Origin of the sequence: Vibrio sp. ED002, assembly GCF_023277445.1 — a bacterium.
Lineage (GTDB): Bacteria > Pseudomonadota > Gammaproteobacteria > Enterobacterales > Vibrionaceae > Vibrio > Vibrio jasicida.
Genome location: NZ_CP080239.1, coordinates 1,612,733 through 1,670,403, shown reverse-complemented (window position 1 = coordinate 1,670,403; position 57,671 = coordinate 1,612,733). Strand labels below are relative to the sequence as shown.

The 57,671-nt window shown below is 45.6% G+C and carries 46 protein-coding genes (2 of these 46 running past the window's edge); 21 read left to right on the top strand and 25 right to left on the bottom strand.

The window, feature by feature from the left end; all coding sequences use genetic code 11:
* The 4 genes in view from ITG12_RS24090 to ITG12_RS24075 are tightly spaced (at most 17 nt apart) and all read left to right on the top strand, a layout consistent with a single transcriptional unit that may run on beyond the window.
* Nucleotides 1–1,920: the 3' portion of a fimbria/pilus outer membrane usher protein gene (locus ITG12_RS24090; protein ID WP_248874313.1), read on the top strand. 546 nt of this gene lie to the left of the window's left edge; only the last 1,920 of its 2,466 coding nucleotides appear in the window; its start codon lies off the left edge, out of view; it ends in the stop codon at nucleotides 1,918–1,920.
* Between the two features lie 17 nt (nucleotides 1,921–1,937).
* Complete coding sequence (locus ITG12_RS24085; RefSeq protein ID WP_248874310.1) at nucleotides 1,938–2,696, top strand: molecular chaperone; 759 nt, start codon at nucleotides 1,938–1,940, stop codon at nucleotides 2,694–2,696.
* A 2-nt stretch (nucleotides 2,697–2,698) separates the two neighbouring features.
* The gene (locus tag ITG12_RS24080; protein ID WP_248874308.1) at nucleotides 2,699–3,736 is read left to right on the top strand and encodes an adhesin; all 1,038 of its coding nucleotides are present in this window, start codon (nucleotides 2,699–2,701) and stop codon (nucleotides 3,734–3,736) included.
* A gap of 10 nt (nucleotides 3,737–3,746) precedes the next feature.
* The gene (locus tag ITG12_RS24075; RefSeq protein WP_248874305.1) at nucleotides 3,747–4,742 is read left to right on the top strand and encodes an OmpA family protein; all 996 of its coding nucleotides are present in this window, start codon (nucleotides 3,747–3,749) and stop codon (nucleotides 4,740–4,742) included.
* Between the two features lie 113 nt (nucleotides 4,743–4,855).
* Here ITG12_RS24075 and ITG12_RS24070 read toward each other — a convergent pair whose 3' ends face one another.
* From ITG12_RS24070 to pbp4b, 4 genes are all read right to left on the bottom strand, one after another.
* Nucleotides 4,856–5,242, bottom strand: coding sequence for a DUF2541 family protein (locus ITG12_RS24070; protein WP_248874303.1), 387 nt, complete (start codon nucleotides 5,240–5,242; stop codon nucleotides 4,856–4,858).
* A 279-nt stretch (nucleotides 5,243–5,521) separates the two neighbouring features.
* Nucleotides 5,522–7,564 (bottom strand): glycoside hydrolase family 3 protein, encoded by a 2,043-nt coding sequence (locus tag ITG12_RS24065; protein ID WP_248874301.1) that lies wholly within the window; start codon nucleotides 7,562–7,564, stop codon nucleotides 5,522–5,524.
* Nucleotides 7,564–8,796, bottom strand: coding sequence for a DUF1343 domain-containing protein (locus ITG12_RS24060; protein ID WP_038882163.1), 1,233 nt, complete (start codon nucleotides 8,794–8,796; stop codon nucleotides 7,564–7,566). The genes ITG12_RS24065 and ITG12_RS24060 overlap by 1 nt, the downstream gene beginning before the upstream one ends.
* A gap of 43 nt (nucleotides 8,797–8,839) precedes the next feature.
* Nucleotides 8,840–10,180 carry a penicillin binding protein PBP4B gene (gene pbp4b / locus ITG12_RS24055; RefSeq protein WP_050568894.1) on the bottom strand — a complete coding sequence of 447 codons (1,341 nt, stop codon included), beginning with the start codon at nucleotides 10,178–10,180 and terminating at the stop codon, nucleotides 8,840–8,842.
* Nucleotides 10,181–10,876: 696 nt separating this feature from the next.
* On the opposite strand from pbp4b, the gene ITG12_RS24050 reads away from it, so the two are divergent.
* Nucleotides 10,877–11,593, top strand: coding sequence for a GntR family transcriptional regulator (locus ITG12_RS24050; protein WP_248874299.1), 717 nt, complete (start codon nucleotides 10,877–10,879; stop codon nucleotides 11,591–11,593).
* Between the two features lie 50 nt (nucleotides 11,594–11,643).
* On the opposite strand, the gene ITG12_RS24045 is transcribed toward ITG12_RS24050, so the two are convergent.
* Nucleotides 11,644–12,843, bottom strand: a complete 1,200-nt coding sequence (locus ITG12_RS24045) for a D-galactonate dehydratase (RefSeq protein ID WP_038882161.1) — start codon at nucleotides 12,841–12,843, stop codon at nucleotides 11,644–11,646.
* A gap of 286 nt (nucleotides 12,844–13,129) precedes the next feature.
* Between ITG12_RS24045 and ITG12_RS24040 the strand changes: the two genes are divergently transcribed.
* The 4 genes from ITG12_RS24040 (at nucleotide 13,130) to ITG12_RS24025 (ending at nucleotide 17,527) form a co-directional block, all read left to right on the top strand.
* On the top strand, nucleotides 13,130–14,536 hold the full coding sequence (locus tag ITG12_RS24040) for a PTS transporter subunit EIIC (protein WP_227741174.1): 1,407 nt from the start codon (nucleotides 13,130–13,132) through the stop codon (nucleotides 14,534–14,536).
* Nucleotides 14,537–14,610: 74 nt separating this feature from the next.
* Nucleotides 14,611–15,576 (top strand): sugar kinase, encoded by a 966-nt coding sequence (locus tag ITG12_RS24035; RefSeq protein ID WP_038882158.1) that lies wholly within the window; start codon nucleotides 14,611–14,613, stop codon nucleotides 15,574–15,576.
* Nucleotides 15,577–15,592: 16 nt separating this feature from the next.
* Nucleotides 15,593–16,231 (top strand): bifunctional 4-hydroxy-2-oxoglutarate aldolase/2-dehydro-3-deoxy-phosphogluconate aldolase, encoded by a 639-nt coding sequence (locus tag ITG12_RS24030; protein ID WP_038882157.1) that lies wholly within the window; start codon nucleotides 15,593–15,595, stop codon nucleotides 16,229–16,231.
* Nucleotides 16,232–16,402: 171 nt separating this feature from the next.
* Nucleotides 16,403–17,527, top strand: coding sequence for a carbohydrate porin (locus ITG12_RS24025; protein WP_038882156.1), 1,125 nt, complete (start codon nucleotides 16,403–16,405; stop codon nucleotides 17,525–17,527).
* Between the two features lie 67 nt (nucleotides 17,528–17,594).
* Here the strand turns inward: ITG12_RS24025 and ITG12_RS24020 are convergent, their stop codons facing one another.
* Both ITG12_RS24020 and ITG12_RS24015 read right to left on the bottom strand, forming a co-directional pair.
* Nucleotides 17,595–18,026 (bottom strand): polymer-forming cytoskeletal protein, encoded by a 432-nt coding sequence (locus tag ITG12_RS24020; protein WP_080642206.1) that lies wholly within the window; start codon nucleotides 18,024–18,026, stop codon nucleotides 17,595–17,597.
* Nucleotides 17,930–18,883: a M23 family metallopeptidase gene (locus tag ITG12_RS24015; protein ID WP_038882155.1), complete on the bottom strand. Its 954-nt coding sequence runs from the start codon at nucleotides 18,881–18,883 to the stop codon at nucleotides 17,930–17,932. The genes ITG12_RS24020 and ITG12_RS24015 overlap by 97 nt, the downstream gene beginning before the upstream one ends.
* 457 nt (nucleotides 18,884–19,340) lie before the next feature.
* Between ITG12_RS24015 and ITG12_RS24010 the strand changes: the two genes are divergently transcribed.
* From ITG12_RS24010 to ITG12_RS24000, 3 genes are all read left to right on the top strand, one after another.
* Entirely contained in the window at nucleotides 19,341–21,074 is a 1,734-nt protein-coding gene (locus ITG12_RS24010) for a hypothetical protein (RefSeq protein ID WP_248874297.1), read from the top strand.
* 246 nt (nucleotides 21,075–21,320) lie between these two features.
* On the top strand, nucleotides 21,321–22,334 hold the full coding sequence (locus ITG12_RS24005) for an HlyD family secretion protein (protein ID WP_248874295.1): 1,014 nt from the start codon (nucleotides 21,321–21,323) through the stop codon (nucleotides 22,332–22,334).
* A 5-nt stretch (nucleotides 22,335–22,339) separates the two neighbouring features.
* Nucleotides 22,340–23,872: an MFS transporter gene (locus ITG12_RS24000; protein WP_248874293.1), complete on the top strand. Its 1,533-nt coding sequence runs from the start codon at nucleotides 22,340–22,342 to the stop codon at nucleotides 23,870–23,872.
* Nucleotides 23,873–23,975: 103 nt separating this feature from the next.
* On the opposite strand, the gene ITG12_RS23995 is transcribed toward ITG12_RS24000, so the two are convergent.
* The 5 genes from ITG12_RS23995 to ITG12_RS23975 all read right to left on the bottom strand — a co-directional run bounded on the left by ITG12_RS23995 (nucleotide 23,976) and on the right by ITG12_RS23975 (nucleotide 28,672).
* Nucleotides 23,976–24,578, bottom strand: coding sequence for a TetR/AcrR family transcriptional regulator (locus tag ITG12_RS23995; RefSeq protein WP_248874292.1), 603 nt, complete (start codon nucleotides 24,576–24,578; stop codon nucleotides 23,976–23,978).
* Between the two features lie 143 nt (nucleotides 24,579–24,721).
* Entirely contained in the window at nucleotides 24,722–25,483 is a 762-nt protein-coding gene (locus tag ITG12_RS23990; protein ID WP_005434322.1) for an ATP-binding cassette domain-containing protein, read from the bottom strand.
* 11 nt (nucleotides 25,484–25,494) lie between these two features.
* Nucleotides 25,495–26,445 (bottom strand): iron chelate uptake ABC transporter family permease subunit, encoded by a 951-nt coding sequence (locus ITG12_RS23985; RefSeq protein WP_104037048.1) that lies wholly within the window; start codon nucleotides 26,443–26,445, stop codon nucleotides 25,495–25,497.
* Entirely contained in the window at nucleotides 26,438–27,394 is a 957-nt protein-coding gene (locus ITG12_RS23980) for an iron chelate uptake ABC transporter family permease subunit (RefSeq protein ID WP_032802805.1), read from the bottom strand. Before ITG12_RS23980 ends, ITG12_RS23985 begins: the two co-directional genes overlap by 8 nt.
* Nucleotides 27,395–27,751: 357 nt before the next feature.
* Nucleotides 27,752–28,672, bottom strand: coding sequence for a siderophore ABC transporter substrate-binding protein (locus ITG12_RS23975; RefSeq protein WP_248874290.1), 921 nt, complete (start codon nucleotides 28,670–28,672; stop codon nucleotides 27,752–27,754).
* Nucleotides 28,673–28,874: 202 nt separating this feature from the next.
* On the opposite strand from ITG12_RS23975, the gene ITG12_RS23970 reads away from it, so the two are divergent.
* From ITG12_RS23970 to ITG12_RS23960, 3 genes are all read left to right on the top strand, one after another.
* Complete coding sequence (locus ITG12_RS23970) at nucleotides 28,875–29,816, top strand: LysR family transcriptional regulator (RefSeq protein WP_038881235.1); 942 nt, start codon at nucleotides 28,875–28,877, stop codon at nucleotides 29,814–29,816.
* A gap of 135 nt (nucleotides 29,817–29,951) precedes the next feature.
* Entirely contained in the window at nucleotides 29,952–31,970 is a 2,019-nt protein-coding gene (locus tag ITG12_RS23965) for a TonB-dependent receptor (protein ID WP_248874288.1), read from the top strand.
* A 116-nt stretch (nucleotides 31,971–32,086) separates the two neighbouring features.
* Nucleotides 32,087–32,521, top strand: coding sequence for an EamA family transporter (locus ITG12_RS23960; RefSeq protein ID WP_038881239.1), 435 nt, complete (start codon nucleotides 32,087–32,089; stop codon nucleotides 32,519–32,521).
* Nucleotides 32,522–32,668: 147 nt separating this feature from the next.
* On the opposite strand, the gene ITG12_RS23955 is transcribed toward ITG12_RS23960, so the two are convergent.
* From ITG12_RS23955 to glgX, 12 genes are all read right to left on the bottom strand, one after another.
* The gene (locus ITG12_RS23955) at nucleotides 32,669–33,823 is read right to left on the bottom strand and encodes a crosslink repair DNA glycosylase YcaQ family protein (protein WP_248874286.1); all 1,155 of its coding nucleotides are present in this window, start codon (nucleotides 33,821–33,823) and stop codon (nucleotides 32,669–32,671) included.
* A gap of 41 nt (nucleotides 33,824–33,864) precedes the next feature.
* Nucleotides 33,865–35,049: a multidrug effflux MFS transporter gene (locus ITG12_RS23950; RefSeq protein WP_009706552.1), complete on the bottom strand. Its 1,185-nt coding sequence runs from the start codon at nucleotides 35,047–35,049 to the stop codon at nucleotides 33,865–33,867.
* Entirely contained in the window at nucleotides 35,046–35,675 is a 630-nt protein-coding gene (locus ITG12_RS23945) for a recombinase family protein (RefSeq protein WP_248874284.1), read from the bottom strand. The genes ITG12_RS23950 and ITG12_RS23945 overlap by 4 nt, the downstream gene beginning before the upstream one ends.
* A 186-nt stretch (nucleotides 35,676–35,861) precedes the next feature.
* Nucleotides 35,862–36,098: a hypothetical protein gene (locus ITG12_RS23940; RefSeq protein WP_038868912.1), complete on the bottom strand. Its 237-nt coding sequence runs from the start codon at nucleotides 36,096–36,098 to the stop codon at nucleotides 35,862–35,864.
* Nucleotides 36,099–36,413: 315 nt separating this feature from the next.
* Entirely contained in the window at nucleotides 36,414–37,559 is a 1,146-nt protein-coding gene (cfa, locus tag ITG12_RS23935) for a cyclopropane fatty acyl phospholipid synthase (RefSeq protein WP_038868914.1), read from the bottom strand.
* Nucleotides 37,560–37,566: 7 nt separating this feature from the next.
* Nucleotides 37,567–38,568 carry a sulfite reductase subunit C gene (gene asrC / locus ITG12_RS23930; protein WP_005429205.1) on the bottom strand — a complete coding sequence of 334 codons (1,002 nt, stop codon included), beginning with the start codon at nucleotides 38,566–38,568 and terminating at the stop codon, nucleotides 37,567–37,569.
* 12 nt (nucleotides 38,569–38,580) lie between these two features.
* On the bottom strand, nucleotides 38,581–39,381 hold the full coding sequence (asrB, locus tag ITG12_RS23925) for an anaerobic sulfite reductase subunit AsrB (RefSeq protein WP_206379864.1): 801 nt from the start codon (nucleotides 39,379–39,381) through the stop codon (nucleotides 38,581–38,583).
* On the bottom strand, nucleotides 39,381–40,409 hold the full coding sequence (asrA, locus tag ITG12_RS23920) for an anaerobic sulfite reductase subunit AsrA (RefSeq protein ID WP_248874282.1): 1,029 nt from the start codon (nucleotides 40,407–40,409) through the stop codon (nucleotides 39,381–39,383). Before asrA ends, asrB begins: the two co-directional genes overlap by 1 nt.
* Before the next feature lie 25 nt (nucleotides 40,410–40,434).
* A complete protein-coding gene (gene cobA, locus ITG12_RS23915) occupies nucleotides 40,435–41,226 on the bottom strand; it encodes a uroporphyrinogen-III C-methyltransferase (protein WP_045408224.1) in 792 nt (263 codons plus the stop codon).
* Nucleotides 41,223–41,381, bottom strand: a complete 159-nt coding sequence (locus tag ITG12_RS23910) for a hypothetical protein (RefSeq protein WP_179944860.1) — start codon at nucleotides 41,379–41,381, stop codon at nucleotides 41,223–41,225. The genes cobA and ITG12_RS23910 overlap by 4 nt, the downstream gene beginning before the upstream one ends.
* A gap of 255 nt (nucleotides 41,382–41,636) precedes the next feature.
* Nucleotides 41,637–43,358 (bottom strand): diguanylate cyclase, encoded by a 1,722-nt coding sequence (locus ITG12_RS23905; protein WP_248875080.1) that lies wholly within the window; start codon nucleotides 43,356–43,358, stop codon nucleotides 41,637–41,639.
* Between the two features lie 264 nt (nucleotides 43,359–43,622).
* Nucleotides 43,623–45,581: a glycogen debranching protein GlgX gene (gene glgX / locus ITG12_RS23900; protein ID WP_248874280.1), complete on the bottom strand. Its 1,959-nt coding sequence runs from the start codon at nucleotides 45,579–45,581 to the stop codon at nucleotides 43,623–43,625.
* 445 nt (nucleotides 45,582–46,026) lie between these two features.
* Here glgX and ITG12_RS23895 point away from each other — a divergent pair, with 445 nt between their 5' ends.
* From ITG12_RS23895 to ITG12_RS23875, 5 genes are all read left to right on the top strand, one after another.
* On the top strand, nucleotides 46,027–47,301 hold the full coding sequence (locus tag ITG12_RS23895) for a maltoporin (RefSeq protein ID WP_248874278.1): 1,275 nt from the start codon (nucleotides 46,027–46,029) through the stop codon (nucleotides 47,299–47,301).
* Between the two features lie 102 nt (nucleotides 47,302–47,403).
* Entirely contained in the window at nucleotides 47,404–48,213 is an 810-nt protein-coding gene (locus tag ITG12_RS23890) for a MalM family protein (RefSeq protein ID WP_009706534.1), read from the top strand.
* A gap of 328 nt (nucleotides 48,214–48,541) precedes the next feature.
* A complete protein-coding gene (locus tag ITG12_RS23885) occupies nucleotides 48,542–49,048 on the top strand; it encodes a hypothetical protein (RefSeq protein WP_020195601.1) in 507 nt (168 codons plus the stop codon).
* An 89-nt stretch (nucleotides 49,049–49,137) separates the two neighbouring features.
* Entirely contained in the window at nucleotides 49,138–50,760 is a 1,623-nt protein-coding gene (locus tag ITG12_RS23880; RefSeq protein WP_248874276.1) for an alpha-amylase family glycosyl hydrolase, read from the top strand.
* Between the two features lie 344 nt (nucleotides 50,761–51,104).
* Entirely contained in the window at nucleotides 51,105–52,724 is a 1,620-nt protein-coding gene (locus tag ITG12_RS23875) for an endonuclease (protein ID WP_248874274.1), read from the top strand.
* Between the two features lie 141 nt (nucleotides 52,725–52,865).
* Here ITG12_RS23875 and pulA read toward each other — a convergent pair whose 3' ends face one another.
* Nucleotides 52,866–56,855, bottom strand: a complete 3,990-nt coding sequence (gene pulA, locus ITG12_RS23870) for a pullulanase-type alpha-1,6-glucosidase (RefSeq protein ID WP_248874272.1) — start codon at nucleotides 56,853–56,855, stop codon at nucleotides 52,866–52,868.
* Between the two features lie 515 nt (nucleotides 56,856–57,370).
* Here pulA and ITG12_RS23865 point away from each other — a divergent pair.
* A protein-coding gene (locus tag ITG12_RS23865; protein WP_038881273.1) for an SEL1-like repeat protein crosses the window boundary here: on the top strand, nucleotides 57,371–57,671 show its 5' end (the start). 905 nt of this gene lie beyond the right edge of the window; the window shows 301 of its 1,206 coding nt (coding positions 1–301); the start codon lies at nucleotides 57,371–57,373; its stop codon lies beyond the right edge, outside the window.

Here is a 57,671-nt window from a genome sequence, read left to right as displayed (position 1 = left end):
ATTGTTGGGCTAAATGCCGGAGCGTTTCGCTTTCGAGCAAATTACCAAGCATCTAACAACTACTCGGGTGACTTTACTTCATTGTATGGCTACGCGCCGATTCGCAGCATTAAATCGAAATTGACGTTCGGTAATACCCAGTTTGGCTCGGACGTGTACGACTCGTTCCAAATGACGGGTGTTCGCCTGCAAAGCGATGACCAAATGCTGCCATCGAACTTGCGCGGTTACTCGCCAGTGGTCTCTGGCACGGTCAATACCAATGCGGTGATCACCATTCGCCAGCAAGGCAACGTACTTAAAGTAGTGAATGTGAATGCGGGACCGTATCTGATTGATGACCTATCACAAGCGTCTCAAGGTACGTTGGATGTTGAGGTCAAACAAGCCGACGGGACGATTCAACGTTACCAAGTGAACGGTGCAGATGTGCTGTACCTAACGCGACCTAATCACGTGCGTTATAGCGTTTCAGTGGGCATACCGGACAGTGATGCTTATGAGCACACGCCAGAGTTTTTCTCCGCCGAAGCGTCCTATGGCGTCAACAACTACCTGTCGTTGTTCTCTGCAACGCTGCTCTCTGAAGATTACCAATCTTACACTTTCGGTAGTGGTATCAACCTGAATTACTTCGGGGCGGCTTCATTCGATATTTCTTCTGCACAGGCGAAATTAGGCGACGACACGGATGCCTCTGGCTTGTCTTATGGCTTTACTTACAACAACACGCTGACCGACTTTGGCTTGGGCTTACGTGTGGCAGGCTACCGTTTTTCGGAAGAGCAATATTACGAATTTGATGAGTATTTGAAGTCTTATGATGACCGCACTTCTTCCATCGTCTATGCCGCGAACAACAACCGCAAAGATGAAAAATACATTGCACTAACCCAGAGCTTTGGCTCGACCAGTGCGTATTTGTCTTACACCTCAAACAACTATTGGGACAATCGCCGCGACAGTTCTCGTTACGACGTCAATATTTCGCATCCGTTGAAGATCAACGGGATCGATCTCTACTTAACGATGAACCTGTACAAGTCGAACGATTCATACATCAGTTACGACTACGAGTCGGGCATTAATGAATACTCGCCAAGCATTGACGAAAAAGGTTGGTCATTGGGAATCTCTATTCCTATTGGTGGCAGCAACACTGTCTCAGTTCAAACCAATTCACGCAGTGGCGACTACTCTCAAAACCTTGCCTACTCGGGATACAACAACGATGACGGTTCTAACTATCGCGTTGCTTACGATGTTTACGAGGGTGAATCCAACGGCGTAAGTGGCAACTACAATCGTGATTTCTCATTCATGTCGACGTCTGTTGGTGGCAGCTACAAAACCAACTCGTACAGCCAAGTAAACGCCAATGCGATGGGGACAGTGCTGCTTTCAAAACATGGCTTGGCATACAGCGCACTTAACTCGGGTACGTCGCGCATTCTTATCGACTCGAATGTACCAGACGTCACCATTAACGGCAGCAACAACGAAGAGACCAATGCGTTTGGCTTGGCGCTGATCAATGGCGTGACGCCTTATCAAAAGAGCTACAACACCATCGATTACAAATCACTACCTGATGATGTTGAGGTGCTCGGAAGCGTTAAGAGCATGGTGCTAACCGAAGGTGCGATCGGCTATCAAAAAATTAAAGCCCGCCAAGGCAGCAACTTTATGGCGCGCTTGCAAAGCGAACAAGACATTCCGTTTGGCGCATTGGTGTTTGACGACGAACTCAATCAAGAGATTGGCATTGTTGGGCAAGACTCAACGGCTTATCTGGTTGGCGTCAATCTCGATTCAAAAATCAGTGTGAGCTGGGGGGATAACCAAAGCTGCCACTTAATCATTGATGACTCAATCCTAAATAGTAAAGAAGTCATCCGTTCCGTTCATTGTGATAATTAATCAGTAGTTGAGAAGTTATGAAAAAATCAATTCTAGCCGTCATGTGTTGTTTGATGGTTTCGGCATCGGCGAATGCAGCATTGGCTTTAGACCGAACTCGTGTGGTTTATGAAGGTAACTCAAAGGTAGAGACCGTCAAAATAAAGAACCCCGCTGACATTCCATTCTTGGCGCAATCTTGGTTGACGGACATGGACGGAAAGGATGTAGAAGACAAATTCATCGTTGTTCCACCCGTGTTGAGAATCGAGAGTAAAGATTACGCCATGCTGCGCATCAAATCTTTGCCAACGGTTTCCCAGCTGCCGCAAGACAGAGAAACGGCTTACTTCTTACATGTTCGCGAAGTGCCGCCTTCGGAGCATGATGATCATGACGATGCCGTCGCAGAGACCGCCAGTGGTTCTATCCAGATTGCGATTGAATCGGTGATCAAATTTTTCTATCGACCTTCCAGTCTGGACAAGATTAAGCGCATCGATAAAGCGGTGGCGAGCGCGACCAAAATTAAGCGCACGGGCAGCAATAAGATCTTGGTAGAAAACGGTTCGCCATTTTACGTGACTTACTCTGAATTGATGGTGGGGAAAGCGAAGAAAGACGCGGCGGGTTTCACCCCTGTGATGTTGGCGCCTTTCACCAGCAGAACGTTGAAAGTAGAAAAAAGTGACCGATACACGTTAAGCCACATCAATGATTATGGAGCCACGGTGAGCAACACCTATTTCTGCAATGCAAAAAACATTTGCACGGCCAAAGACGAAAGTGAGGGGTAATTATGAAAGCATTATTTCTGACACTTTGTTTGCTTGTTACGGGTCTTTCAATCGCTCCCAATGCGTGGGCATTAGCCTGCTTTAGCACAGAAGCTGGTGGTAGCTTTGGTGGTAGTGGCCCCGGCGGTGTAAGTAGTTTCTACATTGACCCTTCTGCATCGGTACCTATTGATGCCCCTGATGGGCAAGTGGTATGGCGTGGCCCGTCTCAAACGGTGAATGTTACTTGCTATAAAGATGCGACGAATTTCCCTCACCTGAAGGATTTCCCCGAACAAGTGTTCTTTTGGCCCGGTAAAACGGGTGATACCGTCGTCCCGAATATTCCCGGTATTAAGGTGGGGTTTCGATATGAAGGCCGAGATATTTATGGCGTAAAAACGGCAGTTGATGGCTTCAGGGTCCCTCAATGTAGTGCTAGTGAAGATAACAACGCCTGTGAATCACGCACTAAAACATCCAAAACCATTACATACCAGCCCATCATTGTTACGGGGCCGGGGGACTTCTCTGGATATAGCGCGCCGGTCAACATTTTCCAGTTAGATGGGGAGTTAGGTTACAACGGTGCGTATGCGAACTACCGCAGCGTAATTCAGAACATGGACATCCTTAAGCCTTCTAAATGTTTGGTTGAGCTGGAGATCAAGAACAATAACATCGACTACGGGCGCATTGGTGTGGACGATATTGTGCAAACCGAGCCTCGCCCTCTCACTATTATCGTTCGCAACTTAAAGTACGGAGCCGATTGTCCATCCGTTAAGCTGCGTGGTTATTTTGATAACGTGCGTGATCTGACCAACCGATCTTATGTGCCTGTCTTTGACGAAAGCGGCAAAGAAATCAAATCCTACGGCATCAAGCTTTACACCCCAAGTGGTGAAGAGGTGCAACTTAATGAGCCTGTCGGTGATGGCTACGAAGTAGAGCAAGTCGGCTATGACCGTTACCTCGCCAAACTGGTGCCTTTCGACCCTGCCAACATTAAGAAAGGGAAGTTCGAGGGAATGGTGGTGTACACCGTTTCTTACTTATAGGGGAAGGCTTGTGAATTACAAACAAATGATTTTGTTCGCGATTTCTGTTTTTGCACTCTCCCCAGTTTTGGCACAAGAGGCTCAGCAAGTCGACGAACCCGAGAAAGGCGTTATCGATACTTTGGTATCCAATGGGTTGTATTTTCAAGTGGGAGGGGGACTCGCTCAGTTTAAAGACGATCCTTACAAGCACGACAACGACATCACCAGTTTGAAGTACAGCTTAGGTATCTCGACGCAGTCTTTTGATTATGAGTTAGGCTATCGCAGCTTATCGGACGGCAATGGTTTTGACATGAAAGGTTTGGACATTCTCGCCAAACACAAATGGTCACTGTGGCGCGATGGTGGTTTGTTTGCTGGTGTGGGTGGCTACGTCTACAACGCCGACATGGACAAGCCTCAGTTAGATTCACCGACAGAAACCAGCGGCGTGGCACCGTACTTGTCGGTGGGCGGTTACTATGCTCTGAGTGAGTACATCGACGTCTCGTTGCAATTCGACAATCTGTTTAATGTCAGTGTGATCGATCAGTACTACGACAAAAAAGACACCAAGCAGTTGCGTCAGGTGAACTTGTCTCTGGTGCTTCATCCGTGGTCGAGCAGCAGTTACGATCCGCAACCTATTGAGCACATAGAGGATACGCCAGAAGAGCAAACCGTGATTCTAGCGGAGAACAGTCCGGTTTATAGCTATGACGATGCATCGCTCAACCCTGAGATGGAAGCTCAGTTGATGCAGTTGGCCACTCGAATTACTGGGTTGGAAAGCTATGAAGTGGTGGTGACAGGGGGGGCAGACAGTAAGCCTGCTTATCTGGAGTACAACAATCACTTAGCGAAAGAGCGAGCAAAAGTCGTGGCAGATTTCTTGATTTTGCATAGCGTGAAAGCGAACAACATTCGTCTTGAGACGTCAGTCATTGAACAAGAACATCGCGAGCAAGCCGCGCGTAAAGTCGAAATTACGGTCAATGGAACCGAATTGGTTGTGCCAGAATAAGAGCCTTCTTCGTTTCTGACTGACAATAAAAATCCCTCGCCAATCGACGAGGGATTTTTGTATTCGTAGAGAGGAGGATACTCATCCCTTTTGAATGTCGAGATCAGTAACGATTAATCGTTCTTCTCTTTACTGTAAACGCGCACGCCCGCTTTAGAGCCTTCTGAGTTACCGTATACTTCGATGTTTTTCACACAGCGACGGTAACCGAAGTAACGCCAGTCGGTCATCTTGTCTTTCTTTAGATCACGGTGGAAGCGAATGGTTTTCTCGTCACCGTTTTGGAATCGCACAACGACCTTTCTTAGTTCTAGGTCTTTCTCTGCTTTCACTTTGATCGCGTTGGTGTTGCGGCAAATCACCATTGGGATTTTTGCAGCTAGGTTACCGTGCTCAAGCAAGATAGTACGACCTAAAGTGAATTTATCGTCTGCGTGTGCAGGAGCGATAAGTGTTGTTGCAGCCAATGCTGCCGTGATAATAGCGGTATAAATTCTCATTTAAAAAATCACCAAAACACAGGAGCGCGAATCATAGTCGAGCTCAATAAAATTCAGCTAGCAATATTTTTCTTTGTGAATGAAATTTCACAGTCCGCTGACTTTGATTGCATAAATGTGAGAATTTAACGTGTGGGAGAAAAAGTAAGTAGCGGTTTGGGGTAGAAGATATGAACCCATCGATGCCACAAGAGTTGTTGGAAAGCACAGAGGCCAAGATTTGAATCAAAACAAGGGCACGGAATGTGCCCTTTTATGTTTAGGTTTTACTGGGGAGGCTTAGTAGGAAAGGCCATGTCCTATTGGATATTTCACTTCACCCAACACAGTGTTTCCATCTTCATCGAGCTCTATCTCATAGACATTGACTGGGAGTCGTCCTTTTGGCTTGTTTACCCCCATTAATGTGTCGATAACAGCCGGTAGAGAAGGGCCACGCATTGAACCATTTTCATAGCCGTAGTAGTTGTATGCAGCTATAGATGTATCAACAATATCGTCATAATTCACAATATCGTAGGGTGCTCGAAGAGATAGGTGAACGGATTGTTTTTCCTTTTGTGAGGCGTACTCAAATAAATATCGAGCGAGTTGCTCTTCACTCATTGACTCGTCGGTAGGAAGAGTCGAAGCACGTACTAAAGAGTAGTTCGATAAATTCTTCGGTGCCTTCGTGCCTTTTGAAAATGCGACCATCTTAGTTGCGTTTGGTATGCCATCGTCTTCAACAGGTGAAGGTGCAGTGGAATTAGTACCAATAACTAGAGTATCTGTATTATCAATATCAACAATGGCTTCATCCCAGCTTGTGTTAGAAAATTTGGTTCGTGAGATGTCAAAGGGGGATACATTATTTCGTTCTAGCTGTATTTGTATTGCTGCGCCCTGTTCTTCCCATGGGGTTATAATATGAATTTTACCAAGTGTGCTTGCGTTGGCTGGGAGTAATCCATTGTTTTTAACAATGGTAATTGATTTATCGGCGATCTCCTTTTCTACTTCTTTGTGTTCGCTGGACTGAAGCACTTCTAAGCTATAGCTGTAGACATCCTCGAAGTCAGTTGCTCCATTTTCATTCAAGATATTGTTTTCAAGTTTTGTCAAAATGATCCTTTTTACCGAATCATCGATCAATTCTATCGACAGTTCTTGTTTGTCTACGGCTTCCATTACAGCATCAATAATATGTGTAACTTTGTTATCGTCTTTCTGTGAGTAAAATTCAGTTGGCATCAATGCAATGTCAACGCCTGCATTGAATAGTTTCACAACCGCATCTTCTTCGGTGAAGTAATCTGCGATTCCCTTCATATCTAATGCATCAGAGATAGTTAATCCGCTATAACCTAGCTCGTTTCTTAATAACTCAGTTTGAATGTGATAAGACAAAGTTGCAGGGACAAGGATTTCAGAGCCTATAGGAGTATCGTCGGTTTCTTTTGACGTATAGAGGACGGAGTCATCAAGTGCAGGATATTGGATATGTGCGGTCATAATCATATCGGGTTGTGTGCCTGCCTGTATTGTTGATATATAAGGGTATAGATCGGTCGCATACGCTTCTTCTAGCGTCTTGTTTACGCGTGGTAAACCATAGTGAGAGTCAGCTTCGGTATCACCATGCCCTGGAAAATGTTTAAAAGCAGATACAACGTGGGCATCTGACATCCCCATGCTTGTCTGGCCACCAAGTACTCCTACATCTTCGGGAGACTCACCAAAAGAGCGCACATTGATAACAGGGTTGAGTGGGTTACTTTGTACGTCAACGACTGGGGCAAAGTTGACATTAAACCCTATAGAACCGACCTCTCGACCTAGAATTAAGCCCTGCATGTAGGCTAGATTATCATTAAATTGATCGCTCAGGTAAGCTGCACCAAGAGCCATATTACCTGCGAAGTTTGTTGCTTGTTCTCTTGGAAGGCGTACGACGTTTCCACCTTCTTGATCAATGGTCATGAATAAGCCTAAAGGCTGGTCATCACTGACGGAATCTTGCATATCCCAGATTAGGCGAGCGGTATTCTTGATGCCATCCATGTTTGAGGAAAAAAGGATTACACCACCGATACTTTCCTCTTTGATCACTCTTCTGACACTTTCGTTTATTTGAGTCAATCCTGTCGAACATTCTTCCACATCATCGGCACAGAAATAACGAAATGACATGGTGATTTTTTGCGCTATTTTTTCTCTGGTTGTCATCTCCGATAAGATACTTTCAGCGCGTTGTTCTAAAGACTGTTCATTACCGTCTCCATTATTGCAGCCGGATAAAGTTCCCAGTATTGATAAGATACAGAGTGTTTGTTTTTTCATTATTCCCCCTCCGATTTGTTGCTCTGTTCTGTATAAATTAAGTATTCAGTTCTCATGTTTTCGTAGCTACTGAGATTGCTATCCCAAGAGGCTTCAATGTCTTCTAATGGGACGCCATTTATGATCATTGGCAGCACTTTATCCGTTCCGAGTAACGAGCTTAACCACTCAGGTCTATCGATGATTTCAGAGCTCGCATAGCCCATATCACGCATGTTCCAATACCAGTCATAAAGTGGCTGAAGAGTAAAGTTGAATGGGCTGGTTTGAGAAACTTGATAACTCTCACCGTAAACATATTGGCCCCGTTGTGGCCAAGTAGCGGAGGTGTCATCAAGCAAAAATTCAATATTTACTTTGAGTTGGGGATCTGGAAAAGCGATTACCTCGAAAGGTGTTTTACTGCCACGTCCCACACTGATGCTTGTTGCTTCAAATAGACCAAGAGAAGGATAAAACTGTATAGCATTGTCGGTTTGAAGATTTGGAGAAGGAGGGGTTGGTAGAGAGTAGTGAGTGCTATGGTCGTAGCCTTGCATTTCAGCTACAACAATGTCCTCTTTTGGTATCTGAATACCGTTAGAAAGCCATCTTTCACCGTTAATCATGTTGGCAAGTTCACCGACTGTTAAACCATGAACTACGGGGATCGGGTGCATGCCAACGAATGAGGTGAACTCTGGTTCCATGATGGGGCCGGCAACATAATCCCCATTTGGGTTTGGACGGTCTAGAATGACAATCTCTTTGTTGTTCTCAGCCACGCTCTCCATTACGTAGTGCATGGTACTTATGTAGGTATAAAAACGTACACCAACATCTTGTATGTCAAATACTAAAACATCTACGTTCTCAAGATCTTCCGCTGTTGGTTTCTTATGGTCGCCATAAAGTGAAATGACGGGTAAGCCGGTTTCGACATCAATGCCATCTTCGACTTCTTCTCCTGCCTCTTGTTCCCCCCGGATACCATGTTCAGGTGCAAAAAGAGTCGTGACATGGACTCCTTGACTAAGCATAAAATCTATAGTGTGTTCGCCATTAGATAAATGCGACGTGGGATTGACGACTAAACCTACTCGTTTGTTTTGTAAGTACGTTAGATATTGGTCGGTATTTTCTATACCAAGTGTTATTTTAGTATCAGTTGTATGATTATCATCATTATTATTACTCTGACATCCCATAATAATAATAATTAATGGTAGTGCTGCATATATATATCGTTTCATGTTTTGTACTCATGTTTAAATATAATTTGTCTTTTGGTGTGAATCAGTTAGATAGATTAAGAGATTTATATATTTCTTCAAAAATAGGGTCATAATCACCTATTTTCATTTTGTCACCTTCAAATGCACCACAAACCGCCTCTCCGCAGTCCATCTTTATATGTGTATTCTTTTTATTGCTTAAAAGAATGACCATTAATTCATTATCCGGATCGATTAGGGATGCTGTCCCTACCCACCCGGAATGTCCGTAAGTATTTTCACTAGCATAGCGACCAAATAACCATGTATTTTCGTGCTGATAATTTATATTCCATCCTAATGCATAACCACTTTCTTCATGGTTTTCTATCGGAGTTAAAAATTCCTCTATGGTTTCTTCAGAAAAATATTGAACGCCATCAAACTCTCCACCATTAATCATGATGGACATTAGAGATAACATATCTTCAACGGTAGAAAATAACCCAGCATGACCAGCGACACCTTCCATTGAGTAATAAGCTTTTTCATCATGGACTTCGCCCTGAAGCGTATGCTCTCGAATGTTATTAAAATGAATTTGTCCTTCTCTACTATTGCCATATATTTCTGTTGCAGCAAAATCATCTAAGGTGAAAGCATTGCCATAAAGGGGGGAAGTCAACATGTTATATCCGGTTCTCTCAAGTCCCATAGGCTGATAAAACGTGTCATGCATAAACTTGTCTTGCGTCATACCCGTAATTTTTTCGATGATTTGCCCTAATATCATATAGTCAATATCAGAGTAGGTTACAGCGGTGTGAGGAGCTTGCATCAACTCGGTCTTGAGCATTATGTTTAAAGTCTTTTCGCGAGACTGGGAGTACATATCCCCTGTTTCTTTGTAGAATTCGACACTTGGCTTATGCCCACCTTGATGCTGTAAAAGGTCTCGTACTGTTATCTCAGACTTGCCTTTGATCAGGTCGGTAGGTTGATCTGCGAACTCAGGAAGAATGTCTGATACATGTTGATCTAAATCTAATTTCCCGTTAGAAACCAAATATTGAATTGCGTAGTTAGTAGAGAACATTTTTGTGTTTGATGCTAGATCGTAAATAGTATTATCTACCGCTGGAATTAACTTCTCACTAGGTAGGCTAACGTCATTATTATGTTCAGTGCTGCCGAGTGGTCGTTTTGGTGTATATTCATCATGGATTTTAATGTATCCATAAGAATCAATTTTTATAATATCTCCTTTATACCAAATACCAATGGTTGCACTAGGAAAACCATCAGATATATCTTGCTTAATCACTTTATCAACATTTGAAAAGTCATAAGTATCTTTTGAGTTAGACTGACAGCCAACGGTCATCGATAAGAATATAAATGATGTGGCTATTTTTGAATTCATAATACACCTTGTAAAGAGTCGTTGTTTTCAATAGATACTATTTAAGGAAAATTAAGTTTATTGGTATATTCGTCACAAAATAGTTTATTCCATATTTAAACTGTTTATACTCAATGTGGAATATTTTATTACGATATTGGTTCAAGGCTCTATGTAGGCAAGGAAAATGATTAGTATATTTTGGAATAACTTTTTAAGACAAAATATTTATTCGTGATACTGATTCAAGTGATGGTAGATATTCTTAATTAAACGACTATTGTTTTGTGATAGAGAGTCTCAATTATAATCTTTAGTTTTAGTAGATCTACTTACGACAACTCTAACTTTTCCTGAACTCATCAGTTAATGACAGATGCAATGGCAGTCTTACTGTGTATCTCTTTCATTTAAACTTCGACAGGTACGATGAAGCTCAAAAACATTAGAAAGGATCTAGTTACTTATCGTGGTCTCAGGGATTCAATGATGAGCATCACTTGATACAGCATATGGTATGTTTGAGCCGTTATGAACTCGATCCACTTACTGAAAGCGCCACTTTCACAACAAAAATAAGAGATGGACACCTAGTTAAAGCTATCTAAATTATTTTGCTTTCTTATAGCTGTTTCTTAGCTTAATTGAGGTATTTGGATTATATTGATAAGTAAAAAATGGTATAAATTACTTATTGTCGATAATAATTGAATGCTTATGAAGAAATACGAAGAACTAGTTCAAGATATCATCAGTAAAATTTGCCAAAACGTCATCGATGTGAAGTTACCATCTGAGCGTGAATTGGCGGAAAAGTATGATATTTCTCGTTTTTCGGTACGAAAGGCGCTATCTAAACTTGAAGCGATTGGTATTGTGAAATCCAAAGTAGGTTCAGGTTATTTCGTTAATACCTCAATTATTGGTTCGCCACTCATCTATAATTCGGTTACTGAAAACAAATTTGGTGAGATTTCATACAAGAAAATAAAGCTGAATAAACGTCTACCCACTACGCATGAAATGCAGGTGTTTTCTATCGAGGATGATGAATATCTGTGGAATATTAAACGTCTGCGATTAATTCAGGGAAAAGTTACTCAGATTGAGGAAACAAAATTACCCGTAAGTATGTTTCCTAAAATTACCGATGAGATTATTGAAAGTTCACTACAGAAACACGTATTGTCTCTAGGTTTAGAAATCGACAGTTATTTAACGAGTTATCAAGCAATTAACGTGTCAAAAGAAGATGCAGATTTACTCGGTTGTAAACGTAATAGTTCCGCGATGAATATTACTAATCGAGGATTCTTAAAAACAGGTGAAGTCTTTGTGGTGAGCGATATTATTGATATTAATTACCAGTGTACTTATCACACCAAGTTTAATCCCGAGAGTCTTAACTACCGAGATCAAAACGACCGCGAATAGCGGTCGTTTTTAGGTCTGCATTTAACGCCGTCGCTAGGACAAATGAGGCATTAAGGCGTATGAATACTGCCGTCTGGTAAACGGCTTTGCGTCCATTCGTGTGGGCGGTATTCAACAGGGAAGTCTTGTGCCGCTTCGCGATCCATCTCCACACCGATACCTGCAATTTCAGATGCGTATAGGTAGCCGTTGATTGGCTCTGCTGCGTTCGGGAAGACGCGCTGTGTATTGGTTTTGTACTCTACATGTTCTTGAATCGCAGCGTTATGCAGATGCACATTTAAGTGAGTATTCACTGCGGCGCCAATCGGCGTCATATCTGGTGGGCAGTGCCAAGCAATACGAACGCCAAAGCTCTCACAGAAGTGACCGAGTTTCAGTGCTGGTGTGATACCACCGATTTGCGACACGTGGCAGCGGATGAAGTCGACACGGCGATTGATGATCAACGCTTTCCACTCTTCAGGGTTGTTAAACAGCTCACCCAAAGCCAGAGATACGCTCGATTGGTTGCGAATATTATCCAACCATTCTGTTTGACTTGGCGGTAAAATATCTTCAATAAAGAACGGGTTATACTGCTCGACTTGTTTTGCGAATTGAATCGCTTGGTTCGGGAACAAACGCTCGTGCACATCGTGAAGAATATGGAATTGCTTACCATATTTCTCACGTAGATTTTTGAACATTTCTACTGTGTTTTCAATATATTGATCTTGATCGTAGTAAGAGCCTTGGGTTGGGTTTTGTGCTGTTTGAATATTTTCTGGCACACCACCGTAAAAGCCTAATTGACAACGAATATGTTGATAACCTTGCTCTAAGTATTTATCGACTTGCTCATACAAGCCTTCCATCGTATCACTGGTGGCATGTGTATATACTTGAATAGCATCACGAGACTTACCACCGAATAATTGATGAAGCGGCATGTTAGCTAATTTAGATTTAATATCCCAAAGTGCCATATCAACACCAGAAATAGCATTGTTGATCACTGGGCCATTACGCCAATATGCATTGACCATCATCATTTGCCACAGATCTTCAATATTATTCGCATCTTTACCAATTAATAATGGCTTAAGATATTCATCAACCATGGTTTTTACAGCCAATGGTCGCTGTTGGAACGTCGCACAACCGTAGCCCGTTACACCAGATTCTGTTTCTACAATAACAGTAATCAGGTTATGTCTGTCTGGCTTGGTAATCACGCACTCAATATTTGATATGGTATTTTTGTTCACTTCAAACTATCTCTGGTTAACAGGATTTATTTTATATAAGCGTGAAAAAATACAAATTACAAGCGGTAAATTATGCTTAAATTTAACTGGTTCGTTCCTGTTTTGAATTCGGTAAGAAAAACGAACCAATTGGCTAAAAATGCCGAAAATTTAATTTTTAGTCGTTTTAGTGTGAGTTTTATCACTAATTTGTCGATTGGATAAATATGACCAGTAGCTAAGATGAGCGCAGTGAATGAGCAGACAAAGCACATAGGAAAGTATGATGCAATTGACACAAACAAACATGGCAACTGGCGATGCGTCGTCAGGCAAGGCAAACAGCTTTAGCATGAAACTACAAGAACTGGTCGCAGCACTTGGCGGCAACGAGAACATTGCTAACATCACCCACTGCATGACCCGCTTGCGTTTCAAGCTGGTGGACGAATCGAAAGCCGACAAAGCAAAACTTGAAGCAATTCAAGGCGTAAAAGGCGTGGTGCTTGGACAAGGTCAGACACAGGTGATAATCGGTGTCGACGTTGAAAAATGGTACTTAGCCTTGTCTGGGGCAAGTGCTGCGCCAGAAGATGCAGAAATCGAGCAAGAGAAAGGCAAGCTATTCCAAAACGCAATGCGCGTGGTGGCGGGCATCTTTGGGCCTGTCGTACCTGCGATTGCGGGTTCGGGCATGTTGATGGGTCTGCTATCGGGCTTAATTGCGACCAACGTGATTTCAGAAAGCTCGGATACGGTGTTCTTCTTCCGTTCGATTTCTCTCGCAGTATTCTTTTTCCTACCGATGTTGGTTTCTTTCTCTGCGGCGAAAGTGTTTAAAGTGAACGAATACATTGCGTTAGCAGTTGCTGCAGCGATGATGTCGCCTAAGTTATTGGAAAAAGCGACCATTCTTTCTGAAGCAGGAAATACCCCAGAGCTGAACGTATTTGGTGTGATTCCAATTGAGTTGCTTAACTATGGCGGCGCGATCGTGCCTGCGATTCTAGCGGTTTGGGTACTGTCCAAAATCACCCCTATGGTAGATAAGTTAGTTCCTGCTTCTGCCAAACCAGTATTCACTCCGCTACTTGCTTTCACTGTGACATCGACTCTTGTACTCTCTGTTGTTGCCCCTGCGGGGATGTGGCTAAGTAACGGCGCAGGTTGGGTTGTGAGCTCATTATTAGAGATCTCACCAACGCTGACCGGGTTCGTGTTTGGTTTAACTCGTCCAATTACCATCGTATTCGGTATTCACCACAGCATGACGCCAATCAGCTTGAACAACTTTGCGCTGTACGGAAAAGATTTGCTGATGCCAATTATGTGTTTGGGTAACCTAGGCATTGCAGGCGCGACCATGGCGATTTGGTACAAGCAGCGCAAATACGCAAGTAAAGAGCAGTCTTCAGTGACAGTGAGCTCAGGTGTCACCGCTATTCTTGGTATCACAGAGCCAGCGCTATTCGGCGTGCTGACTAAGTACACCAAAGCACTGTTCATGGCGAGCTTAGCAACAGGTATCGTCGGCGCGATTTCAGTGACTATCGATACCCACTTAACAAGCTACATTCTTTCTTCGGTATTCAGTCTGCCAGCTTACTTGGCAAGTGGTACTCAGAACTTTATTCAAGCGGTATTGGGCGTGATTGGTGTGTTTGCACTGTCGTTCGCAATGACCATGATGTTTGTACGCATCGATAATAAATAATCCTCTTTTCTCTCTATGTAGACCTGTCGTGTCCATCTGCGACAGGTCTCTTCAGCATGCTTAAAAGAACTGTTATGAAGACAATCGCAATACTTGGCGAATGCATGATCGAGTTGAACGGCAAGCCGTTTGGCGACATGCAGCAGACGTTTGGTGGTGACACCCTTAACGCGGCGGTTTACCTCAGCCGTTGCAGCCAAGCCCTAGACGCATCACCGCAAGTGCAGGTGCAATACGTCACCGCCATGGGAACAGACCCACTGAGTGACGGCATGGTGGCGCGTTGGCAACAAGAAGGTGTGGCTACGGAGCTAGTCTTGAGAGACGAAACGCGCACGCCGGGCCTATATCTGATTCAGTTAGATGACCAAGGCGAGCGCACTTTTCTTTACTGGCGTAATCAATCGGCAGCGCGCTACTTGCTCCAACACGCCGAGTTTGAACGTGTAGCGGAATCACTCAAGCTAGTTGATATGGTGTTTGTCAGTGGTATTAGCTTGGCGATTCTGCCGGAGCAAGATCGTCTCCAACTGCTTGATCTTTTGAGTCGCTTTCGAGCTAAGGGTGTTGAGATTGCTTTTGATAGTAACTTCCGCCCGGCACTTTGGCCGCAAGACCAAATGAAGACTGTTCAAACATGCTATCAAGCGATGTACCAGACTACCGACTTGGCGTTGGTCACTTTCGATGATGAACAGCTTATTTGGGGTGATGCAACGGCGTACGACACAATCACGCGCTTGCAGAAGCAAGGGGTGAAAAATGTGGTGGTTAAGCTCGGTGCAGAGGGCTGTTTAGTCGCGGATTCAAATACATTTGAGCCTTACTCTGTGGCAACAACGCCCATAGACAATGTCATCGATACCACTTCAGCAGGCGATTCATTTAATGGTGGTTTCCTCGCGACGTACTTGTCTGGTGGCAACATCAAACAAGCGTGTATGAATGGGAATACCCTCGCAGGCACCGTGATTCAACACAAAGGCGCCATCATCCCACGATTGGCAACCAATACGGCCATTGCTCAGTTCAAGAAATAGATTTACAGGAAACAACATGTCGAATTTAAAAGCTCAATTGAAAGCGTTAAAAGTGATCCCAGTGATCGCCATTGATCGCGCAGAAGACATCATCCCATTGGGTAGAGTGTTAGCAGAAAACGGTCTGCCAGCAGCCGAAATCACGTTTCGCTCCGATGCCGCTGTCGAGGCGATTCGTCTATTGCGTGAAGCGCAGCCAAACATGCTGATTGGTGCTGGTACGGTGCTCAATCGTGAACAAGCTATTGCAGCCAAAGAAGCGGGGGCAACCTTTGTGGTTTCTCCGGGATTTAACCCTAACACCGTTAAAGCTTGCCAAGAGATTGGTATTGATATTGTACCTGGTGTCAATAACCCAAGCGCAGTTGAAGCGGCGTTAGAAATGGGACTGACAACATTGAAGTTCTTCCCGGCAGAAGCCTCTGGTGGCGTCAACATGGTGAAAGCACTGTTGTCTCCTTATGGTGATGTGGAAATCATGCCAACTGGCGGTATCAATCCTTCGAACATTAAAGACTACCTAGCCGTACCGCGAGTGCTGGCATGTGGCGGTACTTGGATGGTCGATAAAAAGCTTATTGAAGCGGGCAAGTGGGAAGAATTGGCTCAGTTAACGCGTGAGGCGGTTGAGCTAGTCGCGAAGCAATCTGCTTAATTCTCGATAATCCAAATTTCCCTAACCGCGAGATTTACGGCGGTTAGGGGATACTCAAATAACAACAATAAATCTTAGTAAGCCTTTCTTTCTCAATAAGAAGGGGCGGGACTTTCTGTCTCTGAAATCAGCACATTTACACAATAAAATCTAATACATATAGGGTTTAACATGAACAAAGCACTGAAACTATCTCTGAGCGCCATCGGCGTATGCACGGCACTATCGGCAAATGCGGGCATCAGCATTATCGACAACGAAGAAGGTAACTTTTCTATCGGCGGCGACGTTGAGTTGAACTTCAACTACCAAGATCGCGAGTCGAACGATTCTGGCGATCAAGAATTCAACCAAGATGGCCGCGTACTGATCGAGTTTGCCGGCGAGAAGTTCACCAGTAACGGTCACTACGTTGGCGTAAAAGCGCAGCCTCTGTTTGAAAGCACGGGTGATGTAAATCTTGATGACGCATACTTTGAGTTTGGTAAGAAAGACAGCTGGGCAATCAAAGCAGGTCGTTTCGAAGCGTATGACATGTTCCCTGTTGGTTTGGATGTCTTCTTAGAGTACTCAGGTGATACCTCTAACGAGCTTTACACCGATGGCTCGGCTTACACCTATCAAATGAAAGAAGCGCGCGGCCGTGGATCTGATGGTCAGCTGATGTACAGCCAAAGCTTCGGCAATCTTTATCTGGAACTGAGCACCATGATTGGTGACCGTTCGGATCTTTTCCATGAAGGTACCGATGGCGGAACATATCACGGTCAAGCCATTACCAGCAGCAAAGACTCCTTCTTAGTACGCCCTGTTGTTGCTTACCAAATGGGTGATTTCAGCCTAGCAGCCTCGATGGAAACCAACCTCGTTTCTGATGCGGTGGTGACCGACCAAGGTGTTGATATTTCTGACCGTACTGGTTACGGCTTAACAGGTAACTGGACCAGCGGTGATTGGTCAGTGAACGCAAACGTGGCTTACCTAGATGCGGTGGATGAAAACAACTTCTCGACAGGGGTTAACGCACTGTGGAAAGGGCTAGGTATTGGTTACGTTTACGCGTTGAACGAATACGAAAACAAAGAGATCAAGGACTGGGCAGAAGGTGATGTGAAGGTATCTACGCTTTATGCTTCTTACGAGTTCACGGACGTACTAGAGGTAGAGAACTTCTCAGTGCTATTGGGTTCTTACTTCACAACCGTTACCAACGATCTTAGCGTGAACTCACCAAGCGAAGCGTTTAAAGAAGAAGACGATTTCGGTGCGCGTGTTCGCCTGTTTTACGAATTCTAATTTGGTCTAATGCAAGTATAGCAATAACTCAAAAGGGCACAGTCAGTGCCCTTTTTGATATTCTTAATTACGCGCTTTTGCGAGCTTGTGACTTATCGGTTTTATTGGTTTCTGTGGATTTATCTTTTAGCGTCACCACTTCTTTTTCTGGGAGTTCTGCGGCCTCTCCGAAGAACTTACCGCCCGCTTCGATACTCAGGTTGTTGCTCCAGATTTTGCCACTGACTCGTCCTTTCGCTAAAACCTGAATGTGTTCTGCATGGCAGTTACCATCAAGCAGACCATTGACGATCAGTTGTTTCGCGTAGATGTCGCCTTTAACACGGCCACTCTCTGCGACGACCAATGTCCCTTCGACGTGCAATTGGCCTTCGATGATGCCATCAACCTGAATATCGCTTTCTACTTTGAGTTCTCCGCTAACAGAACAGCCTTTGGCGATGAGAGTTGAAGCTGATGAGCCACTCGTTGTTCCACGGTTTTGATTAAAGATTCCCATCGTATTCTTCGCTCCTTGGTAAAGATGTCTTCAAAATTATTGAGGTTCCAATCCACGAATGGCCTTGGGTTTACGGCTCTTCCAATAAATCTCACTTCATAATGAAGGTGAGGACCAGAAGAGAGCCCGGTGTTACCAGAAATGGCGATGAGCTGGCCTTTTTTGACGAACTCACCGGTTTTGACTTTGAACTCTTTCAAGTGGGCATAAGCGCTCGAAAAGCCAAAGGAATGTTGTATACGCAGTAAGTTTCCATACCCTTTGCTACTTCGGCGTGTGGTCTCTATCACGCCATCAGCAGAGGCATACACTTTGGTGCCAGTGTTTACCGCAAAATCTAGCCCACGGTGCATTTTGGTTTTTTTGGTAACCGGATGAACGCGCTTGCCAAACCCCGATGAAAGGCGTGCTTTACCGACTGGAGAGCCGTTAGGGATCTGGTTGAGCATCACCATTCGAACATTAGACGTGATAGCTGCAGTATCAAAGCGTGCATCCAAACTCTCAGTGTTGGATTCGTTGACGACACCGAGCACTTTCTCCAATTCGCCTAAACGCTCCGAGACCAATTGAACGCGCTCTTCTCGCTCCGATAGGTCATTCTCTAGCTCTGATTTTAGAGCCTTTAGCTCACTTAACTCCTGACCCATACTGCGTGATTGCTCGGTTAACTTTGCTTGCTCAAGTACGGCGTCATCGACCTGAGAATAAAGATGATTGATCAAGATAGCGGTTGCGGTTAATCCCAAAAGAAATGCCACCAAGCCCGTTTTAAAGTTGCGCTGCATGGTTTTGCTGAAGTACCAATGCTTAGAGCCATTGATGTTGGAGATAGAGATAGTCAGCTGATCTTTCATGGTGATTAATGGCGCGATAGATGTTCAACATTCGTTATTGATAGCTCTGACTGTAAGTAAAAGTACGACCGTCTTCTAGAGGAGGAATCGACGAAAATGTCAGGTCGTGAGCTGTTTTCAGACAATAGAGAAAAATCGGTAATTGGATTTAATATTGCGTGGACTTTGGCCGGTAGGGTATAGCATTTATGAAATTTTATTGAGTAAGTTGCTAATAGTGTGGTTTCGCAGTTTAACCGACTTCACGGTTCATCTTATAAATGTTGGATATCTTAAGAAATTGGCATTCAGCAAATTGATAACTTTGTTTGGGGGTTTATGATGGCGTTGCACGCAAATTAACGTCTGAGTTCCCGAATGGTGATTCTCATCCTTTATGGCGTTCATTAAAGGCTTAATGCTCACTCAAACCTACTGATTGGTTTGAGGAAATAAAACCAAGACAACGGAGTTGGTCGTGAAAAAATTATTATTAGCTACTGCAGTGGTCGCAGCAGCCGGTGGTGCCGCATATGTGTACCAAAACAATCTTGCCCAAGGTGAATCTTCAAGCTCGCTACTTGCTCAAGTTCCAGCTGATACCTTGTTGATCACTTACCAAACAGAACCTTTCAATCACTTCGAGTACATGAACGCTTTCGGTACATCACAGCAGCCACCTATGTCGGAGCTGTTTGCGGAAGAAGAGCTGACGTCTGGTCTCAAGTTTGCCGTCAATTTCTTAGATGCGTACATGGCAGCAGCCTCTTCCCCTGAGAATTTAAAAGCCTTCTTGGGTACCGGTGATATGGTCAACCCAATCATGTACACCCTAGGTCTTGTACCTGTTTATAAAGTGCAGTTGGAGAACCCTGCAGCGCTTTGGAAAACACTGGATGAGCAAGAGCAACTGGCGGGTATTCAACATGAACTTGTGAAGCTCGATTCCGTGGAGTTCCGCCGCTACGAGTTGACAGATTCGCAAGATCCACAACTAGGCATTGGTCTTGCGGTGGGAGTGGTTAATAACGTACTGACCGTGACTTTCGACATTCCAGAGCTGGGTGTTGAAAACCCACTTAAACTGGCATTTGGTCTGGAAGCTCCTAAGAGCAGCATCGTTGACTCTGGCCGTCTAGAGGCAGTGCAAACTAAGTACGGAATGAACAACAACTCGTTTGGGATTTTCGACATTCGAGAAATCATTAAAGGTCTAACGACACTTGATGGCAACAGAATGGCACGCCAACTTAAGAATGTCGATTCTGACCCGACTTTAGAGCAACTGCGTTCTCCGGCGTGTCACACTGAGTTCACTCAAATCGCTGAAAACTGGCCACAGATGGTCGCGTTTGCCGAGTACAGTGCGGGTGACGACAAAGCTCGCCTCAACGGTAGTTTTGTTGTTGAATCGAAGAACCAAGTGATCCTTGAGGCGCTGAAATCTATGCGTGGCGTGCTGGCAGAATCCAACGGTGAAAAAAGCATGTTTAGTGTGGCATTAGGCCTAGACGTTGCTACGTTGGCGCCTGCGATTGGTAAGATCTGGACAGATTTAACCACGCCTGAATACCAATGTTCAATCCTAGCGCAAGCGCAAAATGACATGCGTGGCCAAAACCCAGCTCCGGCGATCAGCATGGGCGCGGGTATGGCAAATGGCCTAAAAGGTTTAAGCATGGAAATGTTCGGTCTTGATGTGAACATGAATGGCCAGTACGGACCTGAGCTAGGTCAGTTGGATGCGATCTTCTCTATCTCAGCAGATGATCCAAACATGTTGCTGCAAACGGCACAAATGTTTATTCCTGAGTTGGCACAGATTCAGATCCAACCGGACAACCAACCGGTGAACATCGGTGGTCTGATTGAACCATACGCAGGTAAGCCGATGGACGTGTTTGCTCGTCTAAACGGTAGTCACCTAACGCTTTACAGCGGTGATGCATCAGCAGCAGCGAGTGAGAAAGTCATGGCTCAGCCGCTAACGGCAAATGGTCTATTGAGCTTCACTATGGATTCGGACCGCGTACTGGAAGTGATTGAAACAGCGTCGGAAGTGTCTGGTGAGCCAGTACCAGAAGACGTGAAGATGAGCCTACAAGGTGAGCTTATCGGTGGTATGGCTTTGGACGTAACCAAAGATGGCATTGTGTTTGACTTCGATTACACAAGCTCAACCAAACCACAAGTGAAGGTAGCGCAGCAATAAGCGGGACTCACCGGCTTCAATCTCGAAGCATTTCTTCATAATCAAAAGGCGACCTCAGTGTCGCCTTTTTTGTTTTTCTCACGACAGCCCTTCAATTTCTTCTCTTTCATTCAAAAGTGACCACCAAATAAGATCATTAAAAATCAGTGGGATGGATCTTTCTCCTCTATAAATGATCAAATGTACCTTTACTAAAACTGTACGGTACAGTACAGTTTGTGAAAATCATTAAGTTGGGTTTAAGAAATGAAGAAGAAAGTCATTGCGTTGTCGCTTGTTATTGGTTCGTTAGTCGCTGCAGGTTGTGCGTTATACCAACCTAATATGGTGACCACCGATAACGCTTATGTTCACTCGGATGTGACGGCGATTTCTCCGGAAGTCGGTGGGCAGGTAAGCCAACTTTTTGTCGAAGATAACCAGTGGGTAAGTAAAGGTGCGCCACTGTTTTCGATTGATGATGAAGATTTCATTGCCAACCAAGAAATTGCGAAGTCGGCGTTAGATGTCGCAAAGGCTGCGTTGACCGCAAATCAAACCAAAACCGAAATGCAGCTGGTAAAGATTGAGCAGGCGAAGCAGGGCATTCACAGTGCAAGTGCGAACGCAGAACATCAAGCGGCGGAGTTCCAGCGTCTTTCCCGCTTGGTACAAAAGCAGTCGGTGAGTAAGAACCAATTTGAAGCGCAAAGAACACGTTCTATCGAAGCGAACAGCAATCTTGAAACTGCCAAGCTAGCACTAGCCGCTGAACAGAAGCAGCTCGATGCGCTAGTAACAGAAAAGATGCAGCTAACCGCGCAACGCAAGCAAGCAGAAGCGAACTTGAGACTGGTAAATATCGCCCTTGAGCGAACCATCGTTCGAGCGCCATTTGATGGTTATGTGGCAGACAGACAAGTGCAAGTAGGTAAGTTTGTTCAACCGGGCATGGGTTTGATTGTGATGGTGCCGGATTACGTTTGGATTGAGGCAAACTTCAAAGAGACTCAACTAGAGAACGTCGCACAAGGGCAAGATGTAGAAGTGGTGTTAGACATGTTCCCTGATCATCCGTTGCATGGTCGTGTATCTTCAATTACCCCTGCAACAGGCGCGCAGTTTAGTTTGTTGCCACCGCAAAATGCGACCGGTAATTTTGTGAAAGTAGTACAGCGCGTGCCAGTGCGTATTGAGTTGGATATCCCACAAGAGCTGAAACAGCGCATCTACCCTGGTTTGTCGGCTGAAGTGTCGATTGAGACCGCAACGCAGGGTTAATCGTCATGAAAACACGTTCACCATTGCTGATTTTTGCGCTGTTCGCCATTGCGGCTTTTGGGATCAATTCGGTGATGTTTACCGAGTTGTCCCACGAGATGGCAGCCACATCCGGTTTGTCCACAGATGAAGTCGAGCAAGTGAAAATCGGCTTTATGATCACTCAAGTGTTGGGGTTTATGTTTACCCCTATCTTGGTGCGCAAGCTTGGAGCGTCATTGCCATTACACTCTGCATTGCTGGTGGGTTTGGGAACGAACCTTGCGCTCTATTGGGTAGGTCAGCATGCGTTGTTGTTCACGCTAACTTGGTTAGTAAGCGGCTTTTTCATGAGCATGTTATTGGTGGTGGTGAACCTTTATCTACTCAATACCTTTGAGCAACGTTGGCTGCCTGCGATTATTGCGCTGACGCTTATATTCTCAACACTACTACCAATGGGCGCTTATCCGTGGTTGGTGGCTGAGATTGTCGAAGTGTTTGACTGGTCGTTTTTGAACGTTGTTTCGGCTTGGCTGTACTTTTCAGCTCTAGTGATGATCGGCGTATACAAGCCTCAGGCGATTGAGATTGAAGCTAAGCCAAAGTCCTCAGTTTCAGTTTATTTCGTACTCGCGTTAACGATGGGTTTGGTGGTGTTCCTACTAATGCGTGGCAGCTACTACAACTGGTTGGATTCAGACTGGTTTGTGCAGACTTCTTCTGTGGCTGCAGCACTGGTTTTGTTGGCGGTGTATCAGTTGGTGAAAACGCGCCATTTGGATACTGCTTCGATGCAATTGCACGGTAAGTTAAAGACTAATGTATTTATGTACAACGCCTTTCTAGCAGGCTTTGCCGTGATGGCAAGTACGGTGCTGTTTGCCAACTTCCTAAAAATGGCGATGCACTATAACAGCCTCAATGCGGGCTATGCACAGTTGCCATCCTTTTACGCTATGTTGGTCGGTATGCTGGTGAGTGTGTTGGTGTATTACTTCCGCCGTCCACTGGCAGATGCAGTGGTGCCTTTTGGTGTGCTGATGATTCTGCTGTCGGTACACGAGTTCAGCCAATTACCAAGCTTTGTTGGTACAGAGTCACTACCCATCCCAATGCTGCTGCGCGGTTTTGGTGTTGGCTTGTTGAATGTGTCGGTGACGATTGCGGTGTTGATGTATTTCCAAGTTGGGCAGCGCTTAGAAGGCATTGCTAACTTCTATCTGTTCCGAACCATGGGCGGGGTGATTGGCGGGGCGTTTTTCTCTCGTGTGATTCAAAGCCACAGCGCGCAAGCATCGGGTGAAATCGGTCGTACACTGGACGGTTCAAACCATGTGTTTGCGGCGTATGAACAGGCATTGAGCAGCGCGATTTTGACTCATGGCCGCTTACCTAATCCGGCACTCGGCATGAGCCAAATTAGTGCGGTTGTGAAAGAGCAAGCAACGACATTGGCGCTGAGTAATTCGTTGGTGATGTTTATTGTCTCTATTTTTGCGCTTGCGCCAATCTTGTTGATTGGTAAGAAGCTAGCCGCAAAACAAGAAGCGCAGTGAGGTTAGGTAAACAGAACAAATAGCCAGCCAAGCAACTCGGTAACTAAGCCGCAAAAAACAAAGGGAGCCAATGTGCTCCCTTTGTGTTTTAGGTTTTAGGTTCTTATCGCTGATAAAGCTTAAGGAATGCCGCCACGGCTTTTTGTGTGTGCGAATCCAATTCTTCATCGCTTAAGAAATCAAAGCCCATCAGTGCCATGTTCTGGTAATCCATTTTGATCAGCGCGAGTAGCTGACCACAAGCTAAATCGGCATCATCGATGTTAAGTTGCTGGCTGATGGTGTCGGTTTTTAAAAACTCAATTAAGTACTGATGAATGCGCTGCGGTCCGGTTTGCCAAAACTGATTTGGAACCGAGTCATGTTTGTTGAAGTCGGCAGAGATGATGCGATAAAGCGATAGGATTGGGTTAGAGCAAATGCCGCGTAGATACTTCTTCGCGAAGTCTTCTAAGGTTTCTCTTAGTGGTTCGTTCTGTTTATCGGCAAGTTGGAAAACGGACTCTAGGCTGATCTTGGTGTTATGTGCGAGCACTTCAACAAACAGCCCTTCTTTGTTAGAAAAGTAACGATAAAGGGTCTGTTTTGAACCACCACAAATTGCAACGATTTGATCGAGTGACGTGTCCTTGTAGCCCTGTTCAATAAACAGCTTGGTTGCCACTTCGATGATTCGAGTTCTTTTCTTTTCAGTAGATGCGCGCATAACTAAATCAACTTAAATAAAACTGTTCAGTACAGTATCATTATTGCCGCCGAGACACACCGCTTTTCCGTGTTTAACGCTTCTTCATTGACCAAAATTAAAAAAGGCGACACGAGGCCGCCTTTGGAATCAGATTGGTTACGTTAACGTCGGTAGTACAACGAAATGCGGTTGCCGTTAATCTCTTGCACGATAAATGGAATCTCATAAATATCGCTCAGCACGTCGGCATCAATCACTTCTTCAACCAAGCCCGCTTTGATGACTTCACCAAGTTTCATCGCCACGATGTGGTCGGAATAACAAGACGCAAAGTTGATGTCGTGAATCACGATCACTACGGCTTTGTTCTTCATTTCCGCAAGCTTGCGTAGCGTACTCATGATGTCAACGGAGTGCTTGATGTCGAGGTTATTCAGCGGCTCATCTAAGAAGATGTAGTCGGTATCTTGCGCCACCACCATAGCAATAAACGCCATTTGACGCTGACCGCCCGACAATTGGTCGATAAAGCGATCTTTCAAATGGTCGATTTCTAGATGCTGCATTGACTCATCAATGATGCGGTGATCTTCTTCTGTCAGACGACCTTGCGAGTATGGGAAGCGACCAAACGCCACCAAATCACGCACCGTAAAGCGCATGTTGATGTTGTTTGACTGGCGCAGCACTGATAGGCGCTTTGCCAAGTCTTCTGTGTTCCATTGGTCAAGAGGCTTATCACCAATCACGACGCTACCAGCATCGCTTTCGGTTAGTCGGCTCGCCATAGACAGTAGGGTACTTTTACCCGCGCCGTTAGGACCAATGATGCTGGTTACTTTACCAAGTGGAAAAAGGGCATCGGCGTTTTTTACCACGTATTTTTCGTTGTATTTTTTGCTAAGACCTTGAATACGGATCATGTGATAAACCCTTAATCGAATTTGTTTTTCATAAGCAGAAGCAAGAAGTAGCCGCCGCCGATAAAGTTGATAATAACGCTGATGGTGGTGTCGAAATCGAACAGGTTTTCAACCACCCATTGACCGCCGGACAGCAGCACAACCGACAAGACTGAGCTCGCAACAATCAATAAGCGATGTTGGTAACCAGTGAAGATTTGGCGAGCCAGAGCCACAACAATCAGACCGAAGAACAAGATTGGACCAATCAATGCGGTCGAGATAGACACCATCAAAGTGATGATGAACATGACTTGCATGGTCAGTTTATGGGTATCCACACCTAGGCTTTTCGCGTTGTCGACGCCAAGCCACATTACGTCCAATTTGTGGGCAATACGCATTAGGTACGCGCCACAAAGCAGCATCGGAACCACACACCAGTACACCAATTCACTGTTGATGTTGTTAAAGCTCGCGAACATCGAACTTTGGATGAAGGTGAACTCATCTGGGTCGGTGATCATGGTGAAGAAACCGGTGACGCTGTTGAACAAGCTGCTCAGCACGATACCAATCAACAACAAGGTGAAGATGTTGCGCTGACGACCACGGAAATAGAAGCTGAACAAAGTCATCGCACACACAATCATGATGCCAGTCGACAACACGAAGTTGAGCTTGCTGTTGATGACCAAAGCACTCAAGCCGCCAAACATCACCACGAGCAGCACTTGAATCATCACGTACAAGGAGTCAAAACCCAGAATCGAAGGGGTGAGGATTCGGTTGTTGGTGATGGTCTGGAAAATCAGTGACGACGACGCAATCGCCATTGCTGCCAAGACAATCGCCAGTACTTTCGGGATGCGGCGTGACAAGAAGAACTGGTAATTGTCTGGCGTTAAGCCCTTGCCGATGAACACCGCACAAATCAAAACCGCTGCGATTGCTAGCAGTGTTACTTTCATAGAATCACGCATTCGATTTGTCTCTCAGAACTAGGTAAATGAAGATTGAGCCACCCAAGATGCTGATGATCATCGAAATTGGAATCTCGTAAGGGAAGATAATGAGTCGACCGAGGATGTCGCAAGTAAGCACCAAAATCACGCCTGCGTATGCCGTCCAAGGTAAGTTGCGACGCATGTTGTCACCAATGAACAATGACACAAGGTTTGGCACGATAAGCCCAAGAAACGGAATCATACCAACGATCATCACTACCGATGACGACAGCACAGCCACAAGAATGACACCGACCAAAACAATGCGTTGGTAGTTCAAACCGATGTTCTTAGCAAAGCTCTCACCTACACTTGCCGCGCTAAAGCGGTTGGCGTAAGCGTAAGCCAGAATCGAGACTGGCAGAGCGAGATACAAGAACTCGTAATTACCGCGCAATACCGAGGCGAAGTTAGCCACCGTCCAAGAACCAAGGGTCTGTACTAGGTCGTATTTGTAGGCAATAAAAGTGGTCATGGACGAAACCACGTTGCCGTACATGATGCCTATCAGCGGGACGAGCACGGTGTTCTTAAACTTCAAACGTTGTAAGAAGCGCACGAAGATCACCGTACCAATCACAGAGAACGCGAAGATGGTGATCAGGTGTACCCAACTGCTCATGTCTGCAAACAGAATCAGCGCGACGATGTAGCCGAACATTGCCCAATCGACGGTACCCGTTGTAGACGGGGCAGCAAAGCGGTTTTGCACGATCTGCTGCATGATCAAACCTGCAATACTTAAGCCTGCACCAGCGAGGACGATGGCCAACAAGCGGGGCAATCGGCTAACCAGCAAGATGTTCAAACTGTGGCTGTCACCGGCCAAAATCTGCGAGAGAGAAACGTTCGCCACCCCAACCAGCAAAGAGGCGCAGGCGAGTACGACGAGCAATAAAAAAGCCAAGATATGATGTAATTTCATAGTGTATTTATAGGGTGATAAAAACAACAATGACCTTTCGCACCGTGAAGCGGGAAAGGTCATCGATTAGAGTGAGATTGAACCTAATCTATTAGGGTCTGTTGACCTTTCGTGATGATTTTTGCAGCAATTTGTAGGTGTTTTATACAAGGCAAAGGCTTTGATATGTAGCTATTCTACCTGATAAGCCGATAACGCAGTAGAAAGCACCTACAAACGCTGCCCAAAGGGTTCGGCTAAAAGCGTTTTACTCTTTGTTGAGTCAATTTTACTTAGAACCACTAGGTTTCAATCGACTCGCCGCGATTAAAACGCTTTTATCTCGAACAAAATTTAACCACGAAAGATAAACAGACCCTAGTTAGCAATGACTTGGTTCAGCTCTTTAATCATGGTTTGCGTCGATTGGTAGCCACCTGCGGTTAAGTACCAAGCCGCTGGGTCCATAAACAGCACGCGGTTGTTTTTCGCTGCTGGAGTGGACTTCACAAGATCGTTGTCGAACAGCTGTTTTGCTTTACCGCTGCTCTGACCGATCGCTTGTTCGCGGTCAAGGATAAGCAGTACCTCAGGTTGCGCATCAGCAATGTATTCGAATGAAATCAGGTTACCGTGGGTACGTGGTACAGATTTCACGTTCTCAGAAGTCGACGTTACAAAACCTGCTTCTTCATACACAAATGAGAAACGGCTGTTGGTGCCAAACATCGCCAAGCTGTTACCGCTGTTTGAGACGGTCAGTGTGCGTGGTGGCTGAGTTTCTACTTTTGCGTGCAGGTGATTAATTTGTTCTTGAACGCATTCAATCAACTGCTCTGCTTGCTCTTCTTTGTCGAAGATGTCACCCAGCGTGCGCCAGTGTTCTTGGGTTGTTTTCCAGTAGTCGGTGGTGTCGATACGGAACATGTAAGTTGGCGCGATGTCGCTCAGATCTTTGTAAATATCTGCCATGCGACCTTCTGCGATGATTAAGTCTGGCTTAAGCATAAACAGTGTCTCGAAGTTCACTTCTTTCACGCTGCCCGTGTTTGCGAACGAGTCGATTTGGAATTTTTCTAGCGACTTTGGTAGCAGCGTCTTTGGCATGCCGACGGGTGTTACGCCCAAAGCATCAATGTAGTCTAAACTGCCGTAGCCCAATACAACGACGCGTTGTGGTACGCCATCAATGTCTACTGTGCCCAAGCTGTGTTGGTAGGTTTTAGCCATTGCCCCCATAGGAGCCAATGCAAGCAGCAAAGCTCCCGTTGCTACGCGAAGAGAAGTTTTACTAAACATAATGATTTCCAAAAGGTGCGATGCAATCTCGCAAGAGTGCCTTAAAAACAAATAATGCTTTAAAAAATAGAGCGCGAGATTAGTCGTAAAGCGGTATAACTTATTTGATTAAAATCAAATAAGAATGATTATTGATTGCAGACACATTAGCAGATAGTCTATATGCAGCAACAGAATTAGCGGAATAGTGAGTATTCAAAAAATGAATTTAGCTCAAGTCGACTTGAACTTATTGTTTATTCTCAAACACCTACTTGAAGAGAAGCATGTTTCCAACACCGCGGTATCGCTCAATATGAGCCAACCATCGGTGAGCCGCTCTTTACAGAAACTCAGAAACTTGTTCAACGATGAGCTGTTAGTACGTACTGCACACGGCTATGAATTGACCCCAAAAGCGGAAGTGATCAAGCAAGATTTGAACACGGTGTTAACTGGGCTAGAAAAGCTGATGTACGGTCAGTCATTTGTGCCAGAAAAGAGCAACGGTACGATCCGTTTTTACGGCTTGGTTCCGCAGGTGATTTTCTTACTGCCACCGATTGTTTCGCGCATCCGTGAAGAAGCGCCGAACATGATTGTCGATATCGATTCCATCCCGAAGCGCCATTTCGATTCGCTGATCGCAGGGGATGTGCATTTTGTGCTCTCAACCGCCGAGCCACCTAGCTCTGAGCAGAATTTGTACCGCATGAAAATTGCCAATCGCGACTACCGATTCTTGATGAGCGAAACCCATCCACTTGCCCATATTGAGGAACTGACGGTGGAGATGCTGCTCGATTGCAACTTCGGTCAGATCTCACTTCAAGGTGGCAAAACACTGTCGATTTATCACCGTTTTGTTGAGCTTGGCGTGGTGGATAAAAAACGCCAATTATCGATTCCTGTTCAGCTTTCAAACTTCAATGCTGCGCCCGCGATTGCTGAGCAAACGGATGTGATTTTTCACTTGCCAACGCCGTTTGCGGAAGACGCTTGTCAGGGAAGAAAGCTGATCACGAAAACCGTACCGAAAGCGATTCGAATGAGTGAAGAATCGGTCTATTTGTACTGGCATAAGCGCTATCATAACGACCCGATGTGTAATTGGGTTAAGTCATTATTTAAAGAAATATATGGCTCAACTGAGAGTGAATGGTAAAGAATATTATTATTCATAATTGACATAGTCGTAATAGCTTCGGTAAATGCTCGGTTGCTTGTCTTCGTCAAATAAAGGCTATTTAATGCGAACCATTATCATTATAAGTTCCATTAAAATTTATAGGTTTTTACCATGTCGAAGACGACTCCGTTTGCGCCAAAACCATTAGCAGTGGTGATTGGTGCGCTATGTACCTCTTTTTCCGTCTTTGCTGATACAACGCCAATCGAAACCGATGAGCAGCTTGTTGTAACAGCAACTCGTACCCAGATGGAGCTGAAAGACGCTCCAGCTTCTATGTCGGTGATCACTGCTGAAGACATCGAAAACGATCCAGGCATCACGTTGGCGGACATCGTGTCTAACGCAACCAGCGTGGAGTCAGACTTCGACAGCACACGTGCAGGTCGTCAGCAAATTTCGATTCGTGGTATGGATTCGAAATACACACTGATCATGGTAAATGGCCGTCGTATGAGTTCGGCAAGTGCGATCGTACGTGGTAACGACTTCGATCTTTCTGCGATCCCAATGGATTCAATTGAGCGAGTAGAGATCATCCGTGGTCCTATGTCGGCGCTTTACGGCTCTGACGGTATGGGCGGTACGATCAACATCATCACTAAGTCACCAAGTAACGATTGGAGCTCGCAACTTAGCTTAGACAACACCACGCCAAACGATGGCAATGGTGGTCAAGAGTACACTGTGGGTCTAACCACGTCTGGCGCTCTGATTGAAGACACGCTATTTGCTCGCTTCTCTGTTTCTCAAACGAGTCGTAATGCATGGCAGCCATACTCTGGCGAGAAAGGCGGCATCGATCGTGAAGAGGTTACTGCACTTGAAGATCGCGATAGTTTAGCGATGTTCGGTACACTTTCATGGCATTTGGCGGACAATCAATTTATCGATCTTGACCTTGGTTACAGTGACGACGAGCGTGATACCGCAGCGGAAAGTGGTACTACGATTTTGTTCTCGGAGTCTCGCGTTAAACGAAACAGCCAAGCGCTATCGCACACCGGTTTTTGGTCTTGGGGTGATACGCAAGTTCGTTACTCACGTGAAAACGTAGAGAACATTGAAGCGGCAAACGATGGTGCTGATTCAATTGAAGAACTAACACAAATTTTTGAAGCATCAGCTACGACTTACCTAGGTGAAAGCCACACCGTGACGTTTGGTGTGGACTACCAAACTAGTGAGCTGACCAACCCAGAGCACATCGTGGGTAACAAAGCAGAAGCTTACCAAGGTGCGGTATTTATCCAAGACCAATGGGAAATGACCGATACGTTGATGGCGACGATTGGTGGTCGTTTGGATAAGCACGAGCACTACGGTGAAGAGTTCAGCCCGCGTGTGTACCTAGTACACCAAACAACGGACGACTTGGTACTGAAAGGTGGTGTGGGTAAAGCGTTTAAAGCACCAACCATGACGCAAAACCACCCAGACTTCTCGATGAGCAGCTGTAAAGGTAACTGTAACATCGTAGGTAACGAAGATCTGGAAGCAGAAACCAGCGTGAACTACGAGTTCTCGGCGCTTTACAGCGGTCGTAACTGGAACCTAGAAGGCGCGGTATTCCGTAACGAAATCGAAAACCTAATCGAACAGACAAACATCTTCTGTGAAGTCGGTACGTGGTCGAGTGCAGTGATGAGTTGTATTGATGACAATGGCGACCCAATCGATCGTGAACTGTCTAACCCGTACAAGTCTTACCAAAACGTATCGAAAGCCGTTATCCAAGGTGTGGAGCTAACGGGTAGCATTCAGTTCAATGAGCAATGGGCGATGTCTGGTAACTACACTTACTTAGACACCGAAGATAAGTCGACAGGTGAAGAGCTGAACGAGCGTTACAAGCACTCAGCATTTGCACGCCTAAACTGGTACCCAACTCAAGATTTGAACCTGTTTGCGAGCGCACGCTACCGTGGCGACCGTAAGATTGATTCTCAGTTAACGCAAGACGCTTACACCACGATGGATTTAGGTACGGTTTACCATGTGAATGATGCACTACGTATTCGTGCGGGTATCACCAACCTAACCGATGAAAGTGTATCAAGAGAGCTAGAAAACATCGGTTATGTTGAAGCACCGCGTACTTACTATGTTGGTATGACAGCAGACTTTTAAGCTCTAGTTACAGATTGATTCGATTGGATTTAAGTCGAATTTAATCGAAGCAAGACATGGCGTTGCAGTACACTCTGTAACGCCTTTTTGCTTTTAGGGATGAATAGGAAAAGACAATGCTTCAAACTTCTTGGTTATTTTGGGCGCTCATGTCGGCGGTATTTGCGGCGATGACCGCAGTGTTGACCAAACTTGGTGTGGCGAACATCAACTCAGACTTGGCGACCTTTATTCGTACCTGCGTGATTCTTGTTTTGGTTGGTTTGATTGCTTACGCGACCAAGCAGTTCAGTGCCATTGGAGAGATCTCGACCAAAGGCATGGTGTTCTTGGTGCTATCGGGTTTAGCGACAGGTGCATCGTGGCTGTGTTACTTCCGCGCCATGTCATTGGGGCAAGCCTCTCAAGTTGCGCCGATCGACAAACTAAGCGTGGTGCTGGTGGCCATATTCAGTGTGGTTTTACTGGGAGAAAAGCTCAGCATGATCAACTGGATGGGGATTGGCTTGATCACCGTTGGCGTGATTTTGGTAAGCCTACAAAGTTCTTAAAGGTCACTATCACCTGAGTATCTCGTCTCTTGGAATAGCGAGAGACGGATGTAATTCAGAATTGATATGCAGAGTGCATGGGCTTCAAGAGAACAGTTTGGTTTCTCAGCACTTTGCTCTTTGATTCTTCGAGCACTGTTCTTTTCATTACGCCCTTTGCGCTACTTTCTGAATCACAAACGCTGGGCACTGATTAAACTGAGCGAAAGCGTATAACTCCTCTTCTAAGGCGACGAAAAACGCTTCTCTGTCTTTGAGTGAAGGCTCGGTAACTAGGTTGAGAACGTTCAGCGTTGAACTGGTTTTATCCACTTTGCAGTCGGCACGCGCGACCAGCTTCCCATCCCACAATATTGGCAAACAAAAATAACCGAACTGGCGTTTTGGCTCTGGAACATAACACTCTAACAAGTAATCAAAGTTGAAAATTGCGCTGGCGCGTTTTCGTTGGATAAGCAGGTTATCAAATGGGGAAAGGATTTTAGCGCGTTTGCGGTTGAGCCGTTTGTCGAGCAAGTTCAGTGCATCGCTACAGGCATAGTAAGCTGAATTGTTGATGCTAATGGCTTCAATCTCACCCAAATCGACCAATTCGGACAGAGCTTGTTGTACAGGCTTCTTGACCCCTTTCAGTAGGTAAACCATTTCAGGCAAAGTACCGAACCCATGAGATTTAAGATAATTGAGGACTAAGAATCGCGCGTGTTCTTGCTCGGTTGGCATCGATGTATCAACGTCTTGAGGCAGAACATGTGAGGTTAGGTCATACACTTTCTGGAAGCCGCGACGTTCGCTAATCATTAAATCGCCCTGCATGTATAAGTTCTCTAGGGCGCGTTTGGTTGGCTTAGTATTCCAACCATCGGTCTTATGGTTGGCGGATTCGAAATCCTTTGCCATCAATGGGCCTTCTTGCTCAATTCTCTTCAAGATAGACGCCATCAAGTCGTGGTCTTTTTTGTACCAATGCTTTTGCTGATCGGATTTGATCGCCGCTTTGCGAGGCAAGCTATGACGGTATTGCGACATAGGTAAATACGCCGCCGCATGAGACCAATATTCGAAGACTTTCTTTTCTGCCACCAGTTGGTCTAGGTGCTCAAGTTGGTAGCTTGGGTTTCGGCTCCACAAAGTATGATGGTGGGCGCGCTGAACGACAGAAATCGTATCAATCTGCACATAGCCCAGCAGCTCAAAGACGGCTAAGGTCTTCGCTTTGGCGCTACCTTTGTGGCTTGTTAGTGGCAACCCTTGAGAGAGCAAAGCCAATTTCTGTGCTTGAGCAAGATTGAGTGATTTCATATCGTTATTTGTCTTCCTTGTGACTTTCTATTGCCCGGACTCTATTGCTCGGAAGGTTGCTCAGTGGCAAAGCCTCGCAGAACGTTGGTTAGTGTAATGGTCGCGAAGACCACAATCACCAATGACAGATGCCATGCTTGGCTTAATCCGAGCTGCACCAATGCCATACTCACAATCGATGACACCACCATTTGGCCGCCGCCCGACATCGCCGCAGCTGCACCTGCTTGTTTCTTATAGGGTTGCATTACCATGGCTTGAGCACAAGGTAGAGCGATAGCATTGCCTAAAATCATCAACAGTTGGCCTAGCATTAAATACAGCGGCTCAACGGGACAGAAGAACAACCACGCTGCGGAACTGACATGCAGGATTGGCGTGACTAATAGCATCTTCTTTGTGCCGATGATTGGTCGCACACGGTTACAGATACTGGTGCCGCAAATCATGCCGAACGCCGGAATCAGTGCCCACATCGCGTATTGATCGGATGTCATGCCGATTTGGTTTTGCATGATAAAAGGCATTACCGAAACAGTGGTGATCATCAAGCTGAAGTTAAGCCAACCGATACTGGCAAAGCTCATAAAGTAACGAGAAGTCAGTAGGTCACGATATTGCAGCAGCATCTTTTTCGGTGATGGCAACGCAGAGGTTTGTGTGATGGTTTCTTGGAAGCGAAATACGATCACAGTCCAAGCCAACAATACGTAACCCAACAGTGAGATAAACACCATAGTCCAGCCGAAGTGGGCGTTAATGAAACCACCAATAACCGGAGCAACTAACGGTGTGATAGAGGCCGCCATCGCAATGTAGGACAAAGCGACAGGGAGCTCAGGACCATTAAAGCGGTCGCGAGTAGACGCTCGGGCTAACACCGCACAACAGCCAGTACCTAAACCTTGCAGAAAACGGCCTGCTACCATGCCAGTGAAAGTGTGGCTTAGGAAGATGATCATCAATAGACCGAGCATGGCAATCAACAAGCCAGCTAACAGCACCTTTTTACGGCCTAACGCATCGGATACCGGGCCATAGATAAACTGAGACGGGCCGAAACCAAGTAAGTAAACACTGACTAACAGCTGAGCTTGGTCGAGGGAAATGTCAAAATCTTTCGCGATCCAAGGAAGAGATGGGAACACCAAGCCCATACTGAGCTGACCAACACTGATGATAAGACACGCCAGCAAGATGGTTTTAAATTCAATCGGTCGACTCATGATTTTTCACCATCGCCACGGCGGCGCAGGCTTCCTTCCTCATCAAATTCATTCAATTTGGCTTTCACTCGTTTGACCGTCGATAGGCTGACTTCGCATTGTTCTGCGACGCTTTGTAGCGTATTGCCTTCCAGAAGCAAAGTTGCAATGTGTTGATGTTTCGCTTTGTCTGCAGGGCGACCTCGGAATTTCTGCTTCCACATCTGTGGGTCGTCTTTTAGTGCTTTGCGGCCTTGTTCTGCGGCGAACAAGCGATGTTGCGTTTGCACTTGTCCGTAGCCAGAAAGCAGCGAAAGCAAGGTGTGCGTTTGTACGGAACTAGGTTCAAAAATCAGAGGTTCACAAACGGTTTTTAGGGTGACGCCTTTGTTAAGCAGAGTTTGAATCGTGGTTAGGGCTTGGCTGAAGTCTCGGCCAAAGGCGGTTAGCCACCAAAGTACAACGGTGTCACCGGTTTGCACGGTAGTTAAGAGTTGTTGAAAGGCTTGTCGCTCGGCTGGTGGCGTGCAGCCGCGTACCTTGTCTTCAAGGTGAATTGCTTCAGGAGCAAAGGCTTTCAAAGCGTTGAGCTGCTCAGGGTAAGCCCGGTTTTTTGGCGAGTGCCGCGTATAGAGAAAGGTAGCCATGGGTGCAATGCGTCTCTTGAGATTGGTTCATATACTGTAATGGTCCATAAATATACAGAGGTTCATTAGTAACCACAACACCAAATGAACCTACTTAAGGTGGTGATCTTTTATCTCTATGATACATAAATGAAAACTAGCCGAAGAAATGGGCTAGTTTTACAGGGCTGAATGAGTTCGGTGGGTTTATCGCAATAGGAAGTAAGGCGTATTAACGTAAGCATGTCCCGCTGAAATCGCATAAGGCAGTACGACTTTACCAACAGAGACCGCCGTGTTTACCAGTGGTTGAACGTTGATATTGGCATTCATCAAAGTAGGGCGAACGTTGGGAGCCAAGCGATAGTGGCTTGGAGTGGAAACGCAGCCAGAAAGTGTAGACGTAAATAGCAGTGCAATGATGATTGATTTGATGGTTTTCATAATGGTGACTCTCAAAAATAGTATTTTGGCTCTGGTTTTGGTTATCGGGATGAGCCTTGGTTGAGAGGAAGATTGCCTGAGTCGAACGAACGTCACCATCAATGTAAAACAAGTCATAGCGTGCAAGACTAAAAGTAATACTGGGCGTTACTAAGTATTAGTTTTTACGAGTAAGGTCGTACTAAATGCCCCTTGGATGGGTTGTTTAGTGCTTTGGAAGGAAATAGAAAGCAGTAAAAAAAGCCAGAATGAAACCGCCCATTCTGGCTAGGAGCCAAACGAAGGTGCTCAAAACACAATCTGGAGGCAGATTGCTTACATGGAACGTACGGTCAGTGGTCGGCGGCGGCCAATCTTAGTTAGGGCGAGTTGCCATAAACTCAAATCTCGTGAGCGAAAGGCGCCAGCACAGCTGAGTAAGTAGTATTTCCACATGCGGTAAAAATCTTCACTGTAATCGCCTTTGATCTGATTCCATGAGTGTTGGAAGTTGGAGAACCAGCACATCAAGGTTTTGTCGTAGTCTTCACCGAAGTTGTGCACATCTTCGATGTTGAATCGATCTTCCATCGCCTCTGCGAGGTTCTTCATCGATGGAATAACACCATTTGGGAAGATGTATTTCGAGATCCACGGGTCCGATGCGGTAGTGCTGTGGTGAGAACCAATGGTGTGCAGCAAGAACACGCCATCGTCTTTCATGAAGCGCTCAGCGCACTCGAAGTATTCTGCGTAGTTCTTCGGTCCCACGTGTTCAATCATACCGATAGAAACGATGCGATCGTACTGTACGGTGGGTTTGAACTCACGGTAGTCCTTCAAAATGAAGTTTGCGACTACGCCATTTTCTATTGCCAGTTTGCTGCCGAGCTTCTTCTGCTCTTTGGATAGAGTCAGACCATCGCAAATCACGCCATACTTCTTCGCTGCGTAAATCATAAAGCTGCCCCAACCACAGCCAATATCGAGGATACGCATTCCCGGTTGTAGGTCGAGCTTACGGCAAATCAAATCCATCTTGTGCTCTTGCGCTTCGTCCAGCGTTGCAGCTCGGTTCCAATACCCGCAGGTGTAGGTCATGCGTGAATCGAGCATCTTCTGGTAAAGCTTATTGCCGATGTCGTAATGGTGCGGTACATCGAATTTACAGCGCTCAATGCTCTGTGGGTTAACCCAGCTTTTCAGTTTTAACTTCGCAGCGGAAGAGGCGAACTTGAGCTTTTCAGCCAGTCCTAGTTTGCCTTCAATATCGTTTAAAAGTACGCGTTCAAAGAACTGATCCAAGCGGCTGCAATCCCACATCTTGGACATGTACGCTTCCCCTAAACCCAAAGAGCCTGACTGCATCACAAGCTCATACACTTTTGGGTTAAACACTTGGATATCCCACGGTTTAGAACCATTGATGGTGATACCTGCTGGGGCTAACGCCTCTTTAAACATCTCTTCTAGTTTGTTCATACTATGCCTATTTCACGTGCATGTTCGCTACGTATTCATCTTCTGCCCAATACATACGTTCGGCGACTTTGGCTTCCGGATTTAGGCTAACGCCATCTAAGACGCGCTCTCTAAAACGCAAGTAGCCGCCTTTATCAATTAGATGTCCCATGTGGAGGTAAATCGGCTTACCGCCCAACATCTCTTTTTCAAATTCGAACAGATTGTCGATGACAGGGTGCAGGACGTCTTCCGTGACCCAATTGAGGAACATCTTGCCAACGCGAGGGGTCTTCTTCGAAGTTCGACCGCCCAGTTTGACCATATAGAATTGTTTTGGATCTCGACGCCAAGCCAGTGTTGGACAAGCAAGCACACATTCGCCGCAGCCAATGCATTTGCTTTCTTCCTTCACCGCTTTACCGTCTTTGAGTGACAAGCAATCTACTGCGTGGTGCGCACAAGCTTTGACACAGGCGCCACAGCCAATACAGCGATGGCTTTCGAAATTAATCTTGGCGATACCTAAGATGCCAAAATCCGCCATATTGGCTTTGGCACAGTCGTTCGGACAGCCTGCCATGACCATTTTTAAATGGTATTTACTTGGGTAAACGTGACGCTCCATTCGCTGTGCCAAGCCAGTCGTATCGGTATTAGCTTTCTGGCAGATTCGACTGCCCTGACAAGCGACGATATTACGTCCACCAATCGACTGATAACCGGCTTGCGTGTCTTCGACATCAATGCCGCACGTATCGACGGTGATGTCTTTGATGAAGGGCTCCAGCGCTTTGTTGACCTCTGGAATGTCTTCATAACGAATGCCGGGCATCGCCAGTTTTTGTCGTGTGGTGAGGTGAATGACACCATTGCCCCACTTTTCGGCGATCTCTTGCGCGGCACCGAGTAAGTAAGCGGGCATAATGCCACCCGGAATGCGCACGCTGATCATGCACTCGCCACGCACTTTCGATAGGCGGTAATCGCCATTGGCGCGCATTTTGATGATATCTACGTCCATCGTCATTGTGATTCCCTCCTAATCGATCATGGTTCTGGCGTGGTCATAACGGAAAACCGGGCCATCCAAGCACACGTAATTGTCGCCAATTCGGCAGTGACCGCATTTACCAACTGAGCAGGCCATTCTGCGTTCGTAGTCGACCCAAATCTGATCTTCTTGAATGCCTCTGGATAAGAAGTCCTGCACGACGAACTTAATCATGATCGGCGGACCCACTACGATGACGCGGATGTTTTCCTTGTCTGAGAGGTCAAGCTTGCTGATGTGCTCGGTGACCAGGCCGCTCTCGTAGAAGTGCTCGTCGCCACCGTCATCCAAGGTGGTGATGACGTGATTGGAGTAAGACCAATTCAGCAAGTCGTTTTTGTACAACACGGCATCTTGGTTTTTGAATCCGAGGATCAAGGACATCTTCTTCACATCACTTGGGTTGTTGTGAAAGTAGTTAATCAGCCCTTTAACCGGAGCAACGCCAGTGCCGCCCGCGACCACAATGAGGTGTTTATCTTGGTATGCTTCCATCGGGTAGCCGTTGCCCATTGCGCCGCGCATCATCACGCGATCACTGGCGTTTAATTGGAACAGCTCGCTGGTTACCTTGCCGACATTACGTATCAGCAAGTCGACGTAACCTAAGCCGTAATCAGAAACTGAAATAGGTGCTTCGCCCACAAGGGATAAACCTACTTCGACAAATTGTCCGTAGTGCACCGGAAAGTCGCACGCAACGCGAAAATTCCATTCCAGCTCGGTGTGCTTTTCGATATGAATAATCGGGTAGCTTTGCGGCAACATTTTGTTTTCACAATCGCACATTAGAGCGCCTCCTCTACAATCGATGTCATCTTGTTGATGATGTTGCTAAATGAGATGTAGTGAGGGCATCGGTCGTCGCAGCGTCCGCATCCAACACACATATGGTGTTCGCCTTGGCGAGACTTAAAGTCGTTGACCTTATGCAAGGCGCGATAACGTAAGCGCTCTCCGGTTTTATGACGGAAGCTGTGACCGCCAGCCATATCCGAGAAACCATCAATCATGCAGCTGGCGTGTTGACGGCGACGTTCACCCATTTTGGCTTCTTGGTTGTAAACCACATCAAACACGTTGAAGCAGGCACAAGTCGGGCATGAAGAAGTGCAGCGACCGCAACCAATGCAGCGTGAATCGTATTCTGACCACACCGGATGGCTGAGTAACACTTCACGTATTTTCGTTGGGTCATCGCAAACCGAATCTGGCGTGCGGACTTTGACCGGATTGGACTTGACGAAGTTGACGCTGTGCTCAACGTCTTTGCCTTGTGAAAAGTAGGGCGCTAGCTCTGGATCTTTAATAGTGACAATGGCGCCGTGGTCACTAAATTGTACTGAAGCGGCGAAGTTATCGGTTTTGTTGGTCCCCATAGAGACACAAAAGCAGTTTTCGAAACTTTCGCTGCACTCAATCAGTACAAGTTTGAGTTTCTGGCGCAGACGTTTGTAGTAGAAGTCTTCGTGACCGCCGTTTTCTAAAAACATGTAATCAAGGCTTTTGAGCGCATTGATGTCACAAGCTCTGAGAAACAGAAACACGGGGCGCGCATCGACACTGGATTCTCGCAACTCGTCGGCGTTAAACCAAAACAGGGTTTCGGTGATCGGAAAGACGATCTCTTTGGGTGAAAAATGGCTTTTCTCTTTCCACTCCAGTTGGTCGTAACGTTCCAATTCTTGGTAATCCAAATTTGGGGTATGGGCAAAACGACCCGCGTATTCTTCATAGACGGGCGCCATCACCTTATAGCTCTGACGTAACGCCTCGATCGCCGAACCCATTTGCTGAGTAGTTAAAAACTTAGGCATTGTTCTATCTCGTTATTTTCAAAAACTAGTGAATCGTGCGTTCTAAACAGGGCTCGGCGGTGGACTCAAACCATTCCAGTGACTGTGAAAGGGAAACCACGTCTCCAACGACTATGATTGCTGGCAGTGGTGGTTTTTGCGTTTTGCAGGTTTCATACAGTCCGGCTAAGGTAGTGACGATCTTGCTTTGATTTTCTCGTGTCCCATTGCTGACGATGGCGCAAGGTGTATCTGGCGCGAGACCGTGAGCAATGAGGTTGTCTGCGATCGCTTCTGCTTTGTGTAGCCCCATGTAGAAAATTAGGGTGTGGTCGATGGCGGCAAGTGCGCTCCAATTCGGTTCGCTAGCATCATTACAGTTTCGTCCCGTTACCAAGGTTACACCCCTCGAAACTTGTCTATGAGTGACCGGTATCCCCGCGTAAGCGCAGCATCCAAGTGCCGCAGTTACACCCGGTACAACCTCATAGTTGATGCCTTGCTGTGTTAAATAGGTCGCTTCCTCACCGCCTCGACCAAATACAAACGGGTCGCCCGCTTTTAAGCGACATACCGTCAGACCTGTGATTGCGTAGCCCTTCATCATTTCGTTGATTTCTGCCTGAGTTTGCGAACACTTACCGTAGTGTTTACCCACGCAGATTTTTAGGGTTTTTCGTGGGATGACGTCCAAGACTTCTTCCGAAACCAGATGGTCATAAAGTACGACATCAACGCGATTAAGCAGACGAAATGCTTTAATGGTAAGCAGCGACGCATCGCCCGTGCCTGCTCCAACCAAATAAACCTGTCCATAAGATGGATTGGATGCCTTCATGAGAAAATACCCCAAATCAATACAACGAATAGGATGGCGGCAATAACCCAATAAAGAATCTGATGGACGTTATCGCTGACCCAACCTAGCTCTTCTAACATCTCGCTAGTCAGGTCTAAATTTATCTGCTCTACGTAATCGTCCAGTTCTTTCATTTTCAATTGGCTTCGTGCAATCCCCTGATGCATTTAAGGTTATTGATGAGAGCCGTTAAGTTAAATCAAAGAAAAATAAACACCTGTTCAGAACTGATTAACGAGAGGGTATTTGGGGGCAGAATTTGAGTCGCTTAAAAGACGGGGAAAGAGGGAAGTGTCGTGTCAGATCTTGTGACTTAACTGACTGTAATAGAAATAAAAAAAGCCAGAGCGATGTCTGCTCTGGCTTTGTCTTCTTTCGTAAGAAATTCGCTATGCCGCTTTGAGGTGGCAGACGCGATTCTTGCCCAATCTTTTTGCTTGATAAAGTGCTTTGTCAGCTTGCTCCACTACATGGTGATAGCTGGTTTCTAATGGCGTAAACCCAACACTTGCCGTAAATCGCACATCGCCACAACCCAACGTGAGATGGCTTCTTTGCAGCGCGGTTAGGAAGTTATCAAGCTGATGTTTGGCATCAAACTCGTCATTGGCTTGGAACACGATGGCAAACTCTTCACCACCATAGCGCGCTAAACAAATCCCTTTTGGTTTAGGGAAACAGTCGCGCATCACTTCTGCGGTCTTTTGGATGACTAAATCACCGACTGGGTGGCCGAATTTATCGTTGATGTATTTGAAGTTATCAATATCGACCATCGCAATAAAACGGTTCTCTGAATGAAGCTCTCTCGATACTTTCGCGGCTAAGCACGCTTTGTTTTCCAGTTGCGTCATTGGATCTTGATGGCGCAAACGGTCATGCAATTTCAGGTTTGCCAACGCCACTTGGGCGTAGTTTTGAATCAAGCTCAGCACGCATTTGTAGGTCGGGAATCGACAACTGACATAAGTCACGCCAAGCAGTTCTCGTCCATCAAACAATGGGATGCAGTAGTGGTTACTGTTGATCTTGAGCTTTTTCGTCAGCTCGTCGCCGTACTTCTTCGTTCTGTACGTTAAAGCGCTATGAGAAAAACGCGCCGCGAGTTCCGCGTCAGTTAGCACCAGCTTTTTATTGCCGTGATAATCGAGGGTGTAAAAGCTGTAATTCAAGCTGTCGTATAAACAGAACTGTATGCCTCTGTGGTAGCAAAAGCGATCCAAGACATGCTTGAGTTGGGTTTTGAACTCACCAACGCTCTCTGTGCCATTTAGGCGGGCTAATGACAAATGCAGTTGGTAAGTGAGGTAGTTGATTCCGATGGCGAGCGCGAGCAGAGAGGCGATGACACCGGCCGTTAGTGTGAACGGATAACTGCTGTTAAGAATGTCGGCACGGTCTGTCCCTGCGACAAACACCCAGTTTAAGCTGTTGTCTGCATCGAAGACTGAGATCTTAAAATTATCTTGGTAATAGTATTCGTGTTTACCGAACAGTAAGCCCGATGCAACTTTATCGCTGATACCGCCATGATAACTCACTGAAGAGTCACCGATGCGGCTTGGATCTGGATGGAATACCAAGCGTTCTGTATCTTTGTCTACGACAAACACATAACCTTTATTCAATGTTTTCAGACCACGCAATTGTTGAGTGGTATGAAGAAGATCGAACTCAAGCCAAAGTTGGTATTTTAGGTTTGGATTGACGTGTTTGATGGCGAATACCCAACGTTGTTGTGGGTTTTGGTACAGCGAGGAGATAGAGAATTTGTCGCTAACAGTGTTCAGTTTATGCCATTGAATTACGCTAGTGTCTGCTTGTTTGATTTGACCAGATAGGCCATACGCGACACTGTTGTTTGATGTGGTATAGAGGATATTGGAGTATTGCGGAGAGTAATCGATGATGCCTTGGCTTAGTTCCCGGAAGTCAGGATCATTGAGGTCTTGTTTGCTTGCTTTTAATGCGGTCTCTAGAAGGTAGAATTTGCTGAAAGCCGCTTCGATTTGGGAGTGGATCAACCGCTCTGCAGTGATGATATTGGTCTGTGATTGCCGATAGACCATCGACTCGGAATCGACTAACTGAGCATAAGCCAGATAGACCATGAAACCTGCGAGTAATAGCAGGTAAGGCCGCAGAATGCGGATTAAGAATTTAGGTAAAGCCATATGCCAAATAACGTTGTATATATTATAAATGTGATTTGGCTAGCAATATTAGATTAGTTTCACTTGTGCATCAATGCGTATGGTGTGCCATTTGAGCTGATTGCTGTTTATGTATCCGAAACGTTGATAAAACAAACCCAGCGCATGGCTGGGTTTGTCAGTTCTTGTAGGAATAAGCTTCGCTTGTGTCAGGTAAGGTTCTTACTCTGGTTGATAATGCAGAATCGCCATCGACGTAGGAGAAAGCAACACTTCGCCTTCAGCATGACCAGGATTGAGATTACGCACATTGGTATCACACACGGTCACCCACTCTTGACCACGCTCATTTGGCAGCTTAAATCGCGCAGGTGCGTTGGTTTGGTTGATCAGGTACACCAACTCTTGTCCTTCCTTACCGATGCCTAAATGCAGCGCTACAGAGCTTAAACGGTTCCAATCATCGTGCTCCATCAAGCTGCCATCAATACGACGCCAGAAGATACGGTTGTTATTGCGATTCTCACCACTGAACGCTCGAATGAATGGCACCATATACTGATTACGATTAGCAACCATTTGGGACATCCACACTTTGAAGTGATGTTTGCGTTCTGTACTCGACCAATCTAGCCAGCTGGTTTCGTTATCCTGACAGTAAGCATTGTTGTTACCGCCTTGCGTGTGCGACAACACATCCGCGGTTAGGATATGAGGGATACCAAATGCAAACAACAAGCTCGCCATTAAGTTGCGCTTTTGTTTTTCACGCGTGGCGATGATCATCAGGTTTTCGGTTTCGCCTTCCACGCCATAGTTTTCAGAGCGGTTATCGCCGTGGCCGTCGCGGTTTTCTTCACCGTTCGCTTCATTGTGCTTCTGTTTGTAAGACACCAAATCTTGCAAGGTGAAACCATCGTGATATGTGATGTAGTTAACCGTGAGTTTGTAAGGCCAGTTTGCTGCGCTGTAGATATCACGAGAGCCCATCAAACGAGTCGCAAATTCTTTTAGGTAGCCTTGGTCACCACGCCAGAAGCTGCGGGAGATGTCGCGCAGTTTATCGTTACATTCGTTCCAACCAAATGGGAAGTTACCCACTTGGTAACCGTTAGGACCGATATCCCAAGGTTCAGCGATCAGCTTGGTTTCGCGAAGAATTGGGTCTTGCGCGACCGCTTTAAAGAAGGCTGCTTCTGGATTGTAATCGTCGCCTTGGCGACCGAGTGTTGCTGCCAAGTCAAAACGGAAGCCATCGACTTTAAATTCGCTCACCCAGTATCGCAGCGTATCCATAACGAGGTTAAGTGCTGGCTGGTAAGTTAAGTCGACTGTGTTGCCACAACCTGTGAAGTTCGCGAAGTTCTGACCATGTTTGATGTAGAAACGTGAGTCGAGCGCTTTTAGGTTGAAGATCGTTGAGCCTTCACCACCTTCCGCTGTGTGGTTATACACCACATCAAGAATCACTTCGATGCCGTGTTTATGCAGCTCGCGGATGGTGGTTTTGAGCTCGGTTACCGCGTCTTTTTCTGCATAGCGAGGGTCCGGCACCATGAACAAGTATGGGTTGTAACCCCAGTAGTTCACTTTATCCATCTTAAGCAAATGCGGTTCATGCATACACGCTGCGACAGGTAGCAATTGCAACGTATTGATGTTTTGCTGTTTGTAGAACGCCAACATTTCAGGTGAAGACAAACCTAAATAACGGCCTTTTGTATCGCTTGGAACTTCAGGGTTCTGCTGAGTGAGCCCTTTAACATGAGTTTCAAACAACACCATCTCTTCTCGTGGTATGCGAGGATGATCGGTGTCTTGCCAATCAAAGTTGTCTTCTATGACGACACACTTTGGCATATCGAAGCTTTTTGCAGGAGAAAATGGAAGCTGGTAGTGAAGGGCTTTATCAATCGACTTTGCATAGGGATCGGAGATCAGCAAAGGTTCATCTTTATGCGTCACTACATAGCCATACTTTTGCCCCGGTTTGATGTCAGGGATAAAAGTATGGCGAATGCCTGCATATTCGCCTGGTAAGTCGTGCAGCTTGTAGCTACCGTCTTCCGCAAATAGCGCAAGTTGAATGTCTTTACTACTCGGAGCGTGAATAGAGAAGTTACAACCTTCTTTATTTACGGTTGCGCCGAGTGGGTATGGGCGAGAGTGAAGTTGTGTCATCAGCGAATCTTTTTTTAATTTTATTGCTACCTTTAAGAAACTATAAGTAAAAAACTTTGTCTTACTAAGGTCAACCACCTTATATCGAAAATTATCACTGTAATTAAATTACTTTCTACGACCTATTTTTGACAAAAATATGAAATGGCTATCACTTTGTAGCGGCCATAAACTGAAGAAACTTACTAATTCCTCCCTAGATTGGTGATCTAACTCGAAAAAACACCATTCGGTATATTTTCTCATCCCTTCTCATCCCCCCTAAATTAGTTTGGGGCGGAGGAAGTCATCCTTGTACTCCTTGGGTAATCTGCAGACTGTTGAAACAAACGGGGACTTGTTCCCATCTTACCTCTCTTTCTTTAGGTGCATTTTTACTGCCTATATGTATCTAAAAGAGTGAGCAGGGAAGACAGAATTATAAATACCCTTAATGGAGTTAAGAATGAAAAAAGTAAGTGTAATTGCTGCTGCTGTTGCTGCAACTTTAGCTGCTGGTTCTGCTTTCGCAGTGGACTTTCATGGTTACATGCGTGCTGGTGTTGGCGTAAGCGCTGACGGTGGCCAACAACTAACGTTCGAAAAGAACAAAATTGGTCGTCTAGGTAACGAAGGCGATATCTACGGTGAAGTTCAACTAGGTAAAGAAGTTTACAACAACAACGGTAAAACGTTCTACGTTGACTCTATGTTTGCAATGACTTCTAACGGTTCAAACGACTGGGAAAGCACTTCTGCTAACTGTGGTCTTGACGGCGCTGGCGATGTTAAATGTGTTGATGATGCACAATTCGCACTACGTCAGTTCAACGTTCAAGCTAAAGGTGTTCTAGATTTCGCTCCAGAAGCGACTCTATGGGCAGGTAAGCGTTACTACCAACGTCACGACATCCATATCTCTGACTTCTACTACTGGAACATCTCTGGCGCAGGTGCTGGTATCGAAAACATCGAAGCTGGTCCAGGTAAACTATCTCTAGCATGGGTTCGTAACGACCGTTCTGACATCGCTGACCCAGGTAACGATGGCGGCGATGCAAACGTTAACACTCTAGACGTACGTTACGCTGGTCTTCCAGTATGGGAAAACGGCTCTCTAGAACTAGGTCTAAACTACGCTCTAGTTAACGAAACTGACGACGCACCAAACAGCACTAAAGATGCAGAAGACGGTGTAATGTTCACTGCTGAATTGACTCAAGGTCTAGATTCAGGCTTCAACAAAACAGTATTCCAGTACGGTACAGAAGGCTACTCTAAAACAATGGCATTCTACGGTGACGGTAGCTGGTACGGTGCAGAAGCTGACAGTGGCGCATCTGGTTACCGCCTAATCAACTGGGGTGTAATCGGCATGGGCGAAAACTGGGAAATGGGTCACCAGTTAGTATACGGTGTTGGTGAAGACATGTGGGCTGGCCAAGACAAGTGGGAAGCAATGTCTGTAGTTGTACGTCCAATGTACAAATGGGATGACAACCACAAAACTATCTTCGAAGCTGGTTACGCTATCGATGATAACGACGGTGCAGAGAACAAGTTCGGTAAACTAACTGTTGCTCAAGCATGGTCTGCTGGCTCTAGCTTCTGGGCTCGTCCTGAAATCCGCGTTTACGCGTCGTACCTAACTGCAGATAAAGACGACAACTCAAACGCATTTGACGGCGGTCGTTCAGACGATACATTCCAATTCGGTGTACAAGCTGAAGCTTGGTGGTAATCATCTAGCCACTAAGTCCTAAATTGTCCTAGAATGATACAGCCAGAAACTTATCTGGCTGTATTTATTTCAAAAAACAATAATGAGTCGAGGTAGACGGTAATGAAAAAATGGCTTGCTCCCGTGCTGTTGGGAATGTTGGCTACAGGATGTACTTCTGTAGAACAAGTCGATATGAGCCCGAAAGGTCAACAACAAGTGATCACGCAATCGGGTGATATTCAATGGGTACCAGTTGATGTACCTGTGGTTACTGAGTTCGCTTTGACTGATAAAAGCCAGATGCTGCTAGATGGTAATAGCGCAGGTGCAATTGCAGCGTTCGCATTACCAGGCAATCGTGGCAGTCTCGATATCAAACTAGAGACCTTCGTAAACAAAAATCTAGAGTTTTACGCACCCAACGTTGTTGTTATGAACACGGCAGGTGAAACTATTTACCAAGCAGATTTCTCAAAGTTTAAGTACGAGCCAGCAAAACTGTTGGACAACGATAAATTCGTACTTGAAATGAACGTGATTCCAGACATGACAGGTAATGACTTGCATGTACTGGTTTACACAACTTCCGCTGATCTAAAAGGAAGTTCTGAAGTTCTTCACCCTGCAAAAGCCTTCGCACTGGCAAATCATACTCAGCCGCCAGATATTGCAGACCCTCAAGCGAAACACAGCCCACTTGGCCAGTTCCGCTTTTCAGTATCCGCGAACGATATCGTGAATACTAAGATTGTTGCGAAAAACGACAACATTCCTCAAGGTACGGATTTAACCAGCTACTACCACAGCTCTATCAAGGCTGCGGTTGCCGCGGACGATATTCCTAAAGCGTTAACACTGCTAGATGAAGCAAAAGAACTGGGCATCGAAGGTGCACAAGAAGTATTTGTTAAAGCGGTAAATACCAAATAAATGAATAAAAAAGGTCAGCAAATTGCTGGCCTTTTTTAATTGATTTTAGAACGATAAAACTCACCCCTACATATAGTTAACTTATTCACAATTTTATTTGTTTTACTTTGTTTTTCATATTTAACAGATCAATAATTAAAGTGTGTTCCTAACCTTACTCGTCATCGATTAGGAAATAATTAAACCTCTCAAAGTAATCTGGCTCAGCAAGATAGAGAATAATATTCTTTATCGCTAGTTTGGTATTTTGTTCTTTTTAAATATTAACTTTATCCAGATTGGTGAGTTTGTATTTACTTTGGAATATTAAAAAGGAATTAACGTGAAAATGAACATGATGAAAACTTCACTTGCTGCTGCCTTACTTGTTGCTCTTGCTGGTTGTCAATCGACAGCAGAACCAGAAGGTGCTGCTGAACCTATTGTTAATCTGTCTCAAGACGAAGTCGTTGCTTTCATGGCAGCTTGTGACAACCCAGATAGCACGGCGAAAGGCCCAATTTCTAAACCTCTGTTTGTTGTCGGTACGTTTGCTGATTCAGATTGGAAACATGTACCTCAACGTAAATACACTTACAAAGGCAATAACTTCTATCAAGTTGTGACGCAAGAAAAAGCAGGCTCTTTCAAAATGCAGTACGCGACTGAGTTGTGGTTCCCACAATTTACCGCGAAAGGTAATCGAATGAATGTCGGTGAATTAACACCATTAACATTTGGTGGTTACGGCACAGATACTGCGGTTGATATTAAAGAAGATGGAAAATACGTTTGGAGCCTTCAATTTGAAGGAAAAGGTAAGCCACTTCACGTAATGGTTAATAAGTGCCAATAATATTTCATTCAGTTATTTAAAATTTATTTTTTATTTATTAACCCCTACATGGGAAACATGTTGGGGTTAATTTTATTTGGGAGAGTTTAATGCGCAACGTACGATATAAAAAACTATTTGGCCAATCGCTTTTAGCCTTGAGCGTGGTTGGTGTTTTATCCGCGTGTAATTCCTCTGGAGGAAGCGATAATGGCAGCACGCCACTTCCTGATGCAAGTTATGCTTGCCAAGCGAATGTAATGGAGCAAAGCAACCAACTTCGCACCTATCAAATCATGGTTGAGAGCTTTGTTGATGGCGATTCGAGTATCGGCCATGGCACAGGTTACGGCACTAGCCATCATAACGGTGATCTTCAAGGGATTATTGATTCGCTCGATTACATCCAAGACTTGGGCATGAATGCAATTTGGTTGACGCCAGTTTTTGAATCGGAAGCCATTGATGGGCAGGATCATTGGGCTGATCGTTTGGATGCAACGGGCTACTTTGCTACGGACTATTTTAAGATTGATCCTCGTTTTGGCGATTTAGAAACGGCGAGAACCTTAGTTGATGAAGCACACAAACGCGGTTTGTATGTTTTCTTTGATGGCGTGTTTGGGCATCACAAAGAAGGGTTAATTAAGCCGTCTCCATCGGGGTTATTACCTTCTGGTTCGAGTAACCCGGTCGACTATCCAGCGAGTTTGGATTTCTACAAAGAAGTCGCGACTTACTGGGTCAAAGAGCTAAAAATTGATGGTTGGCGTTTAGACCAAGCGTACCAAGTCCCAACCGACGCATGGACACAAATCCGCAAAGCGGTGGATGAAGCCTCACAGAGTGTGACTTACACCAACGCGGAAGGTGATCAAGTGAATCCTCTGGGTTACATGGTCGCTGAGATCTGGAAGGGCGAGTCAGAAATCGCGAGTGACGCATATGGCGCGGCTGACGATCCTGCGTTGTGCTCGGCATTTGATTTCCCAATGCGCTATCGCGTGGTGGAAACACTGGCTGTCAATGAGAGCGGTGCCGGCGGTCGTGATGTGGATTGGTTAGACAATGGCTACCAAACACACAATCAATATCCGTCTCATGCTCAACCAAACTTGATGATTGGCAATCACGATTTAGTTCGCTTTGGTGACTTGTTGCAACGAGGCGGATTAGCGGATGTGAACGATGCTGAATACTGGCAACGCCACAAAGCCGCGTTTGCATTCCAAGCGGCTTACACCGGACCAATCACACTCTATTATGGGGATGAAATCGGTGACCAAGTTGATGGTTTTGACGCAAAAGAAGACAACAATACGTGTGCGGTTCGTGGCGTGTGTGATGACCATGTCGCTCGCAGCAGCGCCAAGATCGAAGGCGTAACGGCAACCCTAGATGCTAACCAAGTTGACCTTAAAAACTATGTTAAGTCATTGATGACGATGCGTGCTGCTCATCCTGCTTTGTATCAAGGCAGTCGCACTAACTTGGTAGCAAGCAATGGCAGTTATGTGGACTTGAAAGTATCTGGCGATGACCAAGTCTTATTTGCTTTGAATACCTTTGAGAGTGCCCGCAATATTGTGCTGACAGAAGCGCAAGTCGGTAGTAATCAAGCGCTGGTGGATTTAATCACTAACCAACAAATCACACCAAGTAACGGGCAGTACCAGATCCCGATGTCATCATTACAAGGACGCTTCTTCAAAGTGACGGCAAACACTCAATAAGTCATTCTCAATCAAGATAACCCATACCAAGCCAAGTGTTGCTTTCTACCCCAATAGAAACGCACTTGGCTTTTTTTATCGCTTTGTCTAAGATGCCGCTCTTTTTAGTCATAGGTAGCGATATTCCACTTTGAGCTCCCGCGTTCTTTCTGTACATCCCTTTGTTTTTTATCGCACAACTGCCGTTGAACAGGTGAAAGAAACAGTACGCAGTTTGTGAGATGTGCTGCACGATAATGAGAATATTCACATTCATGCAACGTCAAACTGTGATTTATGACTTACTCATGTGTAATTGTTATGTTTATCTTTTTGGGGATTTATATAACTAATGGAAAATTATAATGAAATCCATAACGAAACCCCTCTGTCTCTTATCTCTCATTTGCTCTCCGATCGCCTATGCAGAGGTCTTGAATGGAGACTTTGAACAGTGGAATGGCAATGCACCAACGCAGTGGTCTGTGATTGATTCCGGCATTGCTGTTTCACCGACCAGTGACCCGCACCAATCTGGTGGTCTTGCGGCTCAAGTTATCGTAAATACAGGTACCCAAAGCAACACCGACTTTTTGCAAACCATTAATGTGGAGCAAGGGAAAACCTACCCATTTTCTGTCGCGGTTTATCATACAGAAGGAAATGTTAAAGCGCGTTTGGTGGTTGATGGATACCACAGCTACTCTAACCCTCTGCAAACCAATCAGTGGCAACAGCTCACGCACAGTTACACTGCATCATCAAACAAAACGATCAATGTCGGGTTACGCTTTTATGATGAGTCGGGTTTTGACGGTTCTGAAGTCGTTTATGTCGATAACTTTCAGCCAAACCAAAATGGTGGTACTCAGCCACCGGTAGAAAGCTGTAATGACAACGAAGTGTTACTGACATTGAACACTGACAGTTATGGCTCAGAAACGAGTTGGGAACTGAAAGATAGCCATTCAAAAGTGTTGTTTTCTGGCCAAGGTTTTGAATCTTCGAAAACTTACGAAAAAACCATGTGCCTAGCGAACGGCGATTACCAGTTTACGATCAGTGACAGTTATGGTGATGGCATTTGTTGCGGCAACGGCAGTGGCTCATACGCCTTAATGTTTGGCCAAACCACATTAGCGTCTGGTGGTGAATTCACGAAATCTCAAACCACAAGCTTTACTCTTGGCGGTTCAACGACGCCTCCGCCTGTTGTCGGTGAGTACTATAAAGCCGCAGAAGGCAAAACAGGTTTTGAGTTGAAAACAGCGCTGTTTAACATCATCAAGGATCACACCGGACGCGGCTACTCAGCGATTTGGACCTTAGTGAAAGACGCAGATTTAGACAACTACTACGAGAAAGATGGCTCCATTCTCGATATGTATTCTGAAAAACCATCTGGCAGCGATACGGTGAGTTTTACCAAAGTCACTGACCAATGTGGCCAATACAAAACGGAAGGCGATTGCTACAACCGTGAACATTCATTCCCTAAGAGCTGGTTTGGTGGCAAGGTTGAACCGATGAACTCGGATGGTCACCACTTGTTTGCAACCGATGGTTATGTGAATGCGAAGCGCAGCAACTGGCCATTTGGTGAAGTGGGTAACAGCACTTACGTATCTAGCAATGGCTCAAAAGTCGGTTCAGCAAGCTCTACTTTGGGCTATTCAGGAACGGTATTTGAGCCTATTGATGAGTTCAAAGGTGATTTTGCTCGTGCGTATTTCTACATGGCGACGCGCTATGAAAACGTCATTGGCAACTGGGAAAGCAACACTAGCAACTCTGACGCGGTATTGAACGGCACGAAAACGACCGTCTTTGAACCATGGATGCTGAACATGTTGAAACGTTGGCACAAAAACGATCCTGTCAGCGCGAAAGAGATCAGCCGTAACCAAGCGGTGTTTGAATTCCAAGGTAACCGCAACCCGTTTGTGGATCACCCTGAGTTTGTAGAGATCATTTGGGGAAACTAACCCCATAGCTAAAGCAAATCATTAGAAACAACAAAGCCGCCATCTTCACTGTTCGAGCGGCTTTTTTAATGCCGTTTTACAGACACAAAAAAGGGGAGGTTTTACCCTCCCCAAGCTAGCACATGATTGCGCCTACTGTTTTTAGTTCTTAGTCACTGTCACGATTGGTGCTGCTTTATCTGCTGCGTTGAAGTGGAAGTTGTAGTTTCCTGCTTCTGCAATCGTGATCTTAAGGTTCGCACTTGAACCGCCTGCATCCATAGTAACGGCTGTGTCTAGCTCAACACTTCCTTCGCCACCAAAGTTGGTTGCATCAGCCCAATCTGCACTAGCGATCTTCATTTCGTAGCTGCCTGCTGCTAGGTCGATATCTAGCGAGTAAACATCTGCTGCTACGTAAGTGAATTTCGCACTTGAGGTCTCAGCTGGAGTATCCCAAGTCGTGATTGTGCCGCGTAGGAACAGTGAAGTTTCACCGAACGTTGGCGCGTCTGCTGCTTTCGTTACAGAAACAACTGGTTTGTCAGCTGAATCGCTTTGCTCATGAATTGCATTTAGAACGAAAGTGTATTTGCCTGTTTCAGTAACGGACAATGCACAGTTACCCTCAGTACCCAAGTCTAGAGACCCAGAAGCTTGTTCTACGTAATCACAGCCAAAGTTTGGTGTACCCCAGCTATCATCAGCAAACTTAAAGCCGTAATCACCAGCTTCAAGTACACCTGTTACCGAGTACATACCGTTGCCAATGAATGACATTTCCCATTCTTCTGATGGATTCCAACCGTTCATGTCACCACGAACATAAACCTTGGTTTCACCGTAAGGAGGAATGCTCGATACGTCTTTGTTATCTGTATCAACAGGCAGACCAGCACCTTGTGCGTTACCTTGAGGTTGTACAAATACCGCTGTTGTAAGTGCCGGAACCGTGAAAGTCTCACCGGAGAAGCTTGCACTCTTAACGGTCATGTCAGCCGAGTTCTTCTGAACGTCATGCAGTTCGAAACCCGTTGCGCCCTCAATTTTGAAAGATTTCTCTTCTGCTGTTGAGTTCACTACCGCGACGATGGCGTCGTAGTTTGTATCTAGATTTGCACCAGCTGACGTACCGTCGTCAATAGACATCACAATCAAGCCTTCAACTTGGTCTTTGCCTACGTTGCGGAAATCAACGCGGTTCATGACCTCTTGAGCGGTATCTAAACGGAACAGTTCGCTTGAGCTACGGATAGTTAGTAGTTCTAGGAATTGTTGTTTAGTAAGTTCAATATCAGTCGAGTCTGGTTTTGCTGTGCCATCCGCAACGATGGTTTTGATTAGCTCCCAGTTCGCGCCGTCTTTGTCTTCACGAGGTAGGCCTACGTTCCAGTTGTTGTCGCTACCGTCGAAGTAAACACGGTTGAACCAGTCACCTGAATCGTAAGAGTCACGCTGCATTGATTTAGAGCGTAATAATTCTGAACCCATGTGAATGAACGGAATACCTTGACCAAGCATTACCGTCGATAGAGACACCGTTTGCATACGAGCGCGCTCAGCGGAAGAAGTGCCAGTCGCAATCTTGTAAGCGTTGTTGTCCCAAAGGGTTTGGTTATCGTGCTTAGATACGTAAGAGATGTTCTCAGAAGGCATCTTAGTGTAGCCCGCAGGTGCACCGTTGTAGTCTACGTTCTTACCAAGCTTCGTATCCCCTTTGTAATCGAGTAGAACGAATTCTGCTAGGTTGCCAGCCATGCCTAAACGAACGATATCTTGGTTGTGTAGACGACCGTTTACTGAATCTGCATCTGTCTTTGTTTCTTCGTTCGGGTACCCTGCGTTACCAAAGCCCTGGTTGAAGCGAAGTGGGTGTTTACCTTCAGAGTCCATGCCGCCATCGAATGGGCTACCACCACGGACCGCATCACGTAGACGGTCAGAGAAGGTACCGATTTCTGTGCCAGCCATATTTAGCTGTGTTGCTTGGTCGAAGCGCGCGTTGTTCGCGACTTCACCGAAGTCCCAACCCTCGCCGTAGAACAGCGTATTAGGATCAACCTTACGTACTTGTTCTAGCGCGTACACCATCACGTCTTTTGGTTGGTGGCCCATCAAGTCGAAGCGGAAACCATCGACTTTGTAGTCATCTGCCCACACAAGCAATGAGTCAACCATCAGTTTACCCATCATTAAGTTCTCAGTTGCTGTGTTATCACAACAAGTTGAGTTCTCAACGCCACCTGTGTTGACGTTCAGACGGTGGTAGTACCCTGGGACGATTTTATCGAGAACTGACTTGTCGTTTACGCCAGATGCGTTGGTGTGGTTGTATACCACGTCCATAACCAGCTTCAGATCCATTTTGTGCGTCGCTTGCACCATTTCACGGAATTCAAGGATACGTTTAGAACCGTTTGGATCAGTCGCGTAGCTGCCTTCTGGCACAGTGTAGTGGAATGGGTCGTAACCCCAGTTGAAGCTGTCTAGCATGCGTAGATCGTTCATCAGAGCTTGTGCAGCACCTGTTGCTGGATCGTAGCTGTTTAGGACATCTTCAATCACTTTTGCATCGTCTTCGGTTTCACAAACAGAGGCTTCAGGCTTAATGCCACATAGCTTGCCTACCGTATCCGTGATATCAACGCGTTTAGCTTCGTTTTCATCAACGGTTGCGATATCGAAGGCAGGAAGAATGTGAAGCGTTGTTAAACCAGCATCTTTCAGGGCTTGAAGGTGAGTAACAGATTCACGCTCAGCTTCCGTCAACGCAAGGTATTTGCCGTTTAACGATTCTGTGCCTTTCGTGTCACTAAAGCTAAAATCACGTAAGTGTGATTCATAAAGGACATGGTCTTCGTCTTTTTCAACCGTTGGGCGATCGTAATCATTCCAGCCTTGTGGTTGCAGGCTAGCACTGTTTAGATCCACAACTTGTGAGTAAAGCGAGTTTTCAGAAAGGCTTAATGAATATGGGTCAGTCACAAGGCGCGTTTCTACCACACCTGTTGTTGGGTGATAAACCTTCACTTCGTAGCGGTAGTATTTATTCAGTGCATCGCTTTGCGCTTCAGAAGCCCAGATACCAGTAGTTGGGTTTTCTGTCATCGCAACGGTGGATTCTTCTTTCAAATCGGCATCGTAGATGATCAGGTCAACGTCTTGCGCTGTTGGTGCCCAAAGTTTGAATGTTGCTGCATTGCCTTCAACAATGGCACCAAGTTCCTGACCAATGGCGTTACCTGCGTCTGCATCTGCGAATACCGCATCAAGCACACCTGGCTTTTGGACTTCAGTGGCAGAGATAACATCGCCACTTGCGTTGTATGCCACCATCACGATTTGTGACTTCAGAATAGAGCGTAGCGTATCAGAATCCACATCAATGCCTGCGGCTTGTAAGCTCGCAAGGTGACGGAAACGAGATTTCAGTTCTTCAGACAGGTCTCCTGCTTTCGTCAACTCAACGGCTGTACCGCCAGAAATCTGCTTGTCTTCGTCCATCTTGATGTCGTTGGTCAAGCTGTAGAATAGCTTCATCGAGTCGGCGTTTGCTGCCGCTTCCCAAGCGATAGTGTCGGCATCTAACCAGTGTGCTTTCTGGCCATCAATATCAACAGGACGATCTGCAATTGGCTCATAGTAAAGCTCACTACTGCCGTGGAAGCCGAATAGACCTTGAGACTCACCCAGTTTGGTTAACTCCACTTTAGAGTTCGCGCTGCCAAAGGCTTTTTCATCGCCTTTGTGCAAGATGAAGTTCATACACTCGTGTGGGTCTGATGCGTCAGGGTTCACTTTAAGTACGTAGTAAGCGCCGTAAGTTTCGCTGATGCCTTCGAACGAAAGCGGTGCTGCCCAATCCGTACCGCCGTCAGCGATCCCCATTGCTTCTAGGTCAGTACTGGTACAGCCTTCGCCATTCCAAAGGTGTAGGCCCCAACCGTCGTAATCACTTGCTGTTGAAGCCGAAGCAACATCGCGTTTGTAATAGATGACAACTTCGTTCTCTCCCGCAGGGTGAAGGCCGGAGCCAGGGTTCGTAGTGTCATCGCTAGAGCTGTCACTGCCACAGCCGCTGATCACTGCTACAGAAAGTAGAGGTAGCACGGTTTTGGCAATCGCTGATAATTTAAATGTTTTATTGTCCACGTTTACAAATCCATTGTTATTGAATTGAGAATAGATTGGGCAAGATGCCGAAAAGGAAATGTTCAACTAAATGCTAATACACTGAACTATCAGCAAAATGTGAGAGCAGGCGGTTAAGTTTTTTACAAGAGAAAATTTTCTATCACACTAGATTTTGTTCACAAATTAAATAATAAAACGAGCGCATAGTGAGATGTTAAGCACAGCCTAAAAATGTAAATTTCTATAGGAGGAGATCGGGGGGATGATAGGGGAGGAGAATGTCTAAGCCCCAAAACTGTGATTAGGTTCTATAAAAGCAAGGGTGATATTTTTCTTTAAAAAATAAGTTTAGATGATATTGAATAAATTGCCCTCACAGTAAAATTGTAAACTTCAGATTTTGCCTACATGGTCGTTATATAATAAAGGCGGTGTACAGTGGAATGATTGCTTTCACACCCAAATTAACAATTTTCTAGATTCCCCGAGCTACGGGAAATCCTTATGGGCCCTGACCTAAAAAGAGGCTATTTATGAGTAGTATGGGCATTGCCATTGTGGCAACTGGCCTTTCACTCGTCCTGATATTTGTGTGGATGATCTCGTTGTCGATGCGTAAGCAACGTCTCGAGACCGAGAGGAAAGCTCGTGAAGCGGCATACCGCAAAGCGATGCAGAAGGCGCGAGAGCAAGAGCGTAAAGAACGTGCGTTTAAGGCGGAAACGGGGCATATCCCGACCATTCTTTATTTAGCAAAAGAAGCGGAACGAGAGAACATTAAACAGGCGCTCTATTGGTATGATAAAGCGGCCAAGTTAGATAATGTCACTGGTA

Coding starts and splice junctions, on each gene's coding strand:
- ITG12_RS23875 (WP_248874274.1), top strand. CDS start 51,105: ATGAAATCCATAACGAAACCCCTCTGTCTCTTATCTCTCATTTGCTCT.
- cobA (WP_045408224.1), bottom strand. CDS start 41,226: ATGAAGGCATCCAATCCATCTTATGGACAGGTTTATTTGGTTGGAGCA.
- ITG12_RS23940 (WP_038868912.1), bottom strand. CDS start 36,098: ATGAAAACCATCAAATCAATCATCATTGCACTGCTATTTACGTCTACA.
- ITG12_RS24015 (WP_038882155.1), bottom strand. CDS start 18,883: ATGAAAGATCAGCTGACTATCTCTATCTCCAACATCAATGGCTCTAAG.
- ITG12_RS23910 (WP_179944860.1), bottom strand. CDS start 41,381: ATGAAAGAACTGGACGATTACGTAGAGCAGATAAATTTAGACCTGACT.
- asrA (WP_248874282.1), bottom strand. CDS start 40,409: ATGCCTAAGTTTTTAACTACTCAGCAAATGGGTTCGGCGATCGAGGCG.
- asrB (WP_206379864.1), bottom strand. CDS start 39,381: ATGTGCGATTGTGAAAACAAAATGTTGCCGCAAAGCTACCCGATTATT.
- ITG12_RS24065 (WP_248874301.1), bottom strand. CDS start 7,564: ATGAAAAAACAAACACTCTGTATCTTATCAATACTGGGAACTTTATCC.
- glgX (WP_248874280.1), bottom strand. CDS start 45,581: ATGACACAACTTCACTCTCGCCCATACCCACTCGGCGCAACCGTAAAT.
- ITG12_RS24020 (WP_080642206.1), bottom strand. CDS start 18,026: ATGGGAATCTTTAATCAAAACCGTGGAACAACGAGTGGCTCATCAGCT.
- ITG12_RS23955 (WP_248874286.1), bottom strand. CDS start 33,823: ATGAAATCACTCAATCTTGCTCAAGCACAGAAATTGGCTTTGCTCTCT.
- ITG12_RS23975 (WP_248874290.1), bottom strand. CDS start 28,672: ATGTTTAGTAAAACTTCTCTTCGCGTAGCAACGGGAGCTTTGCTGCTT.
- ITG12_RS23985 (WP_104037048.1), bottom strand. CDS start 26,445: ATGCGTGATTCTATGAAAGTAACACTGCTAGCAATCGCAGCGGTTTTG.
- ITG12_RS23995 (WP_248874292.1), bottom strand. CDS start 24,578: ATGCGCGCATCTACTGAAAAGAAAAGAACTCGAATCATCGAAGTGGCA.
- ITG12_RS23950 (WP_009706552.1), bottom strand. CDS start 35,049: ATGAGTCGACCGATTGAATTTAAAACCATCTTGCTGGCGTGTCTTATC.
- ITG12_RS23890 (WP_009706534.1), top strand. CDS start 47,404: ATGAAAAAATGGCTTGCTCCCGTGCTGTTGGGAATGTTGGCTACAGGA.
- ITG12_RS24035 (WP_038882158.1), top strand. CDS start 14,611: ATGAAGACAATCGCAATACTTGGCGAATGCATGATCGAGTTGAACGGC.
- ITG12_RS23970 (WP_038881235.1), top strand. CDS start 28,875: ATGAATTTAGCTCAAGTCGACTTGAACTTATTGTTTATTCTCAAACAC.
- ITG12_RS24070 (WP_248874303.1), bottom strand. CDS start 5,242: ATGAGAATTTATACCGCTATTATCACGGCAGCATTGGCTGCAACAACA.
- ITG12_RS24025 (WP_038882156.1), top strand. CDS start 16,403: ATGAACAAAGCACTGAAACTATCTCTGAGCGCCATCGGCGTATGCACG.
- ITG12_RS23990 (WP_005434322.1), bottom strand. CDS start 25,483: ATGATCCGTATTCAAGGTCTTAGCAAAAAATACAACGAAAAATACGTG.
- pbp4b (WP_050568894.1), bottom strand. CDS start 10,180: ATGAATTCAAAAATAGCCACATCATTTATATTCTTATCGATGACCGTT.
- cfa (WP_038868914.1), bottom strand. CDS start 37,559: ATGAACAAACTAGAAGAGATGTTTAAAGAGGCGTTAGCCCCAGCAGGT.
- ITG12_RS24060 (WP_038882163.1), bottom strand. CDS start 8,796: ATGAAACGATATATATATGCAGCACTACCATTAATTATTATTATTATG.
- ITG12_RS24000 (WP_248874293.1), top strand. CDS start 22,340: ATGAAAACACGTTCACCATTGCTGATTTTTGCGCTGTTCGCCATTGCG.
- ITG12_RS23980 (WP_032802805.1), bottom strand. CDS start 27,394: ATGAAATTACATCATATCTTGGCTTTTTTATTGCTCGTCGTACTCGCC.
- ITG12_RS23905 (WP_248875080.1), bottom strand. CDS start 43,358: ATGGTCTATCTGGCTTATGCTCAGTTAGTCGATTCCGAGTCGATGGTC.
- ITG12_RS24080 (WP_248874308.1), top strand. CDS start 2,699: ATGAAAGCATTATTTCTGACACTTTGTTTGCTTGTTACGGGTCTTTCA.
- ITG12_RS23945 (WP_248874284.1), bottom strand. CDS start 35,675: ATGGCTACCTTTCTCTATACGCGGCACTCGCCAAAAAACCGGGCTTAC.
- ITG12_RS24040 (WP_227741174.1), top strand. CDS start 13,130: ATGGCAACTGGCGATGCGTCGTCAGGCAAGGCAAACAGCTTTAGCATG.
- ITG12_RS23885 (WP_020195601.1), top strand. CDS start 48,542: ATGAACATGATGAAAACTTCACTTGCTGCTGCCTTACTTGTTGCTCTT.
- ITG12_RS23880 (WP_248874276.1), top strand. CDS start 49,138: ATGCGCAACGTACGATATAAAAAACTATTTGGCCAATCGCTTTTAGCC.
- ITG12_RS24085 (WP_248874310.1), top strand. CDS start 1,938: ATGAAAAAATCAATTCTAGCCGTCATGTGTTGTTTGATGGTTTCGGCA.
- ITG12_RS23965 (WP_248874288.1), top strand. CDS start 29,952: ATGTCGAAGACGACTCCGTTTGCGCCAAAACCATTAGCAGTGGTGATT.
- ITG12_RS23960 (WP_038881239.1), top strand. CDS start 32,087: ATGCTTCAAACTTCTTGGTTATTTTGGGCGCTCATGTCGGCGGTATTT.
- ITG12_RS23895 (WP_248874278.1), top strand. CDS start 46,027: ATGAAAAAAGTAAGTGTAATTGCTGCTGCTGTTGCTGCAACTTTAGCT.
- ITG12_RS24030 (WP_038882157.1), top strand. CDS start 15,593: ATGTCGAATTTAAAAGCTCAATTGAAAGCGTTAAAAGTGATCCCAGTG.
- ITG12_RS24050 (WP_248874299.1), top strand. CDS start 10,877: ATGAAGAAATACGAAGAACTAGTTCAAGATATCATCAGTAAAATTTGC.
- ITG12_RS24005 (WP_248874295.1), top strand. CDS start 21,321: ATGAAGAAGAAAGTCATTGCGTTGTCGCTTGTTATTGGTTCGTTAGTC.
- asrC (WP_005429205.1), bottom strand. CDS start 38,568: ATGACGATGGACGTAGATATCATCAAAATGCGCGCCAATGGCGATTAC.